We start from the raw sequence: 55,409 nt of genomic DNA, 5'->3' as shown, positions 1-55,409 counted from the left end.
GATCAACGACACGGTCGTGCGGACGCTGACACTGGACCGCAGCGTCCGCTACCAACGACTCACAACCAACAAACTGTCCACGACGTCGTGAGACAGATCTGTCCGTGAGGTCCTGAGACAGGACAGGCCGTTCTGGCGACCATAACCACTCACGACTGCTCAGCTGCAGTTTTGGCACCGCTTGCGTCGCGGTTCCCAACCGCTTCGCTGCAGGACCTGCAGTACCTCCGCCGCCACCCCGCACGGGTCGGTGTGCACTTCGTTCCAGCCGTACACGAGGCGGGAGCGACCGGCCAGCTCCGCCGCGTTGTCGCGACGCCGATCCCGGAAGGCGATGCGGCTCGTGGTGTGGAACTGGCGTCCGTCGAGTCGGACCGTCAAACGCGCCCCGACATCGTCGTATGCGACATCTTCCCAGAGAACAACACCATCGACCGAGAACGGGACCTGCCTCGTCCCAGCCGGCAGCCCGTGCTCTTGTTCGACCTTGAGCACGTACTCGGCCTCCAATGCCGAGAGCGCACCGCCACGCAACAGGTCCAACGCCTGCTTCAACACCTTCCGGTACCGGAACGACGGCCGGAGTTCGAGTTGGCTGTGCACGCGCCAGAGCTCGATCCGGGTCGAACCGACGAGCTGGACGAATGTGTTCCGCGCCCGCTCGGCCGATGGTTCAGCCGCCGCGAGATCGATGATGGTGTCTTCCCGGTTCGTTCGCGGCGGTACCGTTGGAGCCACGATATGCCGATACGCCCGGGAGCGGTGCATCTGGACCAATGGCGGCTGCGAGATCGCCGAGTTCGGGTATGGCACGGTGATGTGCACGGGCGAGGCGTCTTCGAAGGGCAGCATTCCCCATTCCTCGGCGGCGGTGCGGTGGCTGAGCACCGCCCACGAACCGCCGTACTGCAGCGCGGCTGAGATCAAGGACGACCTCGGCAGCGGCCCGGTGAATACCGAGTACACCCCCGGCAGCACTCGCTGCCAGCGGTTCGCGGCGAGGTGGGCACGGACCGCGCTCCAGGACACCCCGAAGTCGGACAGCTGCTCGAAACCTACGACGCCGTGCTGAGAATCGACCAGCTTCACCCATCGTTCTTGGTCCTCCCGCACCGGGAATTTCGGTCGAGACCACAGTGGATTTTTTGACATGCGTCCACGATCTGACCCACTTCTGCTCCACACCAGGGGCATTGGCGAATCTGTGGACAGGTCGGCCGCCTGTGGACAACTCCCGTGCACCGGTCGTGAGTGGTTATGGCCGCTGCAGCGGCCATAACCACTCACGAGGTCATTTGCGCAGGAGGCGTTCCCGGAGGGTTGTCAGGGTGTTCCGGGTTTCCACGGCTTGGGTTTCGTGGAGGGTCGCCACCCCGTGGACGAGGAGGTCCGTCAGGGTCAGCGCCGAGGTCGATTCGGCCGCGACCCGGCCCGCTCCGCCCGCCGCGTAGAGCGCCACGTCCAGTTGCGGGGCGAACTGCTTGGCCAGGCGGCGTTCCGAGATCAGGATCCGGCGCGCGCCGACCACCTGGGCGTGGTCGAGCAGCACCTCCAGCTCCGGCAGGGCGCGCCCCGGCAGGTAGATCACCACTACGTCGTCGCGGCCCAGCGGCAGCAGGTCGTCGGCCAGCCGGAAGCCGGTGCTGCCGACGAACCGGGCCCGCCGCCCGAGCCGGTTCAGCCGCAGCGCCAGGTGCCGCGCGCCGAGTTCCGAGCCGCCGACGCCGAACGCCATCACCTCGCGCGCGTGGGACAGCAGGCTCACCGCCGTCCGCACGTCTTCGAGCTCCAGCGCGGCCAGGGTGTTCTCCAGCTCGTCGCGGGCCTCGGTGAACACCGTGACCATCGCCCGCTCCAGATCCGGGCCGATGCTGGCCAGCCGCTGCTCCAGCCGGGTCGCCGGCGCCACCGTGGTCACCAGCGCCCGCCCGGCTTCTCGCTTGAGCTCCGGCAGCCCGCTGTAGCCGAGCTTGCGCGCGGTGCGGACCACCGTCGCGTCGCTGGTGCCGGTGTGCTGGCCCAGTTCTTCGGCGGTGGCGAAGACCAGTTGCTCCTGCGGCATGTTCAGCAGGTAGCGCGCCACCTTCTGCTCCGCGCGGGACAGCCCGTCGAGGCGCTCCTGCACCCTCGCGCGGAGGTCTTCGGCCGCCACCTCTCCTGAAGTGTTCGCTTCAAGTCTTGACTTATCCGTCATCCTCACTACATTTCTTGTAGCAGTCACGCCCGTCACATTTTTCCTGTAGCAGATACTACAGCTCTTGGTGAGAGACCGGATGAACAACTTGACACTTCCCACCGTGGAACTCCGCGGCACCGCACGGGAACGGGGCCGCCAGTACGGCGAGTTCGCCCGGGCCCAGATCGACCGCGCCCTCGCCTACTACTCCGACGCGTTCGGCAAGTCGACCGGCCTGACCTGGCAGCAGGTCACCGCCCGCGTCGACGAGCTCCGCCCCGGCTGCGAACGATTCGCCCCCGACCTGGTCGAGGAGATGACCGGCATCGCCGAAGGCGCCGGGGTCGGCTTCACCGACGTCCTGGCGCTCAACGCGCGCGGCGAGCTCATCCGGGACAGCCTGCCCGCCACCGACGAGGACGCCGACGGCTGCTCGTCGTTCGCGCTGCTGTCCGAGGCCAGCGGCGATGGTCACGTCTATTGTGGACAGAACTGGGACTGGCGGCACGGCATCAAGGACACCATCGTGGTGGCCCGCATCGTGCAGCCGCCGAAGCCGACCGTGGTGATGCACCTGGAGGCCGGTCAGGTCGGCCGCCAGGGCGCCAACTCCACCGGCCTCGCGCTCAACGCCAACGGCCTGGGCGGGAACTTCGGCGCCACCCGCGGCGTCCCGCAGACCCTCATCCGCCGCAAGGTGCTCGACTCGTCGAACATGCACGAGGCGCTGGAGGTACTCAGCAAGGCCGACCAGCAGATCGCCAGCAACGCGCTGCTGACGCACCGCGACGACTTCGCCATCGACGTCGAGACGACGCCCAAGGCGCACGGCTGGATGTACCCCGAGGACGGGGCCCTGGTGCACGGCAACCACTACCAGGCATTCATCCCGCCGCAGCTGGCCGCCGACTACCGGCCCCGGCCGGTGGACTCCCTGTTCCGCGTGCCCCGCATCCGCACCGGGCTGCGCCAGGCGCGCGCCGCGTCCAGCGGCGACGCCGTGCGCAAGGCGATCAAGGACGCCTTCTCCGATCACTTCGGCTACCCGGAATCGGTGTGCACCCACCCCGACGAGCGCACCGACGAGATCCGCCAGTGGTCGACCGTGCTGCACAACTGCATCGACCTCACCGCGGGCGAGTACTACGTGGCGGCGGGCAACCCGTGCACCGAGGAGTACCAGCTGCTGCCGTGGAACCTCTACGACGGACCGGGCGGTGACGGCTGATGCGAAGATGCCTCGCCCTGCTCTCCGTCGGGCTGCTGGCCGGCTGCGGAAGTTCGGCGCAGCTCGGCGCGGTCCAGCTGGTGCCGAACACGCCGCCGGCGGTCGCGCCGGCCGGCGACATCACCTGGTTCCTGGACTCCGAGCCGCTCACGCTCGACACCGATTACCACGGCTCCACCACCGAGGACACCGTGGTGGCCAACCTCTGCGACCGCCTCTACCAGCTGCAACCGGACCTCACCGTCCGCCCGTGGCTGGTCGAGGAACCGGCGATGCCGGACCCGGCGACGTTCGTCTACCGGGTCCGCGACGGGGTCCGGTTCCACGACGGCAGCACGGTCACCGCCGAGGACGTCGCGTTCAGCCTGCGGCGGCACGCCGAGGACGGCAACGACGAGTCCGACGAGTTCGGCAACGTCGAGTCCATCGACGTCACCGGCCCGATGGAAGTGACCGTGCGGCTGGAAGAACCGGACGCGCAGTTCAAGTACCGGATGGCAGGCGACGCCGGGATCGTCCTCAACGCCGACGTGGTGAACCGGCTCGGCCAGGACGTCGGCAGCCCCGGCCGGCCCGACGCGTGCAGCGGCCCGTACTACCTGGACCGCTGGGACGCCGGGTCGAGCCTGACGATCAAGCGGTTCCCGGACTACTGGAACCCCGAGCTCCGGCCGCTGACCGAGAGCATCCGGTTCGTCTGGGGCGACGAGTGGGCGGCGGTCAACAGCCTGCGCACCGGCGCCGCCGACGGCGCCTACCTCGACGACCCGAGCATGGCGCCGGCGCTGAGCACCAGCCCGGAGCTGTCCCTCCACTTCGGACTCACCACGTCGGCGTGGCAGCTCATCCCGACCGGCCGCGGGCCGATGGCCGACGTCCGGCTGCGCACCGCGCTGTCGCTGGCGCTGGACCGCCAGGGCATGGCCGAGGCGGCGTTCCGCGGCGCCGCCGAACCGTGGAAGCTGCCGGTCGGCGTGGGCACGTTCGGCACCGGCAAGGAGCTGTTCGAGCAGGCCTACCAGCAGATCCGCGACGTCCCGATCCGCCCCGGCGAGCAGGACCTGGCGCGCGCCCGCGAGCTCGTGCGGGAGGCCGGGCCGCCGGCGGAGCCGATCGTGGTGGCCAACGACGGCACCGCCGTGGGCAACGTGCTGGCCAACGGCGTCCGCGACGCCGGGCTGAAGCTGGGGCTGCCGGTGGAGATCCGCACCGTGCCGCCCGCCCAGTTCTCGGAGCTGTTCGCCTCGCCGGAGGCTCGGGCCGGCGTCGACCTGATCGTCAACGACTGGTACCTGTCCAAGCCCGACGGGCTGGGCATGTACGACAACGTGCTGCCCGACAGCGTCAACAACTACCTCGACTTCCGCGACGAGCAGTACGAGAGCACCTTCGCCTCGGCCGCCGCCACCTACGACGACCTGCAACGCGCCCGGCAGGTCATCCGGCTGCAGGACGAGTACCTCGGGCACATGCTGTCCATCCCGCTGGTGATGGCCCCGACGACGCTGGCGATGAGCAACCGGCTCACCGGCGCGCCGGTCTCCAGCGCCTACCTGACCTATCCGTGGGCGGCCGATCTCGGGAGGCGGTCTTGATCGCGCTGATGCGTTGGCTCGGCCAGGTGGTGATCACGCTGCTGGTCGCGTCTTTCCTGATCTTCGCCGCGATGTACCTGGCGCCCGGCGACCCGGCGACGGTGCTGGCCGGCGGCGCGGAGAACGCCAGCGAGGAGACGCTGGCCGCGATCCGCGCCGAGTACCACCTGGACCAGCCGTTCCTGGTGCAGTACGTGCTGTGGCTCGGCGGCGTGGTGCGCGGCGACCTCGGCCGGTCGTTCGTCTACGGGCAGGACGTCGGCTTCCTGATCGCCACCCGGCTGGAGACCACGGTGTGGCTGGCGCTGTACGCGGCGGTGCTGACCATCGCGATCGGCGTGCTGCTCGGCTCGCTGTCGGCGGTGCGCCGCGGGCCGCTGGACTCGGTGGTGTCGGCCGCGACGGCCATGCTGGCCGGGATCCCGCCGTTCGTCGCGGCCGTCGGGCTGATCGCCGCGTTCGGCGTCGGGCTGGCCTGGTTCCCGGTGACCGGCGCCGGCGAGGGCGTGCTCGGCAAGCTGCACCACCTGACGCTGCCCGCCGTTTCCCTGGCGGTGGTGTCGCTGGCGACCATCACCCGGGTCACCCGGCAGTCCATGGTGGACATCCTGGTGCAGGACCACGTCCGGGTCGCCCGCACCCGCGGCATCCCGGAGCGGCTGGTGATCGGCAGGCACGTGCTGCGCAACGCGGTCGGCCCGATCGCCACGATGGCGGGCATGATCACCGCGAGCCTGCTGGCGGGCACGGTGGTGGTGGAGTCCGTGTTCGGGCTCAGCGGCGTGGGATCGCTGCTGGTCAACGCCATCAACACGAAGGACTTCCCGGTCACGCAGGCGGTCCTGCTGTGCATGGTGCTGGCGTACGTGGTGACGACCGGGCTGACCGAGCTGGTGCAGCACCTCGCCGACCCGCGGCTGCGCCGGGTCCGCCGCGCGGGTGTCCCACGACAGGCAGGAGCGGCGGCATGACACTGTCCGGATCACTCGTCGCCGACGCCGCGGTCGCGTCCGGGCGGTGGCGCAACGGCCCGCTGTTCTGGGGCGCCGCAAGTGTTCTCGCGGTCCTCGGGCTGGCCGCGCTGGCCGCGCCGCTGATCGCGCCCTACGACCCGACGGCCACCGATTTCGACTCGATCCTCGCCCCGCCGGGCATCGAGCACCTGCTGGGCACCGACCAGCTCGGCCGCGACATCCTGTCCCGCATCCTGCACGGCGCCCGCACCAGCCTGATCGCACCGCTGGGCGTCCTGGCCATCGCGCTGCTCCTCGGCCCGGTGCTGGGCGTAGTCGCGGCGTGGCGCGGTGGCTGGCTGGACGCGGTGGTCTCCCGCGCGACCGACGCGCTGATCGCCTTCCCGGGCCTGCTGTTCGCGGTCCTGACCATCGCGGTGCTCGGCACCGGTGTCGCCGCGTCGGTGCTGGCCCTGGGCCTGGCGTACTTCCCCGCGGTCGCCAAGATCACCCGCAGCGCCGCGCGGGCCGAGCGGCAGCGCCCGTACATCGAGGCGTACCGGGTGCAGGGCATGGGCGGCGCGGCGATCTGCCTGACCCGGCTGCTGCCCCGGGTGATGCCGATCGTGCTCGGCTACGCGGTGGTGCTCTTCGGCGACGTGCTGATGGCGCTGGCGAGCCTGAGCTACCTCGGCTTCGGCTCGCAGCCGCCGTCGTCGGACTGGGGCCTGATGGTCGCCGAGGGCCAGTTCGCGATGCTCGAAGGCGCGATGGCCCCGACGCTGGTGCCCGGCGCGATGATCGCGATCGCGGTGGTGGCGTTCAACATCGTCGGCGTGCGGATCGCCGACCGGCTCGGCAGGGTGGAGCACTCATGAGCCTGGCAGAACTCCGGGACCTGACGGTCGGTTTCCCCGACAGGCCGATCCTGCGCGGCATCGACCTGCGCGTCGAGGCGGGCGAGGTGGTCGGGCTGGTCGGCGAGTCCGGTTCCGGCAAGTCCACCGCCGCGATGAGCATCGCGGGCACGCTGCCGGCCGCGGCCGCGGTGTCCGGACAGATCACAGTGGACGGTCGAGACGTGCTCGGCATGTCCCCGGCGGAGCTGCGGGAGCTGCGGACCCGCAAGGTCGGCGTGGTGCAGCAGGAACCGCGCGCGGCGTTCAACCCGGTGCGCCCGGTCGGGCACTTCCTGACCGAGCAGCTGCGCACGAATCTCGGCTGGTCCGGGCAGGATGCCCGCGACCGGGTGGTGGGCCTGATGCGCGAGTGCGGGCTGCGGGAACCCGGGGCCATGCTCGCGCGGTACCCCCACGAGTTCTCCGGCGGCATGCTGCAGCGGCTGGTCATCGCCGCGGCCCTCGCGCCGGAGCCGGAGCTGCTGGTCGCGGACGAGGCGACCAGCGCCCTGGACGTCACCACGCAGGCCGAGATCATCGGGATCCTGAGCCGGGCACGCGCCGATCGGGGGCTCGGGATCCTCTTCATCACGCACGACCTGCCGCTGGCGGCGGCGTTCTGCGATCGCGTGGTGGTCCTGCGCTCCGGCGAGGTGGTCGAGGAGCAGGGCGCGCGCGAGCTGTTCGCCGCGCCCAAATCCGCCTACGCCGCGGAACTGCTCGCCGCCGTGCCGGTGCTGGACGAGGACGGAGTCGACGCATGACGCTCGAAGTGACCGGCCTGCGCAAGTCGTTCGGCCCGACCCGCGCGGTCGACGACGTGTCGCTGACCGTGCCCGATGGCGGATCGCTGGGCCTGGTGGGCGAATCCGGTTCCGGCAAGAGCACGATCGCCCGCATCCTGGCCGGCCTGGAACGACCCGACGGCGGCGAGATCACCTTGGACGGCGCGCCGGTCGCCACGCGCCCGCGCACCGGCCGGGCGCGGCTGGCCAGGGCGAAGGCCATCCAGCTGGTGTTCCAGGACCCGTACCTCTCGCTCGACCCGGCCGTTCCCGTCGGCCGCTGCCTCGACGCGGTGCTCCGCCTGCACGGCTGGTCGGACCGGGCCTCCCGGCACGCCCGCGTCGGCGAGCTGCTCGACCAGGTCGGCCTGGACGCGTCGAAAAGGCATGCGCTGCCGCGGGAACTCAGCGGCGGCCAGCGGCAACGCGTGGCGATCGCGCGGGCCGTCGCGGTGCGGCCGAAGCTGCTGATCCTCGACGAAGCGGTGTCCGCGCTGGACGTTTCGGTGCAGGCGCAGATCCTGCGGCTGCTGGCCGAACTGCGGCGCGAGACCGGCACGGCCCAGCTGTTCATCAGCCACGACCTGGCCGTCGTCAACGAGGTCACCGACACGATCGCCGTGCTGCTGCGCGGCCGCCTCGTGGAAAGCGGCACCACCCGCGACGTCCTGCGCGCGCCGGAGCATCCGTACGTGCAGCTACTCAAGGACTCGGTGCCCCGGCCGGGCTGGAACCCGGCGGCCATCGCCGCGCGTCGCGCCGAACTCCCGGAGCTGGCGGGCTGATTTCGCGGCGGCTGTCGGTCCCGGCCGGTATAAAGGATGGCCGGTGCTTCGCGAGTCGCCGATTCCGCAGATCAAATGCCGTGAGCGTTTCGGGGTGCCATGACGCCCCGAAACGCTCACGGGCGCGCGCCTGCGGAAGCGGTGCCGCGGGGCATCCGGAACCAATGCCTTTCGCACGGTTGGAGAAGCAGCGCAGCATGAGCCCGGATCCGTCCGAACGCATCAACTCCGAAACCGCCGAGCCCCGGCGGGCCGCCGACAGCCACGACCTGATCGAAGTCCGCGGGGCGCGGGAGAACAACCTCCGCGACGTCTCGCTGGACATCCCCAAGCGGCGGCTCACGGTGTTCACCGGTGTCTCCGGTTCCGGCAAGTCCTCGCTGGTGTTCGGCACCATCGCGGCTGAGTCCCGACGGCTGATCAACGAGACCTACACGGCGTTCATCCAGTCGTTCATGCCCAGCCTCGGCCGGCCGGACGTGGACTCGCTGCGCAACCTGAGCACCGCGATCGTCGTCGACCAGGAGCGGATGGGCGCCAATTCCCGCTCCACGGTCGGCACCGCCACCGACACGCACACGATGCTGCGCCTCCTGTTCAGCCGCCTCGGCACCCCGCACGTCGGCACCGCGACGGCGTTCAGCTTCAACAGCCCCGAAGGCATGTGCCCGGAGTGCGAGGGGCTCGGGCACGTCTCGACGATCGACGTCGACGAGCTCTTGGACAAGGACCGCTCGCTCAACGAAGGCGCGATCACCGTCCCCGGTTTCGCGGTGGACTCCTGGTACTGGCAGGTGATCGCGGGCTCCGGGCTGTTCGACCCCGACGTCAAGCTGCGGGACTTCACGCCCCAGCAGTGGGAGGACTTCCTCCACAAGCCGGCCACCAAGATCAAGCACGCCACCATCAACACCACCTACGAGGGCCTGCTGGTCAAGGTGCAGCGGGTCTACCTCGCCAAGGACCGCGAGGCGATGCAGCCGCACATCCGGGCGTTCGTGGACCGCGCGGTGGTGTTCGCCGACTGCCCGGCCTGCGGCGGTGCCCGGCTGAACCCGGCCGCGCTGGGGGCGAAGATCGACGGCCGCAACATCGCCGACTGCTCGGCGATGCAGATCAACGAGCTGGCCGAGTTCGTCCGCGGCATCAGCGACGAATCGGTGGCTCCGCTGCTGGAGGCGCTGCGCGACACGCTGGATTCGCTGGTCGAGATCGGCCTGGGCTACCTGAGCCTGGACCGCGAGTCCGGGACGCTCTCCGGCGGCGAGGCGCAGCGGGTGAAGATGGTGCGGCACCTCGGTTCGAGCCTGACCGACGTGACCTACGTCTTCGACGAGCCGACGGTGGGCCTGCACCCGCACGACATCCAGCGGATGAACGACCTGCTGATCCGGTTGCGGGACAAGGGGAACACGGTGCTCGTCGTGGAGCACAAGCCGGAGACGATCGAGATCGCCGACCACGTGGTGGATCTCGGGCCGGGCGCGGGCGCCGCCGGCGGGCAGGTGTGCTTCGCCGGCGACGTGGCGGGCCTGCGGCGCTCGGACACCCTGACGGGACGGCACCTGGACCACCGGGCCCGGCTGCGCGAGGAGGTCCGCAAGCCGACCGGCCACCTGTCGATCACCGGCGCCGACGCGCACAACCTGAAGAACGTCGACGTGGACATCCCGCTGGGCGTGCTGACCGTGGTCACCGGCGTCGCCGGATCGGGCAAGAGCTCGCTGATCCACGGTTCGCTGCCCCGCCGCGACGGCGTGGTCGTGGTGGACCAGGCCCCGATCCGCGGTTCCCGGCGCAGCAACCCGGCCACCTACACCGGCCTGCTCGACCCGATCCGCACGGCCTTCGCCAAGGCCAACGGCGTCAAGGCGAGCCTGTTCAGCGCGAACTCCGAGGGCGCCTGCCCGAACTGCAAGGGCATCGGGCTGGTCTACACGGACCTGGCCATGATGGCCGGCGTCGCGACGGTCTGCGAGAAGTGCGAGGGCAAGCGGTTCACCGCCGAGGTGCTGGCCCACAAGCTGCGCGGCAAGGACATCAGCGAGGTCCTGGGCATGTCGGTGGTGCAGGCGCACGAGTTCTTCACCGCGGGCTCGGCGCGCGCGATCCTGGGCCGTCTCGTGGACGTCGGCCTGGGCTACGTCCGCCTCGGCCAGCCGCTGACCACGCTGTCCGGCGGCGAGCGGCAGCGCCTGAAGCTCGCGATCCACATGGCGGAGAAAGCGTCGATCTACGTCCTCGACGAACCGACCACGGGCCTGCACCTGGCCGACGTGGACCAGCTGCTCGCGCTCCTGGACCGGCTGGTGGACGACGGCGGCACGGTGATCGCCATCGAGCACCACCAGGCGGTGATGGCGCACGCGGACCACCTGATCGACCTCGGTCCCGGCGCGGGCCACGACGGCGGCCGGATCGTCTTCACCGGCACCCCGGCCGAGCTGGTCGCGACCGGCGACTCCCTGACTGCCCAGCACCTCCGCAAGTACGTCGGCGCGAACTAGAACCGTGGGAGGGGCACCGCGAACGGCGCGGCGCCCCTCCCCGGTGTGGTCGGCGTCACCGATGAGTTTCTCCGGCGCGCGTAGTCTCCCCCAGCACCAAGAGTTCAGGAGGAACCCGCGTGACCCAGCTGCTGAGAGTGCAGAACTTCAACGTCTCGCTCGACGGATTCGGTGCCGGTGAGGGCCAGAGCCTCGAGCGGCCGTTCGGCCACGCCGACCCCGGCACCATGTTCACCTGGGGCGGCGCCACGGCCAGCTGGCCCACCCGCACCGATCCCGGCGGCAGCCGCGGGCTCGACGACTACTTCACGCGGGACTTCGCCCGCAACATCGGCGCCGAGATCATGGGCCGCGGCAAGTTCGGCCCGCAGCGCGGCCCCTGGGAGGACCACGACTGGCTGGGCTGGTGGGGCGACGAACCCCCGTTCCACACCCCGGTTTTCGTGCTGACCCACCACGTGCGCCCGTCGTTCACCCTGTCCGACACCACGTTCCACTTCGTGGACGGCGATCCGGCGACGGTCCTCGAAAAGGCGCGGGAAGCGGCGCAGGGCAAGGACGTCCGGCTCGGCGGCGGAGCCACCACCATCCGGCAGTTCCTAGACGCCGACCTCGTCGACACCATGCACGTGGCGGTCTCGCAGGTGGAGCTGGGATCCGGGTCGAAGCTCTGGGAGTCGCCCGACGAGCTGCGCGACCGGTTCCACCTGGATATCGTGCCCAGCCCGAGCGGCGTGACCCACCACCTGTTCTGGCGGAAGTGACGCGGGCCGGGCCCGGTGGTGAACCGATCACCACCGGGCCCGGCCCGCTCTGCGCTGATCAGGCCGTGACGGCCTGGCGGGGCTTGGCGAGGTCCCAGCGGTGGCGGGTCAGCACCACCGGCACGCCTTCGCCGCGGGCCTCCGCCGCGAACACCTCCGCCCGCGCCCGGCGCCACCAGACCACCGTCCGGAACGCGCCGAACAGCAGCATCGCCACCAGCGCCAGCATCGCCACCCGGTACTCCGAGCCGCCCGGCATGTCCTGCGCCAGGTCCAGCACCAGGCCCACGAACAGCACGCCGAGCGCCGTCGCGGAGTGGCCGCCCGCATTCGCAACGCCGGTCGCCGTGCCGACCCGGGACACCGGGTTGTAGTCCCGCACCAGGGCGAACGCCACCGCCGAAACCGGGCCGCCCAGGGCGAAGACCAGGAACGACGTCGCGATCACCACCAGCGGCGGGCGGCCTTCCGGCCAGCCCAGCAGCACCACCCAGGACAGGGCGTTGAGCACCAGGTAGCCCAGCACGATCCACATCCGGCACTCCGGGCGGCTGCCGATCAGCGCGCCCACCACGGGCCCGCCGACGACCTGCCCGATGATCAGCAGGCTGAGCATCACGCTCGCCGTCGCCGCCGGCACGCCCAGCCCGTTGACCAAGTACGGGAAGCCCCACAGCAGGGTCAGCGCGCCCGAGACGAACATCGTGCAGAAGTGCGCCCAGAACGCCAGCCGCGTGCCCGGCACCGACCAGGCCTCGCGCACCTGCTGGAACACCGCACCGCCGCTGCGCGCCTGCGCACCGCCGAGCGAAGCGTCCCGCACGACCGTCGAGGTCACCGCCGCGTAAGCCAGCGTCAGCGCGCCCACCAGCAGGAACGTCGCCGTCCAGCCCATGTTCTGCAACGCCAGCGCGAGCGGGAACGTGGCCGCAACGCCACCCAGCGCCCCCAGTGCGCTGGACACCGTTGCGACCAGTGCGTAGCGGCGGGCGGAGAAGTGCGCCGCCACCAGCCGCAGGATGCTGACCCACATCAGCGCGTCGCCGAGGCCCAGCACGGCGCGGGCGAGCAGGCCCATCGAGTAGGAATCGGCGAGGGCGAAGAGCATCTGCCCCGTGCCCAACAACAACACCGCTACGGTGATCACCTTCCGGGAACCGAAGCGGTCCACCAGCAATCCGGTGGGAATCTGCATGCCGGCGTAGATGCCGACCTGCAGGACCGTGAACGCGCTCAGCGCGGCCGGACCGACGTCGAACCGGTCGAGCGCCTGCGTTCCGGCAACCCCCAAGCTGCCCCTGTGAAATACCGCGGCGAGATAGGCGATCACCGCCGCGCTCCAGATCCACCATGCCCGACTCTCCGGTCGGTCGGCAGCCACGAAAGACCTCCTTGTTCAGTTCTGTGCAGCGAAAGTCGAAACCAAGATCATCGATGATCGAACGTTCACCGGGTTTGTCGCCGCAACCCGGCGCGGAGTTACGCGGAACGCACGTGCACTGCACCACACTTCGCGCCCGCGTCCGTTTTCCCCATCACAGCAGAAAATCTGCGCGACTATCCACTATGGACATACGCGAGCGGCGGTTTCGGCCGAAGCCGCCGGATCAGAGCTCTGCGGCGACCTCGTCGAGGAGACCGATCAGCCCCGCCAGCGCGGGGTTCGGATCGTCCGCCCGCCACACCAGCGCCAGGGGGATCGGCGGGGCGTCGTGCACCGGAACCAGCACCACCCCGGGGACCTTCAGGTGCGCGGCCGTCGACGGCACCAGGCTGACGCCCGAACCCGCACCCACCAACGACAGGATCGTGTGGGTGTCCGGCGCTTCCTGGACGAAGTCCGGGCTGTAGCCGTGCCGCAGGCACGCCGCCTGCACCAGCTGGTTCACCACCGACCCCCGGTTGGTCGGGTAGCTGATGAACGACTCGCTCCGCAGGTCGTCCAGCCCCAGCTGCTGGACGCGGGCCAGCCGGTGGTCCTCCGGTAGCGCCGCCGCCAACGGGTGCTGCTCCAGCTCTCGCACGCAGAGGCCCTCGGTCGGCACCGGCAGCCGCAGCAGCCCGGCGTCGACCTCGTGCTGGTTGATCTGGTCCACCAGCTCGCCGCCGTAGAGCGGGCTGAGGATGTCGAAGCGCACGTTCGGGTAGCGCTCGCGGAACTTCCGCACGATCAGCAGCATCACCCGGTACGACGTCTGGCCGCTGAAGCCCAGCCGCACCACGCCGATCTCCCCCGCGGCCGCCTGCCGCGCCAGCCGGGGCGCGGCCTCGGCGGACTGCAGCGTCTTGCGCGCCTCACGCAGGAACGCCTCCCCCGCCGCGGTCAGCGCCACCTGCCGCGTGGTGCGGCGCAGCAGCGCCACCCCGACCTCGTGCTCCAGGCGCTTGATCTGTTGCGATAGCGGCGGCTGGGACATGTGCAGCCGCACCGCGGCCCGCCGGAAGTTCAGCTCCTCCGCCACGGCGACGAATGCCTGCAGGTGGCGTAGCTCCACCGCTCCAACCTCCCGACCGCGAGCACCTTTGCCCAGGTCAGCGCCGATTATGTCGCGCGACCGAATCAAACCTACCCGAATTTGGTGTTAGACGGAACACACCCGCTGACCTAGCGTCGAGGAACCGCGTTCGCGATGCGGCGGGCGCCGGGCCCCGTCCGCCGCATCGGCGAATCTTGCGGTGTCCCAACGGGTTTCGACTCGCCGAGCAGCGCGGCGGGTACCCGCATTCGGTGGAGACGGAGCCAGATTCGATGAGACGGCTTTCAGAGCAGGAAAGAATGGGGCGCAAGGCCGGGATCGCCTCGTTCGTCGGCACCAGCATCGAGTGGTACGACTTCTACATCTACGGCACCGCGTCCGCGCTGGTGTTCGGCAAGCTGTTCTTCCCGGTCGTGACGCCCGCGATCGGCGTCCTGGTCTCGTTCGCGACGTTCTGGGTCGGGTTCCTGGCCCGGCCGCTGGGCGGCATCATCTTCGGCCACCTCGGTGACCGGGTCGGCCGCAAGAAGGCCCTGATCATCACGCTGCTGCTGATGGGTTTCACCACCGTCGGGATCGGCCTGCTGCCCACCTACGCCACCATCGGCATCGCGGCGCCGATCCTGCTGGTGCTGCTGCGCGTCGTGCAGGGCCTGGCGGTCGGCGGCGAGTGGGGCGGCGCGGTGCTGATCGCGACCGAGCACGCGCCCAAGGGTCGCAGCATCATCTCCGGCTCGTGGGCGCAGCAGGGCTCGCCGTCCGGGCAGATCCTCTCCTCGCTGGCCTTCACCCTCGTCTCGCAGCTGCCCGACGAGTCGTTCTACAGCTGGGGCTGGCGGGTCCCGTTCCTGGCCTCGGCGGTGCTGGTGGTGCTGGGGCTGGTGATCCGGCTGAGCATCGAGGAGTCGCCGCAGCTCGCCAAGCTCAAGGAGACCGGGCAGACCGCGAAGTTCCCGCTGCTGGACACCTTCCGGCACCACACCGGGCTGGTGGTCCTCGGCGTCTTCGCCTGCGCGATCGTCTTCTCCGCCTCGTACTTCAAGAACACCTTCGCGGTGTCGTGGGCGACCAACGAGCTCGGCTTCCAGCGCGAGACGTTCATGACCGTGGTGCTCATCGCCAGCATCACCCAGTTCTTCGTGCAGCCCTTCGGCGCGGTGCTGGCCAGCAAGTACGGCGTCCGCAAGATCGTCACCATCCTGCTCGTCGCCGAGTTGCCGGTGATGCCGCTGATGTTCCTGCTGATCAGCACCGGCAGCTTCGCGTGGTCGGTGGTCGGCATGGTGCTGGCGACCCTCCCGCACGTGATGTTCTACTCGATCCTCGCCGGCGTGCTGGCCGACGCGTTCCCGGCCCGCGTGCGCTACACCGCCATCTCGCTGTCCTACGGCCTGGCCGGGACGCTGCTGGGCGGCACCACCCCGATGATCGGCCAGCTGCTGCTGACCGCCTCCGGCTCGATCCTGCCGGTGATCGGCTGGGCGCTGGTGACCGTGCTGATGTCGCTGATCGGCGTCCGAATCCTGTTGACCCGGTCCGCGCAGCGCGCGGACCAAGAAGCCGCCGAGCCCGCCGTGGCCGGGTGAACGAATGGCTCGAAAGCGGCTACCGCCGCTCGCAAGGCAAGACCTGGCGAAGGAGTGAGGAGAACGATGGACCCGAACGTGTTCGACGACGTGCTGCGCACGGTGCGCGACTTCGTCCGCAACGAGGTGGTGCCCGCCGAGGACGAGATCGACGAGACGAACGCGATCCCGCAGCGGGTGCGCGAGACCGCCGCCGAGATGGGGCTCTTCGGCTTCGCGCTGCCCGAGGAGTACGGCGGGCTGGGCCTGTCGATGAGCGAGGACGTCCGGCTGGCGATGGAGCTGGGCTACACGGTTCCGGCGTTCCGCTCGATGTTCGGCACCAACAACGGCATCGCCGGGCAGGTGATCGTCAAGTACGGCACGGAGAAGCAGAAGCAGGCGTGGCTGCCGCGGCTGGCCGCCGGGGAGGCGATCGCGTCGTTCGCGCTGACCGAGGACGGCGCGGGTTCGGACCCGAGCTCGGTGCGCACCAAGGCGGTTCGTGACGGCGACGAGTACGTGATCTCGGGTGCCAAGCGGTTCATCACCAACGCGCCGCAGGCCGACCTGCTCGTCGTGTTCGCCCGCACCGACCAGGAAGCCGAGGCGCACCAGGGCATTTCGGTGTTCCTCGTCGAGACCGGCCTGGACGGGGTCCGGATCGGGCCGCCGAACGCGAAGATGGGCCAGGCCGGGGCGCACACCGCCGAGGTGTTCTTCGACGACGTGCGCGTGCCGGCCGAGGCGATCGTCGGCGGCCAGGAGGGCACCGGGTTCGCCGCGGCGATGTCGTCGCTGACCCGCGGCCGCCTGCACATCGCGGCGATCTGCGTGGGGCTGGCGGGCCGGATCGTCGAGGAGTCGGTGCGCTACGCCGCCGAAGCCGAGCAGGGCGGCAAGCCGATCAGCCGGTTCCAGCTGGTGCAGGCGCTGCTGGCCGAGTCGCAGGCCGAGCTGTACGCGGGCCGGTCGATGGTCCTGGAGGCCGCCCGGGAGTACGACTCGGGTGCGGACACCCGGCTGGCGCCGTCGTGCGCGAAGTTGTTCTGCAGCGAGATGGTCTCCCGCGTCGCCGACCGCGCGGTGCAGGTGCATGGCGGCTCCGGCTACATGCGCGGCGTCCCGGTGGAGCGCTTCTACCGCGACTCGCGGGTGTTCCGGATCTACGAGGGCACCAGCGAGATCCAGAAGCTGATCATCGCGAAGCAACTGCTCCGCCAGATCTCCTGACCCGGTTACCCGCAATTTCAATGGAAATCGAAGGTCCGATTTCCATTGAAATTGCGGCACCACCGGTCACCCGGGCACGGATCCAGGCCGAACGCGAACGATATTCGCTTCCCCATCGCTAGGAGGACTCTGTGGGCGCCGTCGACAACACGGCCATCCAGCGACTGCTGCATCCCCGATCGATCGCCATCCTGGGCGCCTCGGACAACCCGATCAAGTTGTCCGGCCGGCCCATCGAACTGATGAAGCGGTTCGGCTACACCGGCCGGTTGCTGCCGATCAACGCGCGGCGCTCCGAGGTGCAGGGCCTGCCCGCCTTCCGCAGCCTCGACGACATCGACGGCGACATCGACCTGGCGATGGTGATGCTGCCCGCCGACAAGGTCGTCGACGGGGTGCGGGACTGTGCCAAGCGAGGCATCCCGGCGGCGATCGTCGGCGCCTCCGGCTTCGCGGAGGTCGGCGGGCGCGGCGAGGCGCTGCAGCAGCAGTTGCAGGACGTCATCGCCGAGACCGGCATCCGCGTGCTGGGCCCGAACTGCCTGGGCATGTTCAGCCTGCGGGACCGCGCACTGCCCACGTTCACCTCGGCGATGGACAACGGCGGCGAGCTGCGCGAGGGCCCGGTGTCGTTCGTCAGCCAGAGCGGCGCGTTCGGCACCTTCATCTTCAGCGCGGCGCAGGCCGCCGGGCTGGGCATCTCGCACTTCCTGAACACCGGCAACGAGGCCGACCTGTCGGTGGCCGAGGTGCTCGGCGGGCTGGTGGAGACCGACGAGACCAAGGTGCTGATGGCCTATCTCGAAGGCGTGCACCACGGCCGCGAGCTGCTGCAGGTGGCCCGCCGGGCGCACGAGCTGGACAAGCCGATCCTGGCGGTGAAGGTCGGCCGCTCGGAGGCCGGTGCGCGCGCCGCGCAGTCGCACACCGCGTCGCTGGCCGGCGAGGACGCCGTGTTCGACGGCGCGACCCGCCAGCACGGCATCGTCCGGCTGGATGGGATGGAGCAGCTGCTGGACGCCGGTCTGGTGTTCGCCGACGGCAGGCGCGCCCGCGGCAGGCGGCTGAGCACGCTGTCGCTCTCCGGCGGCGCCGGGGTGCTGATGGCAGACCAGGCCAGCAGCAACGGACTCCAGGTGCAGCCGTGGGACGAGGCGTGGCAGCGGCGGATGGCCGAGGTCATCCCGCCGTTCGGTTCGCCGCGCAACCCGGTCGACCTGACCGCCACGCTGATCAGCGACCCGGGCATGCTGCGCCGCGCCCTGGAGATCACCGTCGAACACCCCGGCACCGACATGATCGCGGTGCTGCTGGGCAACTCCGACAACGCGTCCGGGCCGCTGATCGACGCGATCGAGCAGGCCTACCGCTCCACCGACCGGCCGCTGGTGGTGGTGTGGACCGGCGGCAGCGGGCGGCCGCGCCGGCGGCTGCAGGACCTGGGCATCCCGTGCTTCACCGACCCCGGCCGGGCCGCGGCGGCGCTGGGGAAGCTGGCCGACTTCAGCCTGCGCCCGCCGCTGCCGGCGGCCGAGCGCCCGGACGACATCGACGACCAGGTGGTCCGCGGAATTCTGCGGGACGCCCGGCAGCAGGGCCGCGTGCAGCTCAACGAGTACGAGTCGAGCCGGTTGATCGCCGCCTACGGCGTGCCGTGCTCGGGGGCGTTCCCGGCCGACGACCCGGACTCTGCGGTGGCCGCCGCGCGGGACCTGGGCGGTCCGGTGGCGGTCAAGCTGCTGTCCGACCACATCGGGCACAAGTCCGACATCGGCGGGGTGCGGCTGGGCCTGACCGGTGACGCGACGATCCGCACCGCCGCCGCGGAACTGCTGGACATCGCGCGGGAGGCCGGCGATCCGGCGGCGCGGCTGCTGGTGCAGCGGATGGCCGGCGGCGACACCGAGCTCATCGTGGGCATCAAGCGCGACCCGGCCTTCGGGCCGGTGGTGGTCGTCGGGTTCGGCGGCGTGCTGGTGGAGGTCCTCGCCGACAGCCAGGTCGGCGTGGCGCCCCTGGACGCCGCCGCGTCGAAGCGCCTGCTGACCTCCCTGCGTGGCAGCCGCCTCTTCGGCGAGGTCCGCGGCAAACCCGCGCGGGACCTCGACGCCGCGGCGGACGTGGTCGCCCGGCTGTCCTGGCTGGCCCACGACCTGGCGGACGACATCGCGGAGCTCGACGTGAACCCACTGCTGCTGGACCAGGTGGGCAAGGGCGTCGTCGCGGTGGACTGCCTGGCGGTGCTGACGAAGCCCGAGAAGTGAGTGCGGTGCCGCAATTTCAATGGAAATCGAACCTCTGATTTCAATGGAAATTGCGGCCCGGCACGGCGCCGAGAACCAAGGAAGGTACGGAGATGACTGAAGTGACGCCCCCTGCCGGGGCGGCGCCCGAGGCGGTGTTCCGCGACGGCCTGACGGCCGGTGAGCTGCGGTTCCAGCGCTGCGACAAGTGCGCGGCGGCGGTGTTCCAGCCGCGCGTGCTGTGCCCGGCGTGCGGTAGCGACGAGTTGGGCTGGGAGCGCAGCAGCGGTCGCGGGACCGTCTACTCGACGACCGCGGTGCGCGGGCGCGAGGGGATGCACAACGTCTCGCTGATCGACCTCGACGAGGGTTTCCGGATGATGTCGCGCGTCGACGACGTCGACGCCGATCAGGTCGTCATCGGCACCCGCGTCGGATTCACCACGGTCGAGCAGGACGGGGCGCCGGTCGCGGTGTTCCGGACCGGAGGACGACACGTGCAACAATCCGCCGCCGCGCGTGACGGCCGACCGGGTGCGGGTGTCCCGCAGGACAAGGAGTTGTCATGACGTTGCGCGGCACCACGGCGGTCGTCGGCGTTGCCGAGTCGGACCTCGGCCAGGTCGCGCCGGGCCTGACCCCGCTGGACCTGGTCGGGCAGGCGACGGTGCGGGCGCTGGCCGACGCGGGCATCCAGAAGTCCGAAGTGGACGGACTGTTCACCGCGTCGTCCTACTACCCGATGTCGGGCATGGACACCGCCGAATACCTCGGCATCCGGCCGAAGTACGTCGACGGGTCGACGATCGGCGGCAGCTCGTTCGTCTCGCACCTGCTGCACGCCGCGGCGGCGATCAACGCCGGGGTGATCTCGACGGCGCTGATCGTCTACGGCAGCACCCAGCGTTCCGATGGCGGCCGGCTGGTGTCGCCGTCGAAGGCGAACCCGTTCGAGGCGCCGTACCGCGCGCGGCACCCGATCAGCATGTACGCGATGGCGACGGCGCGGCACATGCACCAGTACGGCACCACCCGCGAGCAGCTGGCGGACGTGGCGGTCGCGGCGCGGCAGTGGGCGCAGCTGAACCCGGTGGCGTTCGCCCGCGACCCGCTGACCCGCGAGGACGTGCTGACCGCGCGGGTGATCAGCGATCCGCTGACCAAGCTGGACTGCTGCCTCGTCACCGACGGCGGCGGCGCGGTGGTGCTCACCAGCGCCGAACGCGCCCGGCAGCTGCCCGGCAAGCCGGTCTTCCTGCTCGGCGCGGGCGAGGCGACCTCGCACCGCAGCATCTCGGCGATGCCCGACCTGACGGTCACCGCGGCCGCCGAATCGGGCGGCCGCGCCTTCGCGATGGCCGGGCTGTCCCCGCAGGACGTCGACGTGGTCGAGCTCTACGACGCGTTCACCATCAACCCGGTCCTGTTCCTGGAAGACCTCGGGTTCTGCGAGAAGGGCGAAGGCGGCGCGTTCGTCGCCGAGGGCCGGATCGCACCGGGCGGGAAGCTGCCGGTGAACACCAACGGCGGCGGGCTGTCGTACTGCCACCCCGGCATGTACGGGATCTTCACCATCATCGAGGCGGTGCGGCAGCTGCGCGGCGGATGCGGAGCCCGGCAGATCGAGGGCGCCGACGTCGCGCTGGCCCACGGCAACGGCGGTGTGCTCTCCAGCCAGGTCACCGCGATCTTCGGCACCGAACGCACCCTGTGAACAACCGGCCACAGTAGACGGTCCGGAACTTCCCGCAGTTTCAATTGAAACTGTGCGCGCGCACGGCACGTCCGGGCGTATCGGGGGGACGCCCGGACGTGCCCACCGGTATGGGACAGCATTAGGAGGATTTGCAGATGTTGCAGGACAAGGTGGCCGTCATCACCGGCGGCGCCAAGGGCATCGGGTTCGCCATCGCGGAGAACTTCGTCGCCCAGGGCGCGAAGGTCGTGCTCGCCGACATCAACGCCGACCACGCCCAGGAATCCGCGAGCAAGCTCGGTGGCAAGGGCACCGCGCTCGGCGTGGCCTGCGACGTCACCGACCCCGACGCCGTGCAGGCGGCGATCGAGGCGGCCACCGGCGAGTTCGGCTCGCTGGACGTCATGGTGAACAACGCCGGCATCACCCGCGACGCCACCATGCGCAAGATGACCCTGGACGACTTCGAGGCGGTCCTCGACGTGCACGTCAAGGGCGCCTGGCTGGGCACCCGCGCGGCGGCCGCGGTCATGCGCGAGCAGGGCAGCGGCTCGATCGTGAACATCTCCTCGATCTCCGGCAAGGTCGGCATGATCGGCCAGACCAACTACAGCGCCGCCAAGGCGGGCATCGTCGGACTGACCAAGGCCGCCGCCAAGGAGGTCGCGCACCTGGGCGTGCGGGTCAACGCGGTCCAGCCGGGCCTGATCCGCACCGACATGACGGCGGCGCTGCGCGAGGACGTGTGGAACGCCAAGCTCAAGGAGATCCCGATGCAGCGCGCGGGCGAGCCGGAAGAGGTCGCCAACGTGGTGCTGTTCCTGGCCTCCGACATGTCGTCGTACATGACCGGCTGCGTCCTGGAAATCACCGGCGGCCGCCACATCTGACGCCGATGAGGGCGCCGCCTTGAACTGGTCCCCGTAGATTGGACTGCTTAAAGGGGGAGCCTAGACGGTGAGGGTCTGAGCCCGGTATTGCACCGGGCTCAGACCCTCGCATCGTGTGTGGCCTCGTGCCGTGTTGAACCAGACGATGTAGTCGTCCAGCGCGGTCGTGAACGCCTCGACGCTGAGGTAGCGGGTGTGGTGGAAGAGTTCTTCCTTGAGATGCCCGAAGAAGCTCTCGGCTCGACCAGCTGTGCGCCACGATGAGCGAACCGCCGGACGCGGTGGAGTAGCCGCGGGTCAGTCGCGGGGCGCTTCGTCGACGTCGGCGAGTTCGGCGAGGATCGCGCTCGTGTGCTGGCCGACCTCGGGGATCGGATCCATGCGCGGCTCCCGGCCCGCGACGGTCACCGGCGGCAGCAAGGTGCGCAGCGGCCCGGCGGGCGAGTCGACCTCGCGCCACCGGTCGCGGGCGGCCAGCTGCGGGTGGTCGGCGAACTCCGCCATCGTGCGCATCCGCGCGTTGGCGATGCCGACCTCCTCCAGGCGGGCCTCGATGTCCGCACTGCTCAGCTTCGCGAACACGGCCTCGATGACCGCCTTCAGCTCGGCGACGTTCTCGACGCGCTTGGGGTTGGCGTCGAACCGGGGATCGGCGGCCAGTTCCGGCCGGTCGAGCACCTGCTCGCAGAACTTCACCCACTCCCGCTCGTTCTGCACGCCGAGGAACACCTGTGCCCCATCACCGGCCGCGAACGGGCCGTAGGGCGCGATGGCCGCGTGCCGCGCGCCGGCGCGCTTCGGCGCGGTGCCGCCGTATGCCGCGTAGTAGTACGGAAAGCCCATCCACTCGCCCAGCGCGTCGAACAGCGAGACCTCGAACGCCGTTCCCTTCCCGGTGCGCTCGCGCTCGTACAACGCCGTGAGCACGCCGCTGTAGGCGTACATGCCGCCGGCGATGTCCGCCGTGGAGATCCCCGTCTTGGCCGGTTCGGCCTCGGAGCCGGTGATGGAAACGAGCCCCGTCTCGCACTGGATCAGCAGGTCGTAGGCCTTCTTGTCGCGGTAGGGGCCGGAGCTGCCGTAGCCGGAGAGGTCGCAGACGATCAGCCGCGGGTGCTTCGCCGTCAGCTCGGCCGCCCCGAGCCCGAGCCGCGCCGCCGCGCCGGGCGCGAGGTTCTGCACGAACACGTCCGCGGTCGCCAGGAGCTTGTCCATGATCAGCCGGTCGGCCAGTTCCTTCAGGTCGAGCGCGATGCTCTCCTTGTTCCGGTTGAGCCAGACGAAGTGGCTGGCCAGGCCCTTCACCGAGGTGTCGTAGCCGCGGGCGAAGTCGCCCGTCGGGCGCTCGACCTTGATCACCCGGGCGCCCAGGTCGGCCAGTTGCCGGGTCGCGAACGGGGCGGCGACGGCCTGCTCCAGCGACACCACGGTCACGCCTTCCAGCGGAAGCATCGACCCTCCAGGCGAGTATTTGTACGGCCAATTGCTCGCCAACATTGCCCCGCCCGACCAAATGTTGTCAATGGCCACGATCACGCCACGCGAGAGCAATGGCCGTACATATGCCGGACCGGCCCGACGACGTACCGGTTTCGGCGACAATCCCGGATGCCTGCGTCCGAGCGGCGACAATGGGAACATGCCGGACGAGATCGCGCGCAACGAGGCCGCCGGGGAATTCACCCATCTCCTGCAAGCGGGAACGGTCAACGGCGAGGTGCACTTCCACGCACCGCACACCGCGCGACCCGGCCGGCCGCCGAGACCGGTCACCGAGTGGGACCCGTTCGACCTGGACGTCCACCGAGCCATCGAAGCGCCGCCCGCCGAGGAAGCGTTGCCAGAACTTCCGCCCTACCTGCGCCGTGCCCATGACGACGAACTCGACGCCGAGCTCCGCGAACCCGACCGCAGCCGGATGGTGGTGCTGACCGGCGGATCCTCCACCGGGAAGACCCGCGCGCTCTACGAAGCGATCATCGACCACGAGGTGCTCCGGAGCTGGGAACTGCACCACCCGCGCACCGCCGACGAACTGGTCGGCCGGTTGAGCAGTGGGCAGGTCGAACCCCGATCCGTGTTGTGGCTCAACGAAACTCAGAACTTCCTGACCGGCCCCGGCGGTGCAGAAGCCACTGCGTGGCTGCTAACCCTGCTGGACGGGTCGATCCCCGGCCCCGTCGTCGTCCTGGGGACGCTGTGGCCGCAGTACTGGTCCGACCTGGTGGACACCACGAACGAAAACCCGCACGCCCGGTCACTGCTGCTGCACTCGGTGCGGCGGATTCGGGTGGCGGAGAGGTTCAGCGACGAAGACCTGGAAGCCCTGCGCAGCACCGGCTCGGTCGATCCCAGGCTCTCCCTGGCGATCAGTTCGGCGGGCAGGGCACGCCAGGTGATCCAAACCCTCGCGGGCGGCCCCGCCTTGGTCGACCGCCACGAGCACCCGGACACGGCAGAAGACCGCTACGCGGCGGCCATCGTCACCGCCGTGATCGATGCCCACCACCTCGGCCACCACGACCTGCTGCCCCGCACCCTCCTCGCCGACGCCGCTCCCGGCTACCTCGACGAGCAAGATCGCATCGATGCGCCCGCGGATTGGTTCGAACGCGGAATCCGGTGCGCCGCCGAAGAAAGCCTGCACGGCATCACGGCACTCATCCCCAGGCGTCGCCAAGCGGGCACCGGCGCGGCGGACGGCTACGAGCTCCACGACTACATCAAGCAGCACGGCCAGGCCGTACGCCGAGCGGCGCTGGCCCCGGACTCGCTCTGGCAAGCGCTGCTGGCCCACACCGCGGAGCCGGAGGACCTGGAACGCCTCACGACGAGCGCGTACGAGCGCCTGCTGTACCGCTACGGCCAACCGCTCTACCGCCGGTACTGGAGCAGCGCGCCTCCCTCGGCGCGGGAGCAGATCGTCGATCTCCTGGCGGAGCACGGCCGTGTCGACGAAGCCGTCGCACTCATGCCCGAGGTCGGTCGAGATCTCCAGCAGGACGACAGGCTGTTCCGACCGAACCGGCACCACGGGACGGTCGAAACGATGCTCGGGCAAGGACGTGACGAAGACACCGCATCCTTCCTCCGGGGGCTCATCGCTGCGCGGTTGGCTTCCGGCTGGGCTACCCGGTGGCTGGCCCGCGTGCTCATCGATCTCGGCCGGACCGGCGACGCGATCGAGGTCCTCGAACAGCAGCTCGCTCACGGGGGCCGCGAGAATGACGCAGGCACGGCCCTGTCCGGCGGAAATGTCACGCCGAGCGGAGTCTTGTCCACCGGCCGTCGCCCCGCGAACGGCCATCCCCTGGCCGAGCAGCTGGCGGATCTGCTCGCGTCCGACGGCCGCTGGGAGCAGGCCCTGCAGCTGGCTCGCGATCACGCCGACGAAGGCTGGACGAGGGGCTGGCTCGCCAGGCAGTTCGCGAAAGCCGGCAAGGCGGACCAGTTGCGCCGGCTCGTCGCGGCAGGCTCGTTCGAAGCTGAGTGGCTGCTGGCGGAGCTGGAACTCGCGCGGGGCCGGACGGCAGAAGCCCTTGAACTGATGGAAGATCCGGTCCTGTTCCACGTTCCGCCGCACGGGGCGAGCCGACTCGTGCGCCTCCTGGTCGAGCGAGATCTCCTCGACCAGGCCATCGAGCTGAGCACCACGCCCCACATATTCCTGGACGACGAGGTGCTCCGGAAACTCGTTGCCGCTATCGCCGAGAGGCGCGGTGCCGAATCGGCGATCGCCCACGTGCAGCGCCTGCTCCCCGCCGACTCCCGCCCCGCGGGTTTCGACGCAGCCACGGCCAAAGCTCTGCTCGCGGACCAGCTGGCGGGTCTGGGGCGGTGGCAGGAAATTCGGGAACTGCTGCGCGAAGGTGAAGCGTGGGCGCGGAACTGGCTGCCCGAACACTTCGCCCGCAACGGCAACCTCGACCTGCTGCGTCGGCTCGCCGATACGGGCAACGGCGCCGCCCGCTATGAGCTGATCCGCCTGCTGCTCGACCGCGGCAACGATCGCGAAGCGATGAAGATCCTCCGCAGCACCACCATTTCAGGGGACACGACCGCGCAGAAGCTCGCCCGGCTGCTCGCCGACCGCGGCAAGCTCGCCGAACTCCGGGACCGCGCCGCACGAGGCGACCGCCATTGCTCCCAGCAACTGGTGAGGTTGGCGCAGCAAGCCGCCTTCCCCGATGCCCGGCGGCTGCTGCGGCACGGCCTGAACACCGATGGCTCGACCGCTGATGGCTCGTGAGCCCGTCAGGTGAGGTGGCGGCGGAGGAAGTCGAGGGTTCTCGGCCAGGCCGTTCGGGCCGAATCTTCGTGGTAGGTCGCCGGGTTCTGGTCGTTGAAGAACGCGTGTCCCGCCGGGTAGACGTGGATCTGGGGGCGGACTTCGGACTGCTGCTGGATCTTGTCGCGCAGTTCCGCTACCGCGTCCATGCTGATGGATCGGTCGTATTCACCGAAGTGGCACAGCATCGGCGCCGTCAGGCCGGCGAAGTCCGTGTCCGCCACCGACGGCAGGCCGTAGAACGGCACCACCGCGCCGACCCGGTCGCCCTGCTGGGCGGCGAGCACGATCGCGAACTTGCCGCCCATGCAGAACCCGACCGCCCCGACCGCCGAACCCGTCACCGAGTCGTGCGCCAGCAGGTAGTCGACCGCGCCGGAGAGGTCCCGCGCCGCCTGGTCGACGGGCAGCTCCTGCATCAGCCGCGCCGCCTCCTGCGCGTCATGCGTGGTGTGCCCGCCGTAGAGATCCGGCGCCAGCGCGACGAATCCCTCCGCCGCCAGCCGGTTCGCGATGTCGGCGACGTGGTCTGTGAGCCCCCACCACTCCTGGATCACCACCACGCCGGGGCCCGAACCGGACGGCGTCGCCAGGTAACCGTGCGCCGTGCGCCCGTTGCTGGCGAAACTGACGTTCTGGTGCGGATTCGTCACGCTGGTACTCCTTCATCCGGCCGCCCTCGACCGGCTCATCGTCGCGCTCGGCCGGGCTGATCGCACACGGTCGCACCGCGGGCGAACCGCCCGGCGAAGATCGACAACGTACCGAGGACCGGCGGCACCTGCCAAGGCCCGGCCCGGTAGCCGGCCATCACGGGTGGTAGAGCACCTCGGTCAGCGCCGAGATGAAGATGATGATCGGCAGCACCTGGAAGGCGACGACGGCGCGGTTGGAGGTGCCGGGGCGCGGCTACGACGCTCGGTGAGCCACGAACGGGATCGTCCGGCGGCGTCCCCAGGCGATCACCAGGAACAGCAGCACCAGGGCGAACGGCATGAGCGCGGCGACCGGCCCGTCGAGCACGAACACCTGGGTGATCGTCGCGCCGACCATGACGGCGGCGAGGCCGAGGGCCGCCAGCCCGGCCAGCCGGGGCACGAGCAGGCCGATGGCGCCCAGCAGTTCGAGACCGCCGGTCAGGTACCGGAACCACTGTCCGAGCCCGATCAGGTCGAACATCTGCACCGCCGTCGGCTCGCCGAGGAGCTTCGGGGCCGAGGCGAACACGAAGAACGCCGCCAGGAGGATCTGGAGCACCCAGAGCGCCACGTGCGCGCCCCGCCGCTGGGAAACCGCCGCATTCGGACCGATCGTCATGACTGGCACACCCTCTCCACACCGGATGGAAGTGTTCGCTACTCCCGTAGACCGGGGGTGCAACGAGAACTCATCGGTGCCGGGCGGCAAGCCTCGACCTGATCCAGATCCCGATGCCGGACCCGACTCAGGAACGCGCCGGTTGTTCGTTCGGGATGAGCCGCGTGAAGAAGAGCGAGACCCCAGCGATGAGCGCGAGCACCGCGTCGGCTGCACGCAGAGCCTGCAGCCGCGCGGCGGCGTTATCCTGCACGATCGCGGAAGTGGTACCCGACGGCAATCCGGTCGCGGCGAGGGCCTGTTCCAGGGCGGCGTCGGAAAGGAAGGGCGCACCGCTGACGAGCTCGACCTCGGCTTGGGAAGTCACCTGGGGTGGCACGCTCGGGTTCTGGCTGATGCCCTGCAGGAACGATGTGGTCAGGGCAGCGATGAGCACCGAACCGGCCAGCGCGGTGCCGACCGACACGCCGAGGTTCGTGGCGGTGTTCTGGAGACCACCGACCTCGCCGGTTCGTTCGTCCGGGACCGCGGAGACGGTCACGCTGCCCAATTGCGAGGCCAGCGAGCCGATGCCGAGCCCGGCCAACAGCATGGGCACGGTCGTGACTTCGGGACCTGCGCCGAGCTCGAGTGCCGCCAGCAATGCCACCAGCCCGCCGAAGAGGGCGACCAGACCCCACTGCACCACGCGACGCGGTGATGCATCCGGCCACACCTTCGGGATGCCGACTGCGGCGAGGAGCAGGGTGATGGACAGCGGCAGCAGGCGCACGCCGGTCTGCAGGGCTGTGAGTCCGAGAGAAACGGACAGGAACAGGGGCACGATGAAGAACAATCCGGCCTGCAGGAGGAACTGGAAGAAGAAGATCGTCAGCCCCCCGCGAAGCTGCCGATTGCGCAGCATCGCGGGGTCGACTAGCGGCTCGAGGCCGTGTGCCACGCGCCTGCGCTCCCAGGCGAGGAACACCCGGAGCACGAGCCCGCCGGCCAAGATCAGCCAGATCGTGGCGGAGACGCCCAGCAGAGCCGGTGTGCCCGCCTTGGGCGCCACCCATCCCCAACTGCCCGAACGCAGCACCGCGTAGACGACCAGCCCGAGCCCCGCGGCGGACAGCACGGTGCCGCCGAGATCGAATTCCGGGCGGCGGTCCGGCAGTGCGTCCGCCACGCGGCGCGCGAGGAAGACGATCGCGATCACGATCACGACCTCACCGGCGAAGACCCACCGCCACGAGAAGTACGTGGTCACGAGGCCACCGATGAGCGGCCCCACGGCGACCGCTATCGCGCCGGCGGACGCCACGAGCCCGTACGCCCGCGGCCGCTGGGCCTGCGGGAAGTTCGCGGCCACGAGCGCGACGATCGCCGGCATGATGAGCGCGGCGCCCAGCCCTTCCAGCAACGACCAACCGAGGATCAGCACTCCCAGGCCGGGGGCGAGCGAGGTGGTCAGGGAGCCGCAGCCGTAGATCACGCAGCCGGCTGTGAACGCGCGGCGTCGGCCGATCAGCGTACCGATCTTGCCACCGGTGATCATGAACATCGCCATTACCAGGGCGTAGAGCGTGATGGCGGTCTGGATGCCGCTCACCGTCGTACCGACGTCCTCGGCGACCGTCGCGATGGACACGTTCATCACCGAGGTGTCCAGCGTCATCAGGAACTGCCCGACTGCCAGGGTTCCCAGCACCGTCCCGCCGCCGGCGCCCTTCCTCGCCTGCATATGGCCATCATCTGCGGGGGACGACGCCTCGGCAGCGCGGCCCGTTCGAACGATCAGGGCGACATGGGAGTTCGGGCCGGATCAGTCCACGACGACCTGCTCCAGCACGGTGGTGAACGCCTCGCGGTCCACGCTCGCCGGGTCCTGCGCGAGCCATCGCCCGATCTCCCGCACGAACTGCGCCGGGGTCATCGGCGACACCGGATCGCCGTCCTGCTCGACGGTCGTGACGTCACCGGCGCGGCTGGGGTAGATCAGGACCACGCCGCGCACCTCGACGTCGGGCAGCAGTTCGGCGAAGATCTCGACGCCTTCCGGCAGCCGGGTCGCGCCACCGCGGAACAGGTGGCCGTTGCGCCACAACGCGCCGTCCTCGTCGGCGGTGTAATGGCCGGGCAGCCAGCTCTTGGACTCCACGAGCACCAGCCGACGCCCGCACAGCACCGCGTGGTGCACATCCTCGAACACCGAGTCGGGCCAGGCCAGGCCGTGGAACACGCGCACGCCCGGCAGCCGGGTCAGGTACTTCGCGCACAGCTCCGCGGTCAGCTGCTGCGCGCGCTCGTGCTGCGCGTCGGGCAGGCCGAAGATCCGGCGGCCGCCGAACTCGGAGACGAACGACCGGTCGATCCGGTGGGCCCGGATGTGCCGCCGCAGCAGCAGCACGATCACCACGCCGGAGGCCACCAGCAGGGACAGCCAGGCGGCCAGCAGCATCGCGGTCAGCTCGACGGCGAGCCCGGCCAGCAGCAGCATCGACCAGCCGCCGACCAGCGCCAGCGTCGGCGCCCGCTCCGGGCCGGTGACCGGCAGGTAGCGGACCCGGGTGCCCGGGTCGACGGTGTCCCACCACGGGATGTCGTCCAGGCGCAGCCGCGGGACCTTGGGCACGTAGTCCGGGTCTTCGCCGAAATCCCGCCGCCGGCGCCGTTGCCGCCGGGGCGCGGGCTCGTCGACGCGGTCGTAGTCGGCGCGGCGCACCGGGTCGTTGAGCGTCTCGTAGGCCTCCTGCAGCAACCGGAAGGTTCCCGCGGTGCCGCCGACATCGGGGTGCATGCTGCGTGCCAGCGACCGGTAGGCGGACTTGATCTCGGCTGCCGTCGCGTCGCGGTTCACGCCCAGCAGCTCGTAATAGTCGACCCCGCGCACGGCCCTCCCGCCTCCCACCACTGCGCGGCCATGATAGGGCTTGCGCGGAATTCAAGATCACCCGCGTCAGGTGTTTTCGTCGGCGAGTTCGGCGATTTCCTGCCCCTGAGCGACTTCGGTGCCGTCGGCGAGCAGGAACCGGGTCACGGTCCCGGCGGCGGCCGACTTGACGGGGTTGAAGGTCTTCACCGCTTCGATCACCGCGATGGTCTGGCCGGGGTCGACGTGGCCGCCCTCGCGCACGTACGGGTCGGCTTCCGGGGCCGGACGCCGGAAGAACACGCCTGACTGCTGTGCCTTGACAGTGGACATACCCGGTACCGTGCGCCTTCCCCGGCCGGGTCGCCAGTCGCGCGGCCCGGGAAGCGAAAAAACCCGCTGACCTCCCGGTCAGCGGGCTCTTCCACGCGGGTGGCCGAGACGGCTGGCGCCGTCCCTCCCTTTTGACCACCCGGGACAGCCGCGCGGTCTGAGGTGGCGCCTTGGACCGGCACGGCTAGCTCTGCGGTCGTACGCCGGGGCGACGGGTCGTGGAGCGGGGATGCTCCGGCGACCCACCCGGCACCGCCAGGTCGTTCGCCGGTGGGCGCTGGGGCCCACCGATGCCGCTGCCACCTTAGCCGATGTTCCCTGCTCCGCGGGGCGAAACGTGACCCAGCGCTCCTCACGCGCCACATTCCGCACACCCGACGCGTGCGGCACGCGCGAGCGGGCTTCAGCTGGTGCCGCCGAAGCGGGGCAGGCCGCCATCGGCGATCCAGGCGTGCACGATGCGCTGGTCCGTATAGAAGTCGATGCTCCGGGTGCCTCCCTCGTGACCCACTCCGCTGGCCTTGATGCCGCCGAACGGTGTCCGCAGGTCCCGGATGTTGTGCGAGTTCAGCCAGAGCATGCCCGCCTCGACCTGGTTGGCCACCCGCAGGCCGCGCTTGAGGTCGTTGGTCCACACGTAGGCCGCCAGGCCGTACTTCGTGTCGTTGGCCAGCCGCACCGCCTCGGCCTCGTCGTCGAAGGGTGTCACCGCCACCACCGGGCCGAACACCTCCTCCCGGAACAGCGTGTGCTCCGGGGTGACGTCGGCGAACACCGTCGGCTCCAGGAAGTTGCCGTCCGGCAGGTGATCCGGCCGCTTGCCGCCGGTGACCAGCCGCGCGCCCTCCGCCTCGGCCTTCGCCACGTGGCCGATCACCTTGTCGAAGTGCTCCGGGTGGATCAGGGCACCCAGCTCGGTGGACCGGTCGCCGGGCGGACCGACCTTGAACCGCGCGGCGCGCTTCCCCAGCTGCCGCACGAAGTCGGCGTAGATGCTGCGGTGCACCAGCACCCGCGAACCCGCCGTGCAGCGCTCGCCGTTGAGCGAGAACACCCCGAAGATCGCGCTGTCCAGCGCCGCGTCCAGGTCGGCGTCCGCGAAGATGATGTTCGGTGACTTGCCGCCGAGCTCCATCGACAGGCCCTTGAGCCCGTCGGCGGCGTTGCGCATGATCACCTGGCCGGTGGCGGTCTCGCCGGTGAACGACAGCACCGGCACGTCCGGATGCCGGACCAGCGCGTCGCCGGCCTGCTCGCCGATGCCGTGCACGATGTTGAACACCCCGGCGGGCACTCCCGCCTCGGCGAAGATCTCCGGCAGCAGGCTCACCGACAGCGGCGACCACTCGGCCGGCTTGAGCACCACCGTGCAACCGGACGCCAGCGCGGGCGCCAGCTTCCAGCTCTCCAGCATGAACGGCGTGTTCCACGGCGTGATCAGCCCGGCCACGCCCTTCGGCTTGCGCACCACGTAGTTGAGCTGGACGTCGGCGACCCGGTAGGCCTCCTCGGTCTGCACCACGATCAGGTCGGCGAAGAACCGGAAGTTCTCCGCCGCGCGCTTGGCCTGCTGCTCGACCTGGGAGATCGGCAGGCCGGTGTCGAAGGATTCCCACCGCGCGATCTGCTCGCCGCGGGCCTCGATGCCATCGGCGATCCGGTTGAGCACTCCCGCGCGGGCGCGGTTGCGCATGTCGGCCCACCCGCTCTCGCGGAACGCCTCGGCCGCGGCCGCGACCGCGCGGTCGACGTCGGCGGCCTGGCCCGCGGCGGCGCGGGTGTACTCGGTGTTGGTCGCGGGATCCAGCACTCCGAAGGTCTGCCCGCCGGCGCTGGGCACGTGCTCGCCGCCGATGTAGTGGGTGATCAGCTCGGGAACCTGCTCCGGTGCGTTGCTCATCTGCATCCTCACGTCGTCGGCATCGGCCATCGGGATCCGGAGTCCGGAGGTCCGCAATTTCAATGGAAATCGAACCTTCGATTTCAATGGAAATTGCGGCGGCACTCAGCTCGGGATCAGGTCGCCGCCCTCGGCCAGCAGGGACTCGATCTTGGTTCGGCCCCCGTCGGTGAGCGGGATCAGCGGCGGCCGGACGTGATCGCTGGCGATCAGGCCCCGCTCCGCGAGCACCGCCTTCACCGCGGACGGGTTCGTCTCGGTGAACACCAGCTCCACCAGCGGGTGCAGCCGGTAGTGCAGGTCGATCGCCTCGTCCACCCGACCGTCCACATAGGCCTGGTACATGTCCGCGACCGCCTTCGGCGCCAGGTTGGCCACCGCGCTGACGAACCCGACGCCGCCGATGGCCAGCAGCGGTAGGCACAGCAGCTCGATGCCGGACCACATCAGGAAATCCCGGCCGCAGGCCTTGAGCACGTGCGAGAAGTGCTCGAAGTCCTTGGTGGTCTCCTTGATCCCGACGATGTTGTCGTGCGCCCTGCGCAGCCGGGCCACGGTGGCGGGGTCGACGCTGACCGCGGTGCGGCTGGGCACGTTGTAGACCACGATCGGCAGGTCCGGGTACTCCGCGGCGACGGTCGAGTACCAAGTGAACAGCGCCTCCTGGGTGGGCCGGGCGTAGTAGGGCGTGATCACCAGGGCGATGTCGGCGCCGAGGTCGCGGGCGTGCCCGGTCAGCTCCAGCGTCTCGTCCAGCTTCGCCGATCCGGTGCCCGGCAGGAAGGGCACCCGGTCGGCGGTCTCCTCAGCCACGATCTCCAGCGACCGCTTGCGCTCCGCGAGCGTCTGGGCGCTGGGCTCGCCGGTGGAACCGCCGCTGGAGATGCCGTGCGAGCCATTGGCCAGCTGCCAGCGGACCAGGTTGCGCAGGCCGGCCTCGTCGAGTTCGCCGTCCGCGGTGAACGGCGTGACCACCGGCGCGATCGAGCCCCTGACCTGCGTCGGGTCGGCGCGGAACCTCATCATTGCTCCTCTTCTTCGGCGGTCGCCTGCAGCGAGGCCACGGCCGCGCGAGCGGTCCGCAGCGTGTGCTCCCGCGCGAACTGCTCCACAGTGGACTCCGCCGCGCCGCAGGCGACGAGCCGCAGCAGCGCCTCGTGCTCGGCGAAGGATTCGGCGTAGCGCTCGGGTACCAACGCGAAGCTGGACCGGCGGATCAGGTCCAGCCGCGACCACTCCCGCTCCAGCAGGCCGAGCAAGTGCGCGTTCGCGCTCGCCCCGCACAGCGCGCGGTGGAACTCCCGGTTGAGCTCGGTGTAGGCGCGGGCGTCGCCCTGCTCGGCCTTGCGCTTGAGCTCCTGGTTGATCGCCCGCGCCCGGTCGAGCTCGGCAGCGCTGATCAGCCGCGCGCCCGAGGCGGTGGCGAAGCCCTCCAGCAGCGCCAGCGCTTCCATGCTGTTCAGGTACTGGTCCGGGTCGATCGAGGCGACCTGCGCGCCCACGTTGCGCTGGTAGCTGACGTAGCCTTCGGCCTCCAGCCGGCGGATCGCCTCCCGCACCGGGACCACGCTCATGTCCAGCTCGCGGGCGATCTGCTCGAGCACCAGCCGCGCGCCCGGTGCCAGGGTCCGCTCGACGATCTGCTGCCGGAGGTGCCGGTAGGCGATCTCGGACTTCGACGCGCCGTCCTGCGCCGCAGTCACGCTGCACCGTCCCGCCACTGCTGGTACCGCTCCCGCCATTCCCCGCCGAGCGGGTACAGGCCTTCGATGCGATGGCCCGCGTCGACCTGCTGGTAGATGAACCGCTCCTGGCGTTCCTGCTCGGCGGCGTCGGTGGCGATCTCGTCGGCCAGGGCGGGCGGGATGACGACCACTCCGTCGTCGTCGCCGACGAGGACGTCGCCGGGTTCGACCAGCGCTCCCCCGCAGGCGATCGCGACGTTGTCCTCCCACGGCACGTGCCGGTTGCCGAGCACTGCGGCGTGCTGGAAGGCCGCGAAGGTCGGGATGTCGAGGTCGGCGAACGAGCCGCTGTCGCGCACCGCGCCGTCGGTCACGATCCCCGCGCCGCCGGCGCGCTGCACCCGCAGTGCGAGGATGTCGCCGATCGTCCCGGCGTGGGAGTCGCCGCGCGCGTCGATGACCAGCACCTCGCCGGGGCCTATGGAGTCGACCGCGGACTTCTGCGCGTTGTAGCCGCCGCCGTGCTTCTCGAAGAGGTCTTCCCGCAGCGGCAGGTAGCGCAGCGTGTGGGCGCGACCGAGCAGCCGGGCGCCGGGCTTGGCCGGGCGGACCGATTCTATGAACGCGTGGCGGATGCCGCGCTTGCGCAGCTGGGCGGAGATCGTCGCGGTGGCGACGCCGCGCAGGTTCCGCTCGGTCTCCTCGGAGAGCCCGAGCCCGGCCGGTTCGCCGAAGGCGTCCTTCCGGTCCTTTTCGGACAGTGCCGGGAGCGCGCCCGGCCCGCTCATCGGTTCGTCGCTCTCGGCGATCACCGTCCGGAGCCTGCCGCCATCGCCGACCTCGACCTCGACGACGTCGCCGGGCCGGACGATCGGCGGCGCGGCCGGGGTGCCGGTGAGGATGATGTCGCCGGGTTCCAGGGTGAGCGACCGGGACAGGTCGGCGATCAGGTAGTCGAAGCCGAACAGCAGGCCGCCGGAGTTGTCCTCCTGGACGAGCTCGCCGTTGACCCACAGGCGGATGGCCAGATCGCGCAGGTCCACGTCGGCGGGATCGATGATCGCCGGGCCGACCGGCGTGTAGCCGTCGGAGCCCTTGCTGCGCACGTTGGAGCCGCGGTCGGCGTAGCGCAGGTCGTAGCAGCCGATGTCGTTGGCCGCCGCGATGCCGCCGATGTGGTCCGCGGCGGATTCCAGCGGAACGTTGCGCGCCCGCTCGCCGATGATGACCGCGATCTCGCCCTCGACGCCGAGCGCCTCCGCGCCGCGCGGGCGCACGGCCGCCTGGCCGTCGGCGGCCAGCGACGACGGCGGCTTGAGGAAGTACGACGGCTCCCGGGGCGTCCGGCCGCGCTCCCGCGCGCGGCTGCGGTAGTTCAGGTGCACCGCGATGATCTTGCTGGGCGACAGCCCCAAGGGGTGCGACACCGGATTCCTCCCGTCGGGCGCACGATCCGTTCGCCGAGATGATGAAGCCAAATCAGATACGATGTCAACCAAGATCGATACGTCCACCCGAATGACCTGATCGAGTTTTCTTTCAACAATAGGGACTATTGACGCCCCCGAGGCCGCTGCGTAATCTTCAACGCCATCCAATCATATATGATTCTGGTAGGTGCGCGAATGCCTGTCCCCGCTCCCGACGTGGTCCGCGCCGCGGACGCCGAGCTGGCCGTCACCGATCTGCCACGTGCTCGCCGGTTCTGGGTGGACGCCCTCGGTTTCGTTGCCATCGAAGAGGACGACGAGGTCATCTACCTGCGCGGTTACGAGGAGTTCCTGCACCACAGCCTCGTGCTGCGCAAGGCCCCGGAGCCGGGCCTGCGGCGGCTGGCGTACCGGGTGCGCACGCCCGAGGACGTCCAGCGCGCCAAGGAGTTCTTCGCCGCCAAGGGCCTGCCCACGCAGGAGGTGCCCGCCGGCACCACGCGCGGCATCGGCGAGGCGGTGCGCGTCGAGGACCCGCTGGGCTTCCCGGTCGAGTTCTTCCACCACGCCGAGCACGGCCCGCGGCACGTGCAGCGCTACGACCTGCGGCGCGGCGCGGAACCCGCGCGCATCGACCACTTCAACGTGCTGACCCCGGATGTGCAGGCCGCGCACGACTTCTACGCCGAGCTCGGCTTCCGCACCTCCGAGACCATCGAGGACGACGACCAGCTCTACGCGGCGTGGATGTTCCGCAAGCCGACGGTGCACGACATCGCCTTCACCGGCGGCGCCGGGCCGCGGCTGCACCACATCGCGTTCTTCGTCCCGGAGTCGCACCACATCCTGCGGGCCTGCGACATCCTCGGCGCCACCGCCGACCACGCCCACATCGAGCGCGGCCCGGGCCGCCACGGCGTGTCCAACGCCTTCTACCTCTACCTGCGCGACCCCGACGGCCACCGGCTGGAGCTCTACACCAGCGACTACTACACCGGCGACCCCGACCACCCGACCTCGCGGTGGAGCGTGCAGGACCCGCGCCGCCGCGACTTCTGGGGCCACGACGTGGTTCCCTCCTGGTACCGCGAAGGGTCGACCGCCTTCGGCTTGGACGGCAAGCCGAAGCCGCTGGTGCACCCGCCGGTGTCGGAGGAGACGGTGCACGTCGGCGCAGACGGGATCGGCGTGGCCACCGAGGCACAGCTACAGCAGCCCTGACCGACCCCGTGCGTACTTTTTGTCGCTATAGCAACGAAGTACGCACGGGCGATGTCCACAACGGTCGGTTCCACTCAACGCAGAGGCGGATCCATGAGCAACGCGGAACAGGCGCGCCGCGCCAGGCTCGCCAGCATGGTTGGCACCACCATCGAGTGGTACGACTACTTCCTCTACGGCACCGCGTCGGCGCTGATCTTCGCCCCGCAGTTCTTCCCCGACCTCTCCCCCACCGCCGGGAAGCTGGCCGCGTTCTCCACGCTCGCGATCGGGTTCGTGGCCCGGCCGCTGGGCGGGGTGCTGATGGGGCACTTCGGCGACCGCATCGGCCGCAAGTCGATGCTGGTGTTCTCGCTGCTGGTGATGGGCTGCTCGACGATGGCCATCGGCCTGCTGCCGAACTACCACGCGTGGGGCGCGTGGGCGCCGCTGGCGCTGGTGCTCTGCCGGGTGCTCCAAGGAATCAGCGCGGGCGGCGAGTGGGGCGGGGCCGCGCTGATGGCCGTCGAGCACGCGCCGCGCAACCGGCGCGGGCTGTTCGGCTCCTACGCCCAGATCGGCACCCCGCTGGGCATGGTGCTGTCCACATTGGTCTTCCTGGCGGTGCGCGGCACCACCTCCGGCGAGCAGTTCGCCTCCTGGGGCTGGCGGATCCCGTTCCTGCTCAGCATCGTGCTGGTGCTGCTCGGCCTCTACATCCGGCTGCGGGTGGTGGAGAGCCCGGTGTTCGCCGAGGTCCGGCAGCGGCGGGCGAGGCTGCCGGTGGCGCAGGTGCTCCGGCACCAGCCGGCGGCGCTGCTGGTGGCCACCGGCACCTTCGTCGGCAACAACACCCTCGGCTACATCTTCATGGTGTACCTGGTCAGCTACAGCGTCGACGAGACCGGGCTGGGCCAGCAGACTGCGCTGGTGAACCTGCTGCTCGGCTCGGTGGCCTGGCTCGCGCTGACGCCGCTGTTCGGCGGTCTGTCCGACCGCATCGGCCGGCGCAACGTCTACCTGCTCGGCAGCGCGCTGAACCTGCTGTGGGCGTTCCCGCTGTTCTGGCTGATCGACACGAGGGCGGCGCTGATGGTCCTGCTGGCCCAGGTCGTGTACGTGGTCGGCGTGGCGGCGACCTACGCGCCGCAGGCGGCGCTGTTCACCGAGCTGTTCCGGCCGGAGTGGCGATACTCGGGCGCGTCGCTGTCGTACTCGCTCGGCGCGGTGCTCGGCGGCGGTTTCGCGCCGATCATCTGCACCGCCCTGTTCGGCCACTTCGGCACCACGGCCGCGATTTCCGGCTACGTGGTGCTGGTCAACCTGATCAGCCTGGCGGCGATCGCGGCCATCCCCCGCCACCTCGGCAAACCGGCGCAGCACAACGCCGTGCATTCAACTCGTGCCAGGACGTGATCGCGGAAAGGAAATGCAATCGCAATTCGCGAATTGTTTCGCAATTTTCCTTTTTATGATATGATGCATTTTCGGTGAGCTAGCTTGGTCTCGTGAATCGAGAATCCAGTCGAACCGCTCTCATGGCGGCTGCCGCTCGCGCCGCACACATCTTGGTGGATGCCGAACCGCACATCTTCGCGGACTCGCTCGCGGTGCCGCTGCTCGGCGACCGAGCCGAAGAACTCCTCGGCTACCACCGGGCCAGCGGCGAACACCCCATTCTGCGCGGCGCCAGAGCGCAGGCGGTCGTCCGCAGTCGGTACACCGAGCAGCGCCTGGCCGCGGCCGTGCGGAACGGGATTGCGCAATACGTGATCCTCGGCGCCGGGCTCGACACGTTCGCCCACCGAAACGAATTGGGCGTCCGTGTTTTCGAGGTCGACCACCCGGCGACCCAGCACTGGAAGCGCGCCCTGCTGGAGGATGCCGGGATCAACATTCCGGACACCGCTACCCACGTCGCGGTCGACTTCGAATCGGACTCGCTCGGAGACGCCCTGGTCTCCGCCGGATTCGATCCGGCGCGGCCCGCATTCGTCGGCTGGCTCGGCGTGACCATGTACGTCACCCGCGGCTCGCTGCGCGAAACCCTTGCCACACTTGGAAAATTCGCCCCCGGGACGCAGCTGGTCACCGACTACGTCGTGTCCGAGGAACTCCGCGACGCGACCGGCCGGGAGTACGCCGAAGCGGTGGCACAGGTCGCCTCCGAGGGCGGGGAACCGTGGCTGAGCTGCTTCACACCGGCCGAAATGGGCACCCAGCTGCGAGATCACGGTTTCACCTCCGTCGACGACACCGACCAGCGCAACGCGATCGATCCCGAGCTGTGGCAACGCCGAGACGGCCTGTCGCCCGGCACCCTCTCGCGGTTGGTCCACGCGCGGGTCAGGTAGACAGGGGGTTCACCGCGCACCCGGCGGGTGCGGTGGGGCGGCGCGATGATTGGCGCATGGACGTCACCGAAGTTCTGCTCCCCGGGGTCGGGCTGCGGTACGAGTTCACCACCACCGACGGCCAGCGCATCGGCGTGGTGGCTCGGCGGCGCGGCGACTTCGAGTTCGTCGCCTACCCCGGCGACGATCCCGACGAGGTCCGGTTGCTGTTCCGGCTCAGCGAGGAGGAGGCCGACGCGGTCACCGAGATCCTCGGCGCCCCGCGCATCGCCGAGCGGTTCGCCGACCTGACGCGCGAGGTGCCGGGGCTCAACGCCGGTCAGGTCGAGGTGACCGCCGGCTCGCCGTTCGACGGGCGCACCCTCGGCGAGACCCGCGCCCGCACCCGCACCGGCGCGTCGATCGTGGCGATCGTGCGCGGCGAGGACGTCATCGCCTCGCCCGCGCCCGGCCAGGGCCTGCAGGCCAGGGACATCCTCGTGGTGATCGGCACCCAGCAGGGCATCACCGGGGTGGAACGCATCCTGGCGGGGTGAGCTGCCGTGCACACCTCGATCGCGCTGCTGCTGGAACTGGGGATCGTCCTGATCGTGCTCGGCGCGGTCGGCACGGTCACCCGGCGCTTCGGGGTGTCCCCGATCCCGCTGTACCTGCTGGTGGGACTCGCGGTGGGCGAGGGCGGCATCGCGCCGCTGCCCGCCGCCCGCGACTTCGTGGAGATCGGCGCGTCGATCGGCGTGGTGCTCCTGCTGCTCACGCTCGGCCTGGAGTTCTCCATCGAGGAGTTCACCGTCACGCTGCGGCGGCACGTCCCATCCGGGCTGCTGGACATGGTGGTCAACGCCGCGCCGGGCGCGCTGGCCGGCTGGCTGCTCGGGCTGGACGCGACCGGGATCGTGGCGCTCGCCGGGATCACCTGGGTGTCGTCGTCGACGATCGTCTCCCGGCTGCTGGACGACCTGCACCGGCTGGGCAACCGGGAGACGCCGGCGGTGCTGTCGATCCTGCTGCTGGAGGACTTCGCGATGGCCGTGTACCTGCCGATCCTGGCGGTGCTGGCCACCGGCGGCACGGTGCTGCACGGCCTGGCGAGCGTGTCGGTGGCGGTGGGCGTGCTGCTGCTGGCGCTGGTCACGTCGCGGCGCTGGGGGCATCGCGTCGGGCACCTGGTCGAGGACGGCGACACCGAGCAGCTGCTGCTGCGGATCGTCGGGTTGTCGCTGGTGGTGGCCGCGATCGCGGAGCTGGCCGGGGCATCGGCGGCGGTCGGGGCGTTCCTGGTGGGGCTGGCGCTGACCGGCCCGCTGGCCGAAAGGGTGCGGTCGCTGGTCGCGCCGCTGCGGGACCTGTTCGCCGCGGCGTTCTTCCTGGCGATCGGCATTTCCGTCTCCCCGGCGGCGCTGGTTCCGCTGCTGCCGGTGGCGCTCGCGCTGGCCGCGGTGACGGCGCTGACCAAGATCGGCACCGGCTGGTTCGCGGCGGCCCGCGCAGGGGCGGGGCGGAAGGGCCGGCTGCGCGCGGGCAGCGTGCTGATCGTGCGCGGCGAGTTCTCGATCATCATCGCCAGCCTGGTGGCGATCCAGGGCGACAGCATCGGCGCCCTGGCCACGGGCTACGTGCTGGTGCTGGCGATCGCGGGCCCGCTGCTCACCTGGTGGTTCAGCCCACCCCTCCGCCAGGTATGACCTGCTGCGTGAGGTTCACTGTGTTGCCATCGGGGTCGAAGACGTGGTGAACGCGGTCTCCGCAGGGGTAGACAGCCCGCGAGCCGCGAATTCATCGGTGCCGATCACGCGCGGTGCAGCGCCGTGGTCACCTGGGTCCGGGCGACGAGGCGGCCGCGGTGGAAGACCGCGCGGTCCTCGGTCGCGCCCGCCACCGCCTCGTCCAGGTCCGCCGCGCGGATCGCGAGGAGCTCCGCCGGGTCGCCCGGGCGCAGTCCCACCGGCGGCAGGTTCAGCACCGTCCTGGCCTGGTCGGACACCGCCGCGTAGGCGGCCGCGGTGTCGAGGTGGCCCGCGGCGACCAGCAGCGAGGCGATCTCGAACGGATCCGCCCGGCCCACGGCGTTGAAAGGATCCCGCCAGTTGTCGCCCCCACCGGCCAGCACGGCGCCCGCGCGGCGCAGCGCGTCGATGGCCGTCAGCCCGCGCGGCACGAGGACACCTCCCTCGCGCCCCTGCAGGTACAGGTTGGTCTGCGGCAGCGTGATCACCGCGACGCCCGCGGCCGCCGCGTCCTTCGCGACCAAGGCCGCGTTCTCCGGGTCCTGCTGACCGAGGCTCACGCAGTGCGAGGCGGCGACCTTGCCGCCCATGCCCGCGCGGGCGGTCTCGGCGATCAGCTCCCGCAGCGAGAGCACGCTCGCATCGGTGGTCTCGTCGGTGTGCAGGTCTACCAGCCGCCCGTATTCCTTTGCGGCGGCGAGGTATTCGCGCACCGCCTGGGCCGGGTCGGGGTCGGCGTAGGGCAGGCCGCCCACCACGTCCGCACCCAGCCGAAGGCCCTCGTCCAGCAATGCTCGGGCCCCGGCACCGGCCGCGCCGGAGACCGGGCCGACGAACGCCACCACCTGGAGGTCGACGATGTCGGCGTACTGCTGCCGCAGGTCCAGCAGCACCTTCAGCGGGCGCGTGCCGTTTCTCGCGTTGACGTCCACGTGCGTGCGGATCGCGGTGTAGCCGTGCCGCACGGCCAGTTCGATGCCCCGGCTCGCCCGCTCCCGCACGTCTTCGTCGGTCATCGTGGGCGCGATCGCCGACATGACCTCGATCGCCCCGGCCAGGTCGCCGGCCGGGTTCGGCACCCGCCGCCCCAGGAACGCCTTGTCCAGGTGCGCGTGCGTTTCCACCCCGGACGGCAGCAGCAGGTAACCGGCGAGGTCGAGCCCGTCCGCTCCCCCTGCGTCCCCGCCGATCGCGGCGATCTTGCCCTGGTCCAGCAGCACGTCGGCGCGGCGGCCATCGGGCAATGTGGTGCCGCGCAACAACAAGCGCCCACCCGCCGAACCCGTGGCGGACCCGCCGGTGCATGCGGCGGAACCGGTGGCGACCAGGGCGCCGACCATCACGGCGCGCCGGGATACCTGCGTGTTCTGAGCAGCGAAGCCTGCCAATTCGACCCCAACCGTCGGCGGGCGCCAAGCGCCCTCGGGAGCTTTCGCGGGGGCTCCCTCGACACCGGCCGGGATGATCACCATAGCGGCTCGACCACGCGCTGACATGCCGCCGTTCGGAGGCTCGCCGCTTGCGACGCGCGTCTGCGTCCGTCCACAGGAGCCGATGCTGCGTGCTGTGCAGCACATCAGTCGATACCGGAAAAGCAAACGCAGAACTACGGACTAGCCGAATAATTTACTGCGCTACGCAGAGTTGACGCTCCTTCTTCTCATCTCTAGATTCGGCCTTCACGCAACCGATACGTCGGCCGGACCCGGTTCGCACGGGCCGGAGCCGGTGCTCCACCCTTTATTCCCGCCGCGAAAGACAACCATCGGAAATTCGCAGGAGAGCACCATGTCCGGTTCGGCGCCCGCTGCTGGGCCCACCAGTGGTTCCCAGATCGGCTGGCGCAGGGTGCTCCGGCGCAAGCCGGTCAGCATGCTCAACGCCGAAAGCGGCGCCGACACCGGCGGCGGCGAACTGCGGCGTTCCATCGGGGTCGGCCGGCTGACGATGATCGGCGTGGGTTCCACGATCGGCACCGGGATCTTCATCGTGCTCAACGAGGCCGTGCCCAAGGCGGGGCCTGCGGTGGTGGTGTCGTTCGTGCTCGCAGCGATCACCGCGGCACTCACCGCGCTGTGCTACGCCGAACTCGCCTCCACGATCCCGGTCGCCGGCGCCTCCTACACCTACGCTTACGCCACGCTCGGCGAGATCGTCGCCTATGTCGTCGGCGCCTGCCTCTTGCTGGAGTACGGGGTGGCGGCCTCAGCGGTCGCGGTCGGTTGGGGTGAATACCTCAACGCGCTGCTCGGCGACGTCTTCGGCTGGCAGCTACCCGCCGAGTTCAGCGCTCCACCAGGCGAGGGCGGCGTCCTGAACGTGCCCGCCGCAGTGCTCGTCACCGCCTGCTGCCTGCTGCTGGTCCGCGGCGCGAAGGAATCCGCGACGATCAACGCGATCACGGTGTGCATCAAGCTGGCAGTGCTGCTGCTGTTCGTCGCGGTCGCCCTGACGGCGTTCAACGCCGAACACACCCAGCCCTTCGCGCCGTTCGGCGTCACGGGCATCGGTACCGCCGCGTCCATGGTGTTCTTCTCCTACATCGGGATGGACACGGTCTCCACCGCCGGCGAGGAGGTCCGCGATCCGCGCCGCACGTTGCCACTGGCGATCTTCTGGTGCATCGCGATCGTCACGACGGTCTACATCCTGGTCGCGGTCGCCGGGATCGGCGCGCAGCCGTGGCAGGCGTTCGAGGGCCAGGACGCGGGCCTGGCGACGATCCTGGGCAACCTCACCGGCTCGGGTTGGCCGGCGATCGTGCTGGCCGCCGGGGGCGTCGTATCGATCTTCGGGGTCACGTTGACGACGATCTACGGCCAGACCCGGATCCTGTTCTCCATGGGCCGCGACGGAATGGTGCCGAAGGTCTTCCACAACGTGCATCCGAAGCGGCGAACTCCGGTGCGCAACACCCTGATCGTCTCGGCGTTCGTCGGCCTGCTCGCCGCGGTGGTCCCGCTCAGCACGCTGGCGAACCTGACCAGCATGGGCACGCTCGTGGCGTTCACGGTGGTCTCGATCGGCGTGGTGGTACTCCGTCGCACCCGCCCGGACCTGCAGCGGGGCTTCCGCGTCCCGGGCTACCCGGTGGTCCCGGCGCTGAGCATCGCGGCCTGCATCTACCTGATCACCCAGCTGCCGTGGGAGACCTACCTGATGTTCGCGGTCTGGCTGGCCCTCGCAATGATCCTCTACTTCACCTACGGCATCAGGCACAGCCGGTTGGCCGGGGACGACACCGCAGCTTTCGGCACCTCGCAACAGTGATTCGAGCCGGGATCGCGCTGTTCCCGGCAAGCGTTTCCCGCTGCCAGTAGTTGCCTGCGCACAGTTCTGTAACGAAGGACCCGCCCGTACCTATCTCGTTGTGCTGCAGAAACACACCGAGGGAGAAAAAATTGAAGAGCTTGGCAGTCCTGGCATCCGCCGTCGCCGCGGCCGGAATCCTCGTCGGGTGCGGAACCCCATCGGCCAACCAGGGCACGGTGTCCGATGCGTCCGCGCAGGCAGGCCAACCTGCCGCCGAGCCCCCGCAACCGCAGACGCCGACTTGGGGACAGCGCTACACCTGGGATGACGGGATCGCCGTCGAAGTCGCCGCACCGGTCGAGTGCACCCCGAGCGACGTGGCATCACCGCAGAATGCCGAACGTGCGGTCAAGTTCACCATCACCGTGGTCAACGACACCGACAAGCCGTTCGATGCCGGCGTCCTGTCGTACGCCGCCGATGCACAGTTCAACAGCACCAAGGCCGACATGATCTTCGATTTCGGGGGCGGTTGCGGTGAAGGCGCCCCGCCGTCGGCGACCGTGCTGCCGGGCAGGACCTACACCTACGAGCAGGCATTCGTGGTCGGCGAGCAGCAGGGCGAGTTCCAGCTCGCATTCCAGCCGACGTTCATGGCTGACAAAGCCGTGTTCCTCGGTCGAGCCTGACGACGTTCGGCCGCCGTTCGGAGGCAGGGGACAATGGGGCGGTGACGCCTGAGGCGACCGTGCTGGTGCGCATCGATCCGGAACTGCGGTTCTTCGCCGCTCCGCGGCACCGGGTCGAGCAGTTCGAGCTGCCCTACGACGGCACCGCCACGCTGGGGCACCTCGCCGAATCCGTCGGGGTGCCGCTCACCGAGGTGGGGCGGCTGCTGGTCGACGGCGTTCCCGCAGGTCCGGGGCACCAGCCACGGCCCGGCGCGACGATCGACATCGGTCCGGTCGAGCGCCCGCAGCCGGTTGCGGCGCGGTTCGTGCTGGACGTGCACCTGGGCAAGCTGGCGCGGCGGCTGCGGCTGCTCGGCGTGGACACCGCCTACCGCAACGATTCCGCCGACGACGAACTGATCGCGCAGGCCGAACGGGAGCGGCGGGTGCTGCTGACCCAAGATCGGGGAATCCTTCGTCGCCGGGCCTTGTGGGCTGGCGCTTACGTGCGGGGCGCCGATCCGGCGCAGCAGCTGGCGGACGTCATCGGCCGGTTCGCGCCGCCGCTCGCGCCGTGGACCCGCTGCACGTCGTGCAACGGCCCACTGATCGAGGTGTCCAAAAAGGACGTTATCGCGGAGATCGAATCGGGAACCCGCCGCCACTACGACGAATACGCACGCTGCGGCGACTGCGGCCAGGTGTACTGGCGAGGCGCGCACGCCCGGCGGATCAACGCGATCATCCGGGCAGCACGCCTCTCCCATCCCGGGATCGGCCCCGGAGCATGAAATGGGTGGCGATTTCGCGCGAAATCGCCACCCACGCAGGAGCCTGGATCAGCCGGTGACGGCGTTGAGCACCGGGAGGTACGCCTTGGCGTGGCCGTCGATGTCCGGGTGGAAGGACTCCACTAGCGGGTTGCTCGGGCCGTTGATCCACTCGTCGGAGGAGCACACGCCGTGTCCGGCGAATGCGTCGCGGGTATCGGCGAAGGTGAACCCGGCCGCGCCGGCCCGGTCGGAGATCACCTCGGCCAGCACGTCGGCGCCGTCGTTGATCCGCTGCCGCTTGGCATCGGAGAAGAACGGGATGCCGCAGGAGCCGAGCTCGGTGAGGCGCGGGTAGCCGAGCACCACGACCTTGGCGTTCGGCGCGGCCTCGCGGATGTTCGCGTATGTCGTGTCGAGCTTGGCGGGCAGTTCGTTGCGGGCCCGCTCCTCGCCCTTGCTGACCGCCGAGTCGCAGGCGTTGTCGTCGCCCAGCAGGCAGTCCTGGATGACGCTGCTGAAGCCGATGTCGTTGCCACCGATGGAGATGGTGACCAGCGTGGTGTCGGCGTTGAGCTGGTCGAGCTGGTTGGCGTTGACGTCATCGGTGACCGCGCCCGAGCAGGCCTCGAACGCGAAGTTCGAGACGCCGTTCGAGTCGGCCCACAGCTGCGCGTAGGCCTTGGGGCTGCGCAGGCAGTCCCCGCTGTCGTCGGTGTACTCGCGGGTGCCGACCCCGGAGGCGTAGGAGTCGCCCAGCGCCGCGTAGTTCTCGGCGGCGGGCGCGGCGAACGCCGGGGTGGCCAGCACGGTGCTCGCCGCCGCCACGGCGGCAGCAGCGCCGATGATGTGCCGTAAGTGACGCATTCTTCCTCCGATCGGAGTTCGAAATCGCCACCATTCAAGGAGAAGTCCGCAGCACATCGAAGAAATTGGCGAGTACCCGCCAGTAACAGCAGAAACGGCACAGAACGACCGCCCGCAACAGCCGCTGTACGGGTGATTCCCGCGCCCACCGGACACCACAGTGGACCCGTTCCCACTACGCCGAGCAGTGTCGGCAGCGTTCGTCCGAACAGTGCAGGTACACGCGGGGGCACCAAGCTGTTCGCCTGCATGCCGGCCGACCAGACGACGACGGAAAAGCCGCCGCGGCTCATTAAGGAGCCCCGAACGGGGTCGTGAGTGCTAGAACTGTCTCGCCGCCGTTGCCGGATTCACTGCCGGACGCGATCGAAAAATTCAAGCCTACCGTAGCCACTGGACTTTCCCTACCGTGGAGCGCGCCACCGTGCCCCGGACCGCCGAGCCCGTGCGTGGCCGGATTTCGCGGAAACCCGTTCCCCACAAGAAAACGAAGGAGACGCGTGCCATGCGGCGGAATATCAGCGAGACGGCGACCCAGTGCCTACGACGTATGGCAGCGGGTGATTTCGACGGTGTGCGGAAGATGTGCACCGACGCGGCCACCGTGTGGCATAACGACGGTACAGGAGAACAGGCCATCGACGAGAAACTGGACCAACTCGCGTTGCTTATCCCCACAGTTCAGGCGCTGGAGTACGACGTGATCCGCCAGTTCCAGAACTACGACGAGGTACTTCAACAGCAGGTACTCCGCCTGGAACTGGCCGACGGGTCCCATCGCGAGGTCCACGCCGCGATGTATCTCCGTTTCGAGGGGGATCTCATCGACCGGATAGAGGAGTACACCTATGTCGTGCCGGGCGACCGGGAGAATCCGTCCTCCGGCGGGCGCCAACTGTGACTTCGGCCGCAACTACGGAAGGCAGGATTTCGGTTCCAGGGGGCAGGGTCTGGTATCGCAGGATGGGCAGCGGTGGTGTACCACTGCTCCTGGTCCACGGCGGGCCCGGTTATCCGAGTGACGTGTTGTTCGAGGCGTTCGAGCCGCTCGCCCGGGAACGCGAGATCGTCTGGTACGACCAGCTGGGGGTGGGACGCTCGGACCGCATTGAGGACACCGCGCTGCTGACGGTAGACCGTTTCCTGGACGAACTCGGCGCCGTGACCGACGGTCTCGGCCTGGCGCGGCCACATGTCTACGGCCACTCCTGGGGTGCCATGCTCGGACTGCAGTTCGCGGCGGAGCGCGCACCGGAGTGGACGAGCCTGGTCTGCGCCAACGGCCTGGCCAGCGTGCCACGGTTCGAGGCGGAGGTCCGGGACCTGCTGGCGAAACTGCCCGGCAATGTGCTCGACCGCACCTACGGTCGCGAGCTGCGGGGCGAGACGGACGACCCTGACTACCAGGTTGCCCAGACGGAGTACCTGCGCGCGTGCGTGGTGCGCACCGCGACGCCGCGGCTCGTCCCGGAGCTGATGAGCCTGACGACATTCCGGACGATGATCGGGCAGGCCGACTACCACGTGACGGGAACGCTGAAGGAGTGGGACATCTTCCACGAACTCGAACGGATCAGGATCCCGACGCTCGTCCTCGGCGGGGAGTTCGACGAATGCGTTCCCGCGCACCTGGCCGACATCGCCGCCCGAATTCCGGACTCGGAGCACGTCACGCAGGCCGGTGCGGCGCACATGGGCTACCTGGAGGCCGAACCGCTCCGTGGTGAGTATGTCGGCATCATCCGGGACTACCTGGCACGCGTCGAGACTCGCGGAAGGTGAGAAGGTGACCACGGCCGGCTCCACTGATGGATAACCCGGCTTCGCACTCACGAGGACTGGAGCCGCTACCAGGCGTCTCCGTCGCGCCAGTCGCAGGTGAGGTCGCCGGTGAGGTCCAGCGGGGCTTCCGCGGGGAAGACGAAGATGAAGCCGTCCTCGTCCGCCGTGCGCTGGATTCCCGTTGGCGCCAGGGCGAAAGTCGGCCCCTGCCAGCGCTGCCAACCGCGCGCCTCGTACAGCGCCGCTCCTTCGTCGCTGGCTCCCAGCGCTCCGAGGTCGTAGGCGCGGCGGATCACGCCCTCCAGCTCCGCCATCATCGCTGCCGCGATGCCCCGGCGTCGCCGGTCCGCTCGCACCGCGACGCCCTCGACGTAGCCCGTGCGCAGGGCCCGGCCGCCGTGCAGGAGGCGCCGCTGGATCACCGCCGCGTGGCCGATCAGCTCGTCGCCTTCCCAGACCAGGGCGTGGATGCCGCCCAGGCAGTGTTCCCAGTCGTGCTCCGTCATGTCGTCTTCGAACACGTCCCAGAGCAGCGCCCGGGCGGCCTTGAGCGTCGCTTCGTCGAGGTCTGCGGTATGCGCGGTACGCACTTCGGTCATACCGCCCATCCTGGCAGCGATCAGCGCATTCCCGCGACCGATTTGTCCGCCAGCGCCGACCGCCGGTAGCCGTAGAACGCGTAGACCAGCAGGCCGACGGCCATCCAGCCGACGAAGCGCGCCCAGGTGACCCAGTCGAGCTGGCTGATCAGCCACAGCGAGAACACCACGCCGATCCCCGGCACCACCGGCACCCACGCGCAGCGGAAGCCCCGCTCCAGTTCGGGGCGTTGGCGGCGCAGCACCACCACCGACACCGCGACCACGATGAACGCCACCAGGATGCCGATGTTGGTCAGCTCAGCCGCCTCCCGGATCGGCAGCAGGCCCGCGATCAGCGCCGACACCACGCCGACCACCCAGGTGACCCGGTGCGGCACCTTGCGCACCTCGTGGGTCTTGGCGAACCAGGCGGGCAGCAGCCCGTCGCGGCTCATCGCGAACCACACCCGCGTCACCGCGAGCATGTTGGCGAACATCGAGGTGACGATGCCGAACACCGCGCCGATCGCGACGATCAATGCGAGCCCCGGCAGGCCGACCGCCGCCAGCGCGCCGGAGAACGGGCTGCGGACGTCGATCTCGCTGTAGTGCTGCATTCCGAGCAGCACCACGCACACCAGCACGTAGATCACCGTCGCGATGCCCAGGGAGTAGATGATCGCGCGCGGCATCGCCCGGCGGGCGTCGGCCGATTCCTCCGCCGCCGCGCTCATCGCGTCGTAGCCGTAGACGGCGAAGAAGGCCGTGGCCGCACCGGTGATCGCGCCGCCGAGCCCGTAGGGCAGGAACGGCGTGTAGTTGCCCGCGTTGATGTGGAACGCCCCGGCCACCACGACGACCAGGACCAGCACGATCTTCATCACCACCAGTGCGGTCTCGACCCGCGCCGAGGACTTCGCACCGCGGTTGAGCAGCCACGCCAGCAGCAGGCACAGCACCATCGCAAACAGGTCGACCACGTGGCCGTCGCCGGTGCCGGGCGCGCCCAGCATCCAGGCGGGCAGGTCCAGCCCGAGCTGACCGACCAGGTAGGACAGGTAGCCGGAGACCCCGATGGCGACGACAGCGACGATCGCGGTGTACTCCAGCAGCAGGTCCCAGCCGATCAGCCAGCCGGCCAGCTCGCCGAGCACCGCGTAGGCGTAGGTGTAGGCCGAGCCCGCTTTCGGGATCATGCTGGTGAATTCGGCGTAGCACAGCGCTGCGGCCGCGCTGGCGAGGACCGCGATCAGGAACGACAGCAGCACCCCGGGCCCGGCGAGCTCGTTGGCGACCACGCCGCTGAGGGAGAACACCCCGGCGCCGACCAGACCGCCGAGGCTCAGCGCGGTCAGCTGCCAGGTGCCCATCACCCGTTTCAGGCCGGCGCCCTGCGGCGGATCGTCGATGTCGTCCACCGGTTTGCGCCGCAGCACGCCGCGGCCGTTCGCATCGATCATTGAGCCACCTCCGGGAACGAGGGCACGCCGGGGTGGCCCCAATTTTGCCTAAAATTGGGAACACTCCACCCCGGCACGCCCGCCTGCGAGCTCACGCGGGAACTATCCGAATTTGCCTAAAATTGGGAATTTTCCGCACCGGCGCGCCCACCTGCGGCATCGCGCGAGAATCGTGGTATTCCAATTTTGCCTAAAATTGGGATCCTCCGGCGCACCGGTCCGGTCTGCGCTACAACGTGAAGCCGGTAGGGAACGGGTCGGTCGGGTCCAGCAGGTACTGGGCCATGCCGGTGATCCAGGCCCGGCCGGTGATCGTCGGCACCACGGCCGGCCGGTCGCCGACCTGTGCGGTGTCCACGAGCCGCCCGACGAACCGGGTGCCGATCAGGGATTCGTTGACGAAGTCGGTGTCCAGCGCGAGCTGCCCGCGCGCGTGGAGTTGCGCCATGCGCGCGGAAGTGCCGGTGCCGCAAGGAGATCTGTCGAACCAGCCGGGATGGATCGCCATCGCGTGCCGGGAGTGCGCGGCGTCGCTGCCCGGCGCTTCGAGGTAGACGTGCTTGCAGCCTGCGATGTTCGCGTCGAGCGGGTGCTGCGGGCGGCGTTGCTCGTTGATGGCCGCCATGATCGCCAGTCCGGCGCCCAGCATCCGGTCCTTCTCGGCCTTGTCGAAGGGAATTCCGAGGTCGGCCAGCGGCGTGATCGCGTAGAAGTTGCCGCCGAAGGCCAGGTCGTATCGCACCTCGCCGAGCCCCGGCACCTGCACCGACGCGTCCAGCTCCACGGCGAACGACGGCACGTTGCGGATGGTCACCGACTCCGCCTGGCCGTCGCGGACCGCCACCTCGGCCACCACCAGCCCGGCCGGGGTGTCCAGCCGGACCGTGGTGACCGGCTCGACCACCTCGACCATGCCGGTCTCCACCAGCACGGTCGCGACGCCGATGGTGCCGTGCCCGCACATCGGCAGGCAGCCGGAGACCTCGATGTAGATGACGCCCCAGTCGGCGTCCGCGCGGGTCGGCGGCTGCAGAATCGCGCCGCTCATCGCCGAGTGCCCGCGCGGCTCGTGCACCAGCAGCTGCCGGATGTGGTCGAGGTTGTCGACGAAGTACCGGCGCTTGTCGGCCATCGTCTCGCCCGGCACGACGCCGACGCCGCCGGTGATCACCCGCGTCGGCATGCCCTCGGTGTGCGAGTCGACGGCGCTGAAGTAACGGCGCGACCGCATCATTTCTCCTTGCTCTGCAAGTACTTCACGGCGCGCTCCATGTCGGCGTCGACCTGCGCGAGCATGGCCTCGGGCAGCGGGCCGCGCGGCGGGCGGCAGGGCCCGCCGAAGCGGCCGACGATCTCCATGCCGCGCTTGATGGCCTGCACGAACTCGGTGCGCGAGTCCCACCGGAACGCGGCCACCAGCGGCTCGTACAGCGCCCGCGCCTCCTCGACCTTGCCCGCCCGGGCCAGCTCGTAGAGGCGCACCGATTCGGCCGGGAACACGTTCGGGAACCCGGCGAACCAGCCGCCCGCGCCCATCAGCAGCGATTCCAGCACCACGTCGTCGGCGCCGGAGACCGCGTTCAGCCCGGGCGCCTGCTCGCGGATCTCCAGCACCCGGCGGACGTCGCCGGAGAACTCCTTGATCGCCGCGATGTTGTCGATCCCGGCGATCTCGCGAACCACGTCGGGGGTGAGGTCGACCTTGGTGTCGATCGGGTTGTTGTAGACCATCACGGGCAGGCCCACGGCCGCGACCTGCTCGAAGTGGTGCAGGAGTTCGCCCTTGTTGGCGCGGTAGATCGTCGGCGGCAGGCACAGCAGCCCGTCCGCGCCGTCCTCGGCGGCGAGCTCCGCCCAGTGCCGCGCCTCGTGCGCGCTCGGCGCGTGCACGCCGACGATGACCGTCGCCCGGTCGCCGACGGTCTCGATCGCGGTCTGGGCGACCTTGCGCCGCTCCTCGTGGGTCAGCGAAGAGTACTCGCCGAGGGAGCCGTTGGGGCCGACGCCGTGGCAGCCGTTGTCGACCACCCAGCTGCAGTGCTCTGCGTAGCGGTCGTAGTCGACCCGCAGGCCGGCCGGGGCCGACTCGTCTTCGGCGTAGGGCAGGGCGGTCGCGACGACGACACCACCGAGATCGTTGCTGGAAGTCACTTCTCCTCCTCGTCAGGGGTTGGGATGCCGGCCAGGTCTGCGAGCCGGATCGGCGCTGCGATCGGCCGCCGAGCGGGGGTTTCCGGGTCCGGGAGCGGTTCGCCGAGCAGCCGCGCGGCGAGGTCGGTCGCGTTCTGCCCGCAGATCCGGCCCTGGCAGGGGCCGAGGCCGACCCGGCAGAGCAGCTTCAGTGAGCGGACGCTGTGCGCGGCGCGCTGCTGCACGGCCGCCTCCAGTTCGCGGTACGGGACTTCCTCGCACCGGCACACGAGCGTGTCGGGCTCCAGCCACTCGGGCCACGCCGATCCGATCGGATGGGCCTCGGCGAGCGCCCGCGCGAACCTTCGTCCATTTCGGACTTTCATGAGTGCTTGGCGTGCTTGGGTTTCCACCTGGACCCAGCTGGCGGCGCCGACGTGCACGGCCGCGGCGAGACCGGCGACGACGCCTTCGGCGGCGGCGAGGTCGGCACCGCCGATGCCGGTCGCTTCACCGGCCGCGAACACCCCCCGCGCGGACGTCCGCTGCGCCGCGTCGACCTCGACGAACCCGCCGGCGATCCGGCAGCGCGCGGCCAACGCCAGCTCCAGCTGCGGCACGAAGCCATGCCCGACGCACACGGCATCGACCTCGAACCGGCGCTGAGTACCGGGAATGGGCCGCCAGTCTGCATCCACTTTGGACGTTACGACCTCCTGCACGCGGTCGTCGCCGTGCGCCGCGATGACAGCAGTGCGGGTCCGGTACGGCACGCGCCCGGCGAAGCGGGCCGCGTAGGCCGCGAGCTCTCGGAGCTTGCCGAGCTGCCCGGCGGCCGCCGCCGACTGCCGCAGCCACGCGGCCGGATTCCCGGCCTCCAGCACGCCGACGACCTCGGCTCCCACATCGAGCAGCGACTCCGCCACCGGCAGCAGGAACGGTCCCGTCCCGGCGACCAGCACGCGGTGCCCGACCGCGATCCGCTGCCCCTTCGCCATCGCCTGCGCGGCCCCCGCGCTGAACACTCCGGGCAGGTCCCAGCCCGGGAACGGGAGGACCCGGTCGTGCGCCCCGGTGGCCAGCACCAGCGCATCGGCGCGCAGTGCCGTCAGCCGTCGGCCCGGAGCATCGGCGGGGCCGCTTTGGATGTTGATCCGCCGGTCCGGTTCGAGCGACCACACGGTGCTGCGCGGCAGATACCGGATCCGCGGGTTCGCGAGGAGCTCGTCCTGGAGCGCCCGGAACGACCGCCCGCCGTGCTGGATGCGTTCCGGTCGCCGCGCCGCGAACTGCTCCGGCAGCTGGCGGTGGAACTGCCCGCCGAGCCGCTCGGCGGAGTCGACCAGCACCACCTCGGCACCGGCCCGTGCGGCTTGCACCGCGGCGTTCATCCCTGCGGGCCCGCCGCCGACGACCACGACGCTCATGCCTCGCCTCCCGGCAGTTCGGCCCCGTGCTGGGTGCGGATGACGTCGCCGGGCTCGACAACGCGTTGGCACGCTCGCACATCCGGCACGTCGTTCACGACCAGCAGGCAGTCGAAGCACGCGCCGATGCCGCAGAACAGCCCGCGCGGCCGCCCGTTCTCCCTGGTACTGCGCCAGGATGTGCGGCCGGTCGCCATCAGCACAGCGGCGACCGTCTGCCCGGCACGCGCGGCGACGCGCGCCCCGTCCACCTCGACGGCGAATTCGCCGGAGTACCTCGGCTGCGCCGGATCCCGCCGGCCCGGGGTCAGGAACGGGCCCGTCACGCGCCCACCCCCTCGATCAGCCCGGGCCGGTCCACGCGGAACGGCTCCGGGTCGACGTGCGGCGGCCGCCCGCCGAACAACTCCGCGAGCAGCTGCCCGGTCGCGGCGGCGAGCCCGACGCCGGCGCCCTCGTGCCCTGTCGCGTGCCACAGGCCCGGGACCCGGGGATCGGCGCCGATCACCGGCAGGTGGTCCGGCGCGTACGGCCGGAAGCCGCCGTAGGCGCGCATCACCGGAACCCGCCCGAGCACCGGGAACAGCGCGGCGGCCTTGCCCGCGATCTCGCGCAGCACGCGGGTCCGGACGGTGTCGTCGAAACCGATGCGCTCCCGGCTCGACCCGATCAGCACGGTTCCGGCCCGGGTGCTCTCCACCACCGTCGAAGTCTGCAGCTCGGCGTCGCCGCTTTCCACCGCGCCGACGTAGTCGGCGTCGTAGACCTTGTGCCGCACGGTGCCCGGCGGCACCGGCGCGGTGACCAGGACCATGCCCCTGCGGGGCAGCACCGTGATCGGCGCGCCCGCCAGCCGCGCGAACTCACCGGACCACGGGCCGCACGCGTTCACCACTGCCCCGCAAGGCAGAACGGTGCCGCCCGCGCGAACACCGGTCACCCGGCCGTCGCGGCCGCGCACCACCCCAGTGGCGGGGGTCCCGGGCCTCAGAGTGCCGCCGCGCCGGCGCACGGCCGCGAGGAGCGCCGAGGCCGCGAGGACGGGCTGCACCTGGGCGTCCTCGGGGTAGTGCACCGCGAGCACCGTGTCCCGCGTGAGGTGCGGTTCGAGATCGAAAACCGCGCCGGGCGCCAGAACCCGCGCATCCACGCCTGCGTCGCGCTGCTGCGCGGCGAACGCCGTCAGCGCCTCCGCTCCGTCCACAGTGGTCGCGGCGACCACGCCGCCCTTGGACTCCCACTCGAAGTCGGCGCCGAGCTCCTCGCGCAGGCTGCGCTCCAGCTCCGGCCACCGCCTCCGGCTGGCCTGGGCGAGCCGGAGCTCCGCGCCCGGCGGCTTGTCGGAGACCAGCACGTTGCCCTCGCCGGACGCCGTCGTGCCCGCCCCGGGCGCGCCGCGGTCCAGCACGTCGACGACGTGCCCGGCCGCGCTCAGCGCCTCGGCGCAGGCCGCGCCGACGATCCCGGCGCCGACCACCACGATGTCGGGAAACTGCCCCATAGCCACCACCAACGTTCACTAAAATGAACGTTGCCGACGCTAAACCCCGATGTGACCCAGGTCAACCCCCGACCCCACCACTCACAC

48 protein-coding genes and 1 pseudogene are annotated in these 55,409 nt (G+C 70.3%); 25 read left to right on the top strand and 24 right to left on the bottom strand.

What is annotated here, in order from left to right; translation table 11 throughout:
• Positions 1-159: 159 nt before the first annotated feature.
• Positions 160-1,089: a hypothetical protein gene (locus E1288_RS33845; RefSeq protein WP_235883989.1), complete on the bottom strand. Its 930-nt coding sequence runs from the start codon at positions 1,087-1,089 to the stop codon at positions 160-162.
• Between the two features lie 202 nt (positions 1,090-1,291).
• Entirely contained in the window at positions 1,292-2,152 is an 861-nt protein-coding gene (locus tag E1288_RS33840) for a MurR/RpiR family transcriptional regulator (RefSeq protein WP_165968396.1), read from the bottom strand.
• 121 nt (positions 2,153-2,273) lie between these two features.
• Here E1288_RS33840 and E1288_RS33835 point away from each other — a divergent pair, with 121 nt between their 5' ends.
• The 8 genes from E1288_RS33835 (at position 2,274) to E1288_RS33800 (ending at position 11,692) form a co-directional block, all read left to right on the top strand.
• Positions 2,274-3,404 carry a C45 family autoproteolytic acyltransferase/hydolase gene (locus tag E1288_RS33835; protein ID WP_132492551.1) on the top strand — a complete coding sequence of 377 codons (1,131 nt, stop codon included), beginning with the start codon at positions 2,274-2,276 and terminating at the stop codon, positions 3,402-3,404.
• On the top strand, positions 3,404-4,999 hold the full coding sequence (locus E1288_RS33830; protein WP_132492549.1) for an ABC transporter substrate-binding protein: 1,596 nt from the start codon (positions 3,404-3,406) through the stop codon (positions 4,997-4,999). Before E1288_RS33835 ends, E1288_RS33830 begins: the two co-directional genes overlap by 1 nt.
• A complete protein-coding gene (locus E1288_RS33825) occupies positions 4,996-5,970 on the top strand; it encodes an ABC transporter permease (protein WP_207954701.1) in 975 nt (324 codons plus the stop codon). Before E1288_RS33830 ends, E1288_RS33825 begins: the two co-directional genes overlap by 4 nt.
• A complete protein-coding gene (locus E1288_RS33820; RefSeq protein ID WP_132492547.1) occupies positions 5,967-6,830 on the top strand; it encodes an ABC transporter permease in 864 nt (287 codons plus the stop codon). Before E1288_RS33825 ends, E1288_RS33820 begins: the two co-directional genes overlap by 4 nt.
• Complete coding sequence (locus tag E1288_RS49180; protein WP_132492545.1) at positions 6,827-7,615, top strand: ABC transporter ATP-binding protein; 789 nt, start codon at positions 6,827-6,829, stop codon at positions 7,613-7,615. Before E1288_RS33820 ends, E1288_RS49180 begins: the two co-directional genes overlap by 4 nt.
• On the top strand, positions 7,612-8,421 hold the full coding sequence (locus E1288_RS49175) for an ABC transporter ATP-binding protein (protein WP_132492543.1): 810 nt from the start codon (positions 7,612-7,614) through the stop codon (positions 8,419-8,421). The genes E1288_RS49180 and E1288_RS49175 overlap by 4 nt, the downstream gene beginning before the upstream one ends.
• A gap of 197 nt (positions 8,422-8,618) precedes the next feature.
• Positions 8,619-10,928, top strand: coding sequence for an ATP-binding cassette domain-containing protein (locus tag E1288_RS33805; protein WP_132492541.1), 2,310 nt, complete (start codon positions 8,619-8,621; stop codon positions 10,926-10,928).
• Positions 10,929-11,047: 119 nt separating this feature from the next.
• Positions 11,048-11,692, top strand: coding sequence for a dihydrofolate reductase family protein (locus E1288_RS33800; RefSeq protein ID WP_132492539.1), 645 nt, complete (start codon positions 11,048-11,050; stop codon positions 11,690-11,692).
• A 58-nt stretch (positions 11,693-11,750) separates the two neighbouring features.
• Here the strand turns inward: E1288_RS33800 and E1288_RS33795 are convergent, their stop codons facing one another.
• Both E1288_RS33795 and E1288_RS33790 read right to left on the bottom strand, forming a co-directional pair.
• On the bottom strand, positions 11,751-13,073 hold the full coding sequence (locus E1288_RS33795) for an MFS transporter (protein WP_132492537.1): 1,323 nt from the start codon (positions 13,071-13,073) through the stop codon (positions 11,751-11,753).
• A 226-nt stretch (positions 13,074-13,299) separates the two neighbouring features.
• Positions 13,300-14,187 (bottom strand): LysR substrate-binding domain-containing protein, encoded by an 888-nt coding sequence (locus E1288_RS33790; protein WP_132492535.1) that lies wholly within the window; start codon positions 14,185-14,187, stop codon positions 13,300-13,302.
• A 254-nt stretch (positions 14,188-14,441) separates the two neighbouring features.
• On the opposite strand from E1288_RS33790, the gene E1288_RS33785 reads away from it, so the two are divergent.
• The 6 genes from E1288_RS33785 to fabG all read left to right on the top strand — a co-directional run bounded on the left by E1288_RS33785 (position 14,442) and on the right by fabG (position 21,796).
• Positions 14,442-15,755 (top strand): MFS transporter, encoded by a 1,314-nt coding sequence (locus E1288_RS33785; protein ID WP_235883988.1) that lies wholly within the window; start codon positions 14,442-14,444, stop codon positions 15,753-15,755.
• Between the two features lie 66 nt (positions 15,756-15,821).
• Positions 15,822-16,967, top strand: a complete 1,146-nt coding sequence (locus E1288_RS33780) for an acyl-CoA dehydrogenase family protein (RefSeq protein ID WP_132492533.1) — start codon at positions 15,822-15,824, stop codon at positions 16,965-16,967.
• Between the two features lie 131 nt (positions 16,968-17,098).
• The gene (locus E1288_RS33775; protein ID WP_132492531.1) at positions 17,099-19,231 is read left to right on the top strand and encodes an acetate--CoA ligase family protein; all 2,133 of its coding nucleotides are present in this window, start codon (positions 17,099-17,101) and stop codon (positions 19,229-19,231) included.
• 92 nt (positions 19,232-19,323) lie between these two features.
• The gene (locus tag E1288_RS33770) at positions 19,324-19,779 is read left to right on the top strand and encodes a Zn-ribbon domain-containing OB-fold protein (RefSeq protein ID WP_132492529.1); all 456 of its coding nucleotides are present in this window, start codon (positions 19,324-19,326) and stop codon (positions 19,777-19,779) included.
• Positions 19,776-20,924: a thiolase gene (locus tag E1288_RS33765; protein WP_132492527.1), complete on the top strand. Its 1,149-nt coding sequence runs from the start codon at positions 19,776-19,778 to the stop codon at positions 20,922-20,924. The genes E1288_RS33770 and E1288_RS33765 overlap by 4 nt, the downstream gene beginning before the upstream one ends.
• A gap of 137 nt (positions 20,925-21,061) precedes the next feature.
• Positions 21,062-21,796, top strand: coding sequence for a 3-oxoacyl-ACP reductase FabG (gene fabG, locus E1288_RS33760; protein WP_268951979.1), 735 nt, complete (start codon positions 21,062-21,064; stop codon positions 21,794-21,796).
• Positions 21,797-21,856: 60 nt separating this feature from the next.
• Here the strand turns inward: fabG and E1288_RS33755 are convergent.
• A pseudogene (locus E1288_RS33755) lies at positions 21,857-22,033 on the bottom strand (IS3 family transposase); the annotation flags it as partial.
• Positions 22,034-22,093: 60 nt separating this feature from the next.
• Positions 22,094-23,248, bottom strand: a complete 1,155-nt coding sequence (locus tag E1288_RS33750; protein ID WP_132492523.1) for a CaiB/BaiF CoA transferase family protein — start codon at positions 23,246-23,248, stop codon at positions 22,094-22,096.
• A gap of 187 nt (positions 23,249-23,435) precedes the next feature.
• Here E1288_RS33750 and E1288_RS33745 point away from each other — a divergent pair, with 187 nt between their 5' ends.
• Complete coding sequence (locus E1288_RS33745; RefSeq protein WP_132492521.1) at positions 23,436-26,045, top strand: hypothetical protein; 2,610 nt, start codon at positions 23,436-23,438, stop codon at positions 26,043-26,045.
• Between the two features lie 5 nt (positions 26,046-26,050).
• On the opposite strand, the gene E1288_RS33740 is transcribed toward E1288_RS33745, so the two are convergent.
• From E1288_RS33740 to E1288_RS33700, 9 genes are all read right to left on the bottom strand, one after another.
• The gene (locus tag E1288_RS33740) at positions 26,051-26,737 is read right to left on the bottom strand and encodes a dienelactone hydrolase family protein (RefSeq protein ID WP_132492519.1); all 687 of its coding nucleotides are present in this window, start codon (positions 26,735-26,737) and stop codon (positions 26,051-26,053) included.
• Positions 26,738-26,993: 256 nt separating this feature from the next.
• Positions 26,994-27,401, bottom strand: coding sequence for a DoxX family protein (locus E1288_RS33735; protein WP_132492517.1), 408 nt, complete (start codon positions 27,399-27,401; stop codon positions 26,994-26,996).
• A gap of 127 nt (positions 27,402-27,528) precedes the next feature.
• Entirely contained in the window at positions 27,529-29,124 is a 1,596-nt protein-coding gene (locus E1288_RS33730; protein WP_132492515.1) for an MFS transporter, read from the bottom strand.
• An 81-nt stretch (positions 29,125-29,205) separates the two neighbouring features.
• Positions 29,206-30,273, bottom strand: coding sequence for a J domain-containing protein (locus E1288_RS33725; protein ID WP_132492513.1), 1,068 nt, complete (start codon positions 30,271-30,273; stop codon positions 29,206-29,208).
• A 66-nt stretch (positions 30,274-30,339) separates the two neighbouring features.
• The gene (locus E1288_RS33720) at positions 30,340-30,585 is read right to left on the bottom strand and encodes a biotin/lipoyl-containing protein (protein ID WP_132492511.1); all 246 of its coding nucleotides are present in this window, start codon (positions 30,583-30,585) and stop codon (positions 30,340-30,342) included.
• Positions 30,586-30,988: 403 nt separating this feature from the next.
• The gene (hpaE, locus tag E1288_RS33715) at positions 30,989-32,491 is read right to left on the bottom strand and encodes a 5-carboxymethyl-2-hydroxymuconate semialdehyde dehydrogenase (RefSeq protein ID WP_132492559.1); all 1,503 of its coding nucleotides are present in this window, start codon (positions 32,489-32,491) and stop codon (positions 30,989-30,991) included.
• Positions 32,492-32,590: 99 nt separating this feature from the next.
• Positions 32,591-33,508 (bottom strand): 4-hydroxy-tetrahydrodipicolinate synthase, encoded by a 918-nt coding sequence (gene dapA, locus E1288_RS33710; RefSeq protein WP_132492509.1) that lies wholly within the window; start codon positions 33,506-33,508, stop codon positions 32,591-32,593.
• Positions 33,508-34,188 (bottom strand): GntR family transcriptional regulator, encoded by a 681-nt coding sequence (locus tag E1288_RS33705; protein ID WP_235883987.1) that lies wholly within the window; start codon positions 34,186-34,188, stop codon positions 33,508-33,510. The genes dapA and E1288_RS33705 overlap by 1 nt, the downstream gene beginning before the upstream one ends.
• The gene (locus E1288_RS33700; protein WP_408014214.1) at positions 34,185-35,684 is read right to left on the bottom strand and encodes a fumarylacetoacetate hydrolase family protein; all 1,500 of its coding nucleotides are present in this window, start codon (positions 35,682-35,684) and stop codon (positions 34,185-34,187) included. Before E1288_RS33700 ends, E1288_RS33705 begins: the two co-directional genes overlap by 4 nt.
• 111 nt (positions 35,685-35,795) lie before the next feature.
• On the opposite strand from E1288_RS33700, the gene hpaD reads away from it, so the two are divergent.
• From hpaD to E1288_RS33675, 5 genes are all read left to right on the top strand, one after another.
• The gene (gene hpaD, locus E1288_RS33695; protein ID WP_132492503.1) at positions 35,796-36,821 is read left to right on the top strand and encodes a 3,4-dihydroxyphenylacetate 2,3-dioxygenase; all 1,026 of its coding nucleotides are present in this window, start codon (positions 35,796-35,798) and stop codon (positions 36,819-36,821) included.
• Positions 36,822-36,914: 93 nt separating this feature from the next.
• A complete protein-coding gene (locus E1288_RS33690) occupies positions 36,915-38,216 on the top strand; it encodes an MFS transporter (protein WP_132492501.1) in 1,302 nt (433 codons plus the stop codon).
• Between the two features lie 122 nt (positions 38,217-38,338).
• Positions 38,339-39,154 (top strand): class I SAM-dependent methyltransferase, encoded by an 816-nt coding sequence (locus E1288_RS33685; RefSeq protein ID WP_132492499.1) that lies wholly within the window; start codon positions 38,339-38,341, stop codon positions 39,152-39,154.
• Positions 39,155-39,210: 56 nt separating this feature from the next.
• The gene (locus E1288_RS33680) at positions 39,211-39,690 is read left to right on the top strand and encodes a cation:proton antiporter regulatory subunit (protein ID WP_132492497.1); all 480 of its coding nucleotides are present in this window, start codon (positions 39,211-39,213) and stop codon (positions 39,688-39,690) included.
• A gap of 6 nt (positions 39,691-39,696) precedes the next feature.
• Entirely contained in the window at positions 39,697-40,839 is a 1,143-nt protein-coding gene (locus E1288_RS33675) for a cation:proton antiporter (protein WP_132492495.1), read from the top strand.
• A gap of 104 nt (positions 40,840-40,943) precedes the next feature.
• Here the strand turns inward: E1288_RS33675 and E1288_RS33670 are convergent, their stop codons facing one another.
• Positions 40,944-42,221 (bottom strand): amidohydrolase family protein, encoded by a 1,278-nt coding sequence (locus E1288_RS33670; RefSeq protein WP_235883991.1) that lies wholly within the window; start codon positions 42,219-42,221, stop codon positions 40,944-40,946.
• Between the two features lie 448 nt (positions 42,222-42,669).
• Between E1288_RS33670 and E1288_RS33665 the strand changes: the two genes are divergently transcribed.
• The 3 genes from E1288_RS33665 to E1288_RS33655 all read left to right on the top strand — a co-directional run bounded on the left by E1288_RS33665 (position 42,670) and on the right by E1288_RS33655 (position 45,595).
• Positions 42,670-44,151, top strand: coding sequence for an amino acid permease (locus tag E1288_RS33665; protein ID WP_132492492.1), 1,482 nt, complete (start codon positions 42,670-42,672; stop codon positions 44,149-44,151).
• A gap of 131 nt (positions 44,152-44,282) precedes the next feature.
• Positions 44,283-44,822 carry a hypothetical protein gene (locus E1288_RS33660; protein WP_132492490.1) on the top strand — a complete coding sequence of 180 codons (540 nt, stop codon included), beginning with the start codon at positions 44,283-44,285 and terminating at the stop codon, positions 44,820-44,822.
• A 41-nt stretch (positions 44,823-44,863) separates the two neighbouring features.
• Complete coding sequence (locus tag E1288_RS33655; RefSeq protein WP_132492488.1) at positions 44,864-45,595, top strand: Mut7-C RNAse domain-containing protein; 732 nt, start codon at positions 44,864-44,866, stop codon at positions 45,593-45,595.
• 48 nt (positions 45,596-45,643) lie between these two features.
• On the opposite strand, the gene E1288_RS33650 is transcribed toward E1288_RS33655, so the two are convergent.
• Entirely contained in the window at positions 45,644-46,441 is a 798-nt protein-coding gene (locus tag E1288_RS33650; RefSeq protein ID WP_132492486.1) for an SGNH/GDSL hydrolase family protein, read from the bottom strand.
• Positions 46,442-46,850: 409 nt separating this feature from the next.
• On the opposite strand from E1288_RS33650, the gene E1288_RS33645 reads away from it, so the two are divergent.
• Both E1288_RS33645 and E1288_RS33640 read left to right on the top strand, forming a co-directional pair.
• Positions 46,851-47,342, top strand: coding sequence for a nuclear transport factor 2-like protein (locus E1288_RS33645; protein ID WP_207954700.1), 492 nt, complete (start codon positions 46,851-46,853; stop codon positions 47,340-47,342).
• Positions 47,339-48,223, top strand: coding sequence for a proline iminopeptidase-family hydrolase (locus tag E1288_RS33640; protein ID WP_132492484.1), 885 nt, complete (start codon positions 47,339-47,341; stop codon positions 48,221-48,223). Before E1288_RS33645 ends, E1288_RS33640 begins: the two co-directional genes overlap by 4 nt.
• A gap of 65 nt (positions 48,224-48,288) precedes the next feature.
• Here E1288_RS33640 and E1288_RS33635 read toward each other — a convergent pair whose 3' ends face one another.
• The 7 genes from E1288_RS33635 to E1288_RS33605 form a co-directional block, all read right to left on the bottom strand.
• Positions 48,289-48,831, bottom strand: a complete 543-nt coding sequence (locus E1288_RS33635; protein WP_408014212.1) for a GNAT family N-acetyltransferase — start codon at positions 48,829-48,831, stop codon at positions 48,289-48,291.
• Between the two features lie 11 nt (positions 48,832-48,842).
• Positions 48,843-50,264 carry an amino acid permease gene (locus tag E1288_RS33630; protein WP_132492480.1) on the bottom strand — a complete coding sequence of 474 codons (1,422 nt, stop codon included), beginning with the start codon at positions 50,262-50,264 and terminating at the stop codon, positions 48,843-48,845.
• A gap of 229 nt (positions 50,265-50,493) precedes the next feature.
• The gene (locus tag E1288_RS33625; RefSeq protein WP_132492478.1) at positions 50,494-51,495 is read right to left on the bottom strand and encodes a proline racemase family protein; all 1,002 of its coding nucleotides are present in this window, start codon (positions 51,493-51,495) and stop codon (positions 50,494-50,496) included.
• A complete protein-coding gene (locus E1288_RS33620) occupies positions 51,495-52,415 on the bottom strand; it encodes a dihydrodipicolinate synthase family protein (protein WP_132492476.1) in 921 nt (306 codons plus the stop codon). Before E1288_RS33620 ends, E1288_RS33625 begins: the two co-directional genes overlap by 1 nt.
• Positions 52,412-53,821 carry an FAD/NAD(P)-dependent oxidoreductase gene (locus E1288_RS33615; protein WP_132492474.1) on the bottom strand — a complete coding sequence of 470 codons (1,410 nt, stop codon included), beginning with the start codon at positions 53,819-53,821 and terminating at the stop codon, positions 52,412-52,414. Before E1288_RS33615 ends, E1288_RS33620 begins: the two co-directional genes overlap by 4 nt.
• Positions 53,818-54,132, bottom strand: coding sequence for a (2Fe-2S)-binding protein (locus E1288_RS33610; protein ID WP_408014222.1), 315 nt, complete (start codon positions 54,130-54,132; stop codon positions 53,818-53,820). Before E1288_RS33610 ends, E1288_RS33615 begins: the two co-directional genes overlap by 4 nt.
• A gap of 11 nt (positions 54,133-54,143) precedes the next feature.
• Positions 54,144-55,322, bottom strand: coding sequence for an NAD(P)/FAD-dependent oxidoreductase (locus E1288_RS33605; protein ID WP_132492470.1), 1,179 nt, complete (start codon positions 55,320-55,322; stop codon positions 54,144-54,146).
• Between the last annotated feature and the right edge of the window lie 87 nt (positions 55,323-55,409).

The sequence above is a fragment of the Saccharopolyspora elongata genome (assembly GCF_004348985.1).
Lineage (GTDB): Bacteria > Actinomycetota > Actinomycetes > Mycobacteriales > Pseudonocardiaceae > Saccharopolyspora > Saccharopolyspora elongata.
The sequence above is the reverse complement of the archived record's forward strand: the minus strand, read 5'-3'. Positions and strand labels throughout refer to the sequence as shown.

What these genes read in the sequence shown, in the direction of transcription:
- E1288_RS33765 (WP_132492527.1), top strand. Translation starts at nt 19,776, where the DNA reads ATGACGTTGCGCGGCACCACGGCGGTCGTCGGCGTTGCCGAGTCGGAC.
- hpaD (WP_132492503.1), top strand. Translation starts at nt 35,796, where the DNA reads ATGCCTGTCCCCGCTCCCGACGTGGTCCGCGCCGCGGACGCCGAGCTG.
- E1288_RS33685 (WP_132492499.1), top strand. Translation starts at nt 38,339, where the DNA reads ATGGCGGCTGCCGCTCGCGCCGCACACATCTTGGTGGATGCCGAACCG.
- E1288_RS33670 (WP_235883991.1), bottom strand. Translation starts at nt 42,221, where the DNA reads ATGGTCGGCGCCCTGGTCGCCACCGGTTCCGCCGCATGCACCGGCGGG.
- hpaE (WP_132492559.1), bottom strand. Translation starts at nt 32,491, where the DNA reads ATGCAGATGAGCAACGCACCGGAGCAGGTTCCCGAGCTGATCACCCAC.
- E1288_RS33630 (WP_132492480.1), bottom strand. Translation starts at nt 50,264, where the DNA reads ATGATCGATGCGAACGGCCGCGGCGTGCTGCGGCGCAAACCGGTGGAC.
- E1288_RS33805 (WP_132492541.1), top strand. Translation starts at nt 8,619, where the DNA reads ATGAGCCCGGATCCGTCCGAACGCATCAACTCCGAAACCGCCGAGCCC.
- E1288_RS33680 (WP_132492497.1), top strand. Translation starts at nt 39,211, where the DNA reads ATGGACGTCACCGAAGTTCTGCTCCCCGGGGTCGGGCTGCGGTACGAG.
- E1288_RS49175 (WP_132492543.1), top strand. Translation starts at nt 7,612, where the DNA reads ATGACGCTCGAAGTGACCGGCCTGCGCAAGTCGTTCGGCCCGACCCGC.
- E1288_RS33830 (WP_132492549.1), top strand. Translation starts at nt 3,404, where the DNA reads ATGCGAAGATGCCTCGCCCTGCTCTCCGTCGGGCTGCTGGCCGGCTGC.
- E1288_RS33625 (WP_132492478.1), bottom strand. Translation starts at nt 51,495, where the DNA reads ATGCGGTCGCGCCGTTACTTCAGCGCCGTCGACTCGCACACCGAGGGC.
- E1288_RS33635 (WP_408014212.1), bottom strand. Translation starts at nt 48,831, where the DNA reads ATGGGCGGTATGACCGAAGTGCGTACCGCGCATACCGCAGACCTCGAC.
- E1288_RS33615 (WP_132492474.1), bottom strand. Translation starts at nt 53,821, where the DNA reads ATGAGCGTCGTGGTCGTCGGCGGCGGGCCCGCAGGGATGAACGCCGCG.
- E1288_RS33785 (WP_235883988.1), top strand. Translation starts at nt 14,442, where the DNA reads ATGAGACGGCTTTCAGAGCAGGAAAGAATGGGGCGCAAGGCCGGGATC.
- E1288_RS49180 (WP_132492545.1), top strand. Translation starts at nt 6,827, where the DNA reads ATGAGCCTGGCAGAACTCCGGGACCTGACGGTCGGTTTCCCCGACAGG.
- dapA (WP_132492509.1), bottom strand. Translation starts at nt 33,508, where the DNA reads ATGAGGTTCCGCGCCGACCCGACGCAGGTCAGGGGCTCGATCGCGCCG.
- E1288_RS33750 (WP_132492523.1), bottom strand. Translation starts at nt 23,248, where the DNA reads ATGCTTCCGCTGGAAGGCGTGACCGTGGTGTCGCTGGAGCAGGCCGTC.
- E1288_RS33730 (WP_132492515.1), bottom strand. Translation starts at nt 29,124, where the DNA reads ATGCAGGCGAGGAAGGGCGCCGGCGGCGGGACGGTGCTGGGAACCCTG.
- E1288_RS33650 (WP_132492486.1), bottom strand. Translation starts at nt 46,441, where the DNA reads ATGCGTCACTTACGGCACATCATCGGCGCTGCTGCCGCCGTGGCGGCG.
- E1288_RS33745 (WP_132492521.1), top strand. Translation starts at nt 23,436, where the DNA reads ATGCCGGACGAGATCGCGCGCAACGAGGCCGCCGGGGAATTCACCCAT.
- E1288_RS33605 (WP_132492470.1), bottom strand. Translation starts at nt 55,322, where the DNA reads ATGGGGCAGTTTCCCGACATCGTGGTGGTCGGCGCCGGGATCGTCGGC.
- E1288_RS33720 (WP_132492511.1), bottom strand. Translation starts at nt 30,585, where the DNA reads ATGTCCACTGTCAAGGCACAGCAGTCAGGCGTGTTCTTCCGGCGTCCG.
- fabG (WP_268951979.1), top strand. Translation starts at nt 21,062, where the DNA reads ATGTTGCAGGACAAGGTGGCCGTCATCACCGGCGGCGCCAAGGGCATC.
- E1288_RS33780 (WP_132492533.1), top strand. Translation starts at nt 15,822, where the DNA reads ATGGACCCGAACGTGTTCGACGACGTGCTGCGCACGGTGCGCGACTTC.
- E1288_RS33770 (WP_132492529.1), top strand. Translation starts at nt 19,324, where the DNA reads ATGACTGAAGTGACGCCCCCTGCCGGGGCGGCGCCCGAGGCGGTGTTC.
- E1288_RS33690 (WP_132492501.1), top strand. Translation starts at nt 36,915, where the DNA reads ATGAGCAACGCGGAACAGGCGCGCCGCGCCAGGCTCGCCAGCATGGTT.
- E1288_RS33835 (WP_132492551.1), top strand. Translation starts at nt 2,274, where the DNA reads ATGAACAACTTGACACTTCCCACCGTGGAACTCCGCGGCACCGCACGG.
- E1288_RS33665 (WP_132492492.1), top strand. Translation starts at nt 42,670, where the DNA reads ATGTCCGGTTCGGCGCCCGCTGCTGGGCCCACCAGTGGTTCCCAGATC.
- E1288_RS33820 (WP_132492547.1), top strand. Translation starts at nt 5,967, where the DNA reads ATGACACTGTCCGGATCACTCGTCGCCGACGCCGCGGTCGCGTCCGGG.
- E1288_RS33735 (WP_132492517.1), bottom strand. Translation starts at nt 27,401, where the DNA reads ATGACGATCGGTCCGAATGCGGCGGTTTCCCAGCGGCGGGGCGCGCAC.